This is a genomic window from Streptomyces sp. NPDC051064 (assembly GCF_044455985.1).
Lineage (GTDB): Bacteria > Actinomycetota > Actinomycetes > Streptomycetales > Streptomycetaceae > Streptomyces.
Genome location: NZ_JBITFK010000001.1, coordinates 873035 through 929964 on the forward strand (window position 1 = coordinate 873035; position 56930 = coordinate 929964).

The window sequence follows — 56930 nt, forward strand, 5'->3', positions numbered from 1 at the left end:
CGGTCGTCGAAGAGCGCGCCCGCGTGGTGGAAGGAGACGGTGTCGCGGATGGAGACGGCGTGCAGTTCGGCGAAGACCTGGCGGAGGTGTTCGACGGCCCGCAGGCCGCCGGAGATTCCGCCGTACGACACGAACGCGACGGGCTTGGCCTGCCATTCGGCGAAGTGCCGGTCGATGAGGTTCTTCAGCGGGGCCGGGTAGGAGTGGTTGTACTCGGGGGTCAGTACGACGAAGGCGTCGGCGTGTGCCAGCCGGGGGGCCACCTCGGCGGCCCCGGTGGCAGGCGGTTCGGTCTCGGCGACATCGATCAGCTCGGTCTCGATGTCCGGGTGGCCGGCCGCCCGCCCGAGGAACCATTCGGCGACGACGGGCCCGAAGCGGCCCTCGCGGTTGCTGCCGAGGATGACGGCGACCTTCAGCGGGGCGTCGGACGGAGTGGGAACAGCTGTGTCGAGGTCCATGCACCGCAGACTCACACCTCGACCACGATTGAGGTCAAGCGCCGTGGTGCGACACCTACGCTGGAGGCCATGACGATCTTCGCACCGGACCTCTACGTCGAGTTCGACGGCCGCCCCGCCACCGGGGACGATCTGCGGATCCCGGCCTTCGCGAGCTACGGCCACTTCACCGCGATGCAGGTCAGGGGCCGCACCGTACGAGGCCTCGCACTGCATCTGGACCGGCTGGACTCCGCGAACCGGGAACTGTTCGGCCTGCCCCTGGACGGGGAGCGCGTGCGTGAACTGATCGGGCACGCGCTCGACGGCGCCGGGGCACGGGAAGCGTCGGTCCGGGTCCACGCCTTCATGCCACCGGACAGCGCGGCGACGGTGCCGATGGTGACGGTGCGGGAGCCCGCCCGTGCGGACGGCGCACCGCAGAGCCTGATGTCGGTCCCGTTCGCGCGCTCGCTGCCGCACATCAAGCGCCCCGGCGAGTTCTGCCAGATCTATTACGGGCAGCAGGCACGGCGGGCGGGGTTCGACGAGGCGCTGCTGACCTCGCCCGGCGGCATGGTGACCGAGGGATCGATCACCAACATCGGTTTCTGGGACGGCACTTCGGTCGTCTGGCCGGACGCCCCGGCGCTGACCGGCATCACCATGTCGCTGCTGGAGAGCGGACTCGCACGGACGGACCGGCCCTCGGTGCGGCGCGGAGTGACGCTGGACGGGCTGGACGCGTACCGGGCGGCGTTCGTCACGAACTCGCAGGGCATCGCGCCGGTCCACCGGATCGACGACACAGCATTCACCGTCGACGAGGACCTGATGAAGCTGCTCGGTCAGGTGTACGAGGCCACCCCTCGCGACGCCGTCTGACCACCCGGGCATGCGGGAGCATGGGGCCATGCAGATCCATATCGAAGCATCGGAACTCCCGGGCCGCACCTGCGGCCCCGACACCGACTTCGCCGGTTTCGACAACATCCACGTCGGCGTGCAGCGCAAGGACCGGCCGGGCGAACTGCTCGGCCTGCACCCGGGCGACGCGGCTCACGCCTCCTGGACGCTGGACTGCACCGCCGTATCCACCGCGGAGGGCGTCGAGGTGTCGGGGCCGTACGTGCAGAACCGGCTGGGAGGGCGCTTCGTCTACCTGTCCTGGGGCACCGTGGACGACTCCGGCCTCTTCACGATGTTCCGCCGCGCCAAGCTGATGATGGGCGACATCGGCCCGGAGGTCCTGGAGGCGGCCTCGCGGACGGGGCATCTCACCGCGCGGCTGCGCCTGACCGACGGCAGGGGGCAGCCGCGGTGCGCCCGCGTTCGCCCTCCGGACATCGAGTGGTCCGCGACGGACGGGAACGGCCCTCGGGGGAGCTGAACCGCGGAGGGGAAGGAGACCGCCCTCACCGGTCCCGGGGGGGGCGGGCCGGTGAGGGCGGTTGCCGTGGGGTCGGCGGGGGGCTGCCGTCCCGTGGGGGGGTAGAGACCGTTTGCCCGGCCGACGGAGGCTCATTCGTGTGTTCTGCATCACACTCAGCTGAGGGCGGGCTCACCCGGTCGGCACAGGCGGGGTGATCGGCCTCCGTCACCGCCGCGACCTGCGCGGGTCCGGTCGGACGGGCGCGCTCCCCGGGTCCGTACGGGTGAAAGCTGACCACGCGTCAGCATGCGGCCGGGGGGCGGGGCCACTTACCTCGGAGGCAGGACACATCCGTCTGCCCGGAGGATTTCCATGCGCAGCCCTGCCCGTCTCGTGACCGGTACCGCCGCCGCGGCCCTCACCGCCGCCGCGCTCGGCCTCGCCATCCCGTCCGCGCACGCGGACAGCCTCGGCAGACCGGAGCTCACCGCGGCGACGGCCGCGCCCGGCGCGGCGGACTGCGCCGCCGAGGAGGGCTCGGCCGACGTGGACGCGGCCGCCTTCTGCGAGAGCGGCGGGGCGGCCGATGAGCTGGGGGCGCTCGAAGACCTGGAGGCCGGGGATCCCGGTCCGGCCGACGGTCCGGATCCGCTCGCGGGCCTGGAGACGGCCGAGGATCCGGCAGCGGTGCCGGGGTCCTCCTGGCCGGAGACGGAGACCGAGGAGGAGAGCGGCACAGGGACCGGGGACGAGGCCGGAACGCTCCAGCGGCCCGGGACGGGCGCGGGGACTGCACCCGGAACGGGAAACCGCCCCGAACCCGTGCCCCCGCACGCGACCGACCCGGGATCCGCCGAACCGCCCGTGCCGCCGGGGCACAGGCCCACGACCTCGCCCAGCCCCAGCCGGCCTTCCGGCCATGTCGGGACGGGTGTCGGCGGCAGCGCCGCCCCCGACACCGCCCAGCTCGCCGCGGGCGCCGGCCTCGTCGGAGCCGCGGCCATCAGCGGTCTCCTGCTCGTGCGCCGCCGCCGCGCCGACGGCCCGCGTCACTGAGGACGGCACGCGTCACCGAGGACGACCGGCGAAGGACGAGACGTGGACAGGACGGCACTGAGAGCGAGGGTCTGGCTGGCGGGCGTCGCCGCACTGTGCGGCATATGGCTGGTCCACAACGGCGCGGTCATCCGCACCGTCGCCCCCCAGCCGTCCACCGCCGAGGCCTTCGCGGCCGGCCCCGAACCGCGCCCGGGCACCCGGGTCGCCGATCCGCTGCGCCCCTCCGAACCGGTCAGGATCCGTATCCCCGGCATCGGTGTGGACGCACCCATGACGGGTCTCGGGCTGACCGCGGACGGCAGCCTCGACGCACCGCCCGCCGGGAACCGCAACCTCGCGGGCTGGTTCGAGGGCGGCACACCGCCCGGCGCCAAGGGCACCGCGATAGTGGCCGGGCATGTCGACAACGCCGAGGGGCCGTCCGTGTTCTACGGCCTGGGGTCCCTGAAGAAGGGGTCCGGGGTCGAGATCGACCGCGGGGACGGCAGCACCGCCGTCTTCTCGGTCGACGCGGTCGAGGTGTACGAGAACGACGAGTTCCCGGACAGGCGCGTCTACGGCGACACTCCGCACGCCTCGCTGCGACTGATCACCTGCGGCGGCGGCTTCACCCGCGAGACGGGATACCAGGGCAACGTGGTGGCGTACGCCCACCTCACCAAGGTGCGCTGAGGGCTCACCGGCCGAGGCGGAGGCGCGTCGATCCGACCGCCCACCGGCCGACGCGCGTCGATCCGACCGCTCCCCGGCCCCGGCCCGACCGCTCCGGTCAGGCCGTCCACTGGTCGAAGCCGAGCTTGGCGACCAGCGAGAACACCACGACCAGCAGCACCCCGCGGACGAAGTCGCTGCCCTTCCTGAGCGCCATCCGCGCCCCGAGCATCCCGCCCGCCAGATTGAATACGGCCATCAGCGCGGCCAGCTGCCACAGGACGGTGCCCTGGTAGGCGAACATCGCCAGCGCCCCGCCGTTGGTGCAGACGTTCACGATCTTCGCGGTCGCGGAGGCGGTGACCAGGTCGAGGTGGAGCACCGCGGTCAGCGCCAGCACCAGGAAGGTGCCCGTGCCCGGCCCGAAGAGCCCGTCGTAGAAGCCGATGCCTCCGCCCACCAGCACGATCGCGGTGACCGTACGGGCCCGGGTGACCTTCTTCCCCGTGTCACCGGCCGCCGCCGTGCCGAAGGACGGGCGCAGCATCACGAAGGCCGCGACGGCGAGCAGCACCACCATGATCACCGGACGCAGGACGTCACTGCTGATGCCCGCCGCGAAGAAGGCACCTGTCATCGATCCCACGAGCGCCATGAGCCCGATCCGCACGGCGGCGCCCACCCGCACCGGCGCCTTGAGTACGTAGGTCACGGCGGCGCCCGAGGTGCCGACGATGGCGACGGCCTTGTTGGTGCCGAGTACGTGTGCGGCGGGGACGTGCGGGAGGCCCAGCAGCAGTGCGGGCAGGAGGAGCAGCCCGCCGCCGCCCACCACCGCGTCGATCCATCCGGCCACCGCCGCGGCCAGGCAGAGCAGGACGAGGGTGGTCAGCGTCATCTCGGGCATGTCCGCGACCTTAGGCAAGCGATAGGTGCCCAGTCCAACCAGTTGCCCGGCCCTCACAGAGGGCCTCTTCGCGTGCTGAGCGCAAGGTTCCTCCCGGGAAACAGGAGGGATGCGGTCGGGTAACACCCGCCGCGCACTCTCATCTACATGAGGACACAGACGGAGAACGCGGCACGGGTGGTGGTGATCGGCGCCGGGATGGCGGGCGCGCGGCTCGCCGCCCGGGTCCCCGGTGTCACCGTCATCGGCGAGGAGGCGCACGCACCGTACAACAGGGTGCTGCTGGCCGAGGTGCTCGCCGGCCGGTACGAGCCGGACGTCATCTCGCTGCCGCCCGCCGAGGTGCGGCGCGGGGTGCGGGTCGTGCGGATCGACCGGGCGGACCGGCTGGTGCAATGCGACGACGGCAGTGTCGTCGGGTACGAGCGCCTGGTGCTGGCCACCGGCTCCAACCCGGTGCTGCCGCCGCTGCGGGGCCTCGGCCACACGCTGCCGGACGGGGTGCACCCGTTCCGCACCCTCGACGACTGCCTGGCCCTGCGCGCCGCGGTACGCCCCGGAGTGCGCGCCGTCGTCATCGGCGGCGGGCTCCTCGGGGTGTCGGCCGCCCGCGCTCTCGCCGAGTGCGGCGCCCAGGTGGTGCTGGCCCAGCAGGGCGAGCACCTCATGGAGCGGCAGCTGGACGCCGAGGCGGCCGGGATGCTGCGCCGCCACCTGGAGGGCCTCGGCGTCGAGGTGCACACCGAATGCCGGGTGCGCGGACTGCGCTGCACCGACGGGGACACCCCGGCGGTGCGGGCCGTGGAGATGGCCGACGGCTACGAGCTGGAGGCCGAGATCACGGTGCTGGCCTGCGGGGTCCGCCCCAGGGCGGGTCTGGCGCAGGCGGCCGGCCTGGAGGTCCGCAAGGGCATCGTCGTGGACGACGAGCTGCGCACCTCGGACCCGTACATCCACGCCGTGGGCGACTGCGCCGAACACGCCGGGACGGTCTACGGGCTGGCGGGCGCAGCGCTCGAACAAGCCGACGTCCTGGCCGAGGTGCTGGCGGGCCGCCCCGCCCGCTACGGGGGCACCAGGGCCCTGACCAGGCTCACCCTGCGCTCCCCCGCCGCGACCCCCGTCACCGCCGGGGCCGCCGGCGGGCTCGACCTGGCCGCCTTCGGCGACTCCCGCCCGATGCCCGGCGACGACGTGATCCGGCTGGCCGACGCCACCCGGGGCGCGTACCGCACGGTCGTCGTCCGGGGCGACCGGCTGGCGGGCGGGGTGCTGTTCGGCGATCTCGCCGCGGTCGGCACCCTCGCCCGGACCTGGCAGGACGACGACGCCCTCCCCGCCGACATGTCCCTGCTCCACCTGCTCACCAACGACGGAGGCTTCTGATGCCGGTGTCCACTCCCCCGACCGCCCCCACCGCGGGCGTGCCGACGATCGTGGTCGTCGGGCACGGCATGGTCGGACAGCGGTTCCTGGAAGCGCTCGCCGACCGTGGCCTGACCGCCGCCGCGGGCACCGCCAGGGTCGTCGTGCTCTGCGAGGAGCCCCGCCCCGCGTACGACCGGGTGCAGCTGACCTCGTACTTCTCCGGGAAGACGCCGGAGGACCTCTCGCTCGTCGAGCCGGACTTCATGGCGCGCCACGGCATCGAGCTGCGCGTCGGTGACCCGGCGGAGAGTGTCGACCGTGAGGCGCGCACCGTCACCGCGCGCTCCGGGGAGACCTTCTCCTACGACACTCTGGTGCTGGCCACCGGCTCGTACCCCTTCGTGCCGCCCGTCCCCGGCAAGGACGCCGAGGGCTGTTTCGTCTACCGCACCATCGAGGACCTCCTCGCGATCGAGGAGTACGCGAAGAACGCGAGGACCGGCGCGGTCGTCGGCGGCGGGCTGCTCGGCCTGGAGGCCGCCGGCGCGCTGAAGGGGCTCGGACTCGACACGCACGTCGTGGAGTTCGCCCCCCGGCTGATGCCCGTCCAGGTCGACGAGGGTGGTGGCGCGGCGCTGCTGCGCACCATCGAGAACATGGGACTCTCCGTCCACACGGGTGTCGGCACCCAGGAGGTCACGGCAGGCGAGGACGGCCGGGTCAACGGCATGGCGCTGTCGGACGGCTCCTCCCTGGAGACCGACCTCGTCGTCTTCTCCGCCGGCGTACGCCCCCGGGACCAGCTCGCCCGCGACTGCGGTCTGGCGGTCGGCCCGCGCGGCGGCATCATCGTCGACGAGGAGTGCCGCACCTCGGACAGCGCCGTCTTCGCGATCGGCGAGTGCGCGCTGGCCTCGGACGGCCGGGTCTACGGGCTGGTGGCGCCGGGTTACGAGATGGCGCTGGCGGTCGCCGAGGTGATCGCGGGCAACGCCGCCTCCTTCACCGGCGCCGACCTCTCCACGAAGCTGAAGCTGCTCGGTGTGGACGTCGCCTCCTTCGGTGACGCGCACGGCGCGGCCGAGGGCTGCCTCGACGTCGTGTACGCGGACTCCCGCTCGGGCGTCTACAAGAAGCTGGTGATCGGCCAGGACGGCACACTGCTCGGCGGTGTCCTGGTCGGTGACGCGGACCAGTACGGCACGCTGCGGCCGATGACCGGCACGGTCCTGCCCGTCGCCCCGGAGCAGCTGGTGCTGCCGGCCGGCGCGGGCGGCCCGGTCACCCTCGGCCCGTCCTCGCTGCCCGACGAGGCCGTGATCTGCTCCTGCCACAACGTCACCAAGGGCGCGATCTGCGAGCACACCACGCTGCCCGAGGTGAAGAAGTGCACCAAGGCCGGTACCGGCTGCGGGAGTTGCGTCAAGGTCATCGGGCAGCTGCTGCCGCAGCCCGAGGACCAGGGGCTGTGCAGCTGCTTCGCGTACACCCGCAGCGAGCTGTACGAGATCGTCCGCACCCTCGGTGTCACGACGTACGCGGACCTGCTGGACTCGCACGGCCGTGAGGCGGCCCGGGGCGGGGACGGCTGCGAGGTCTGCAAGCCGACGGTCGGCTCGATCATCGCCTCGCTGGCCCCGACGGTCGGTGCGAGCGGCTACGTCCTGGACGGCGAGCAGGCGGCCCTCCAGGACACCAACGACCACTTCCTGGCCAACCTCCAGCGCAACGGCTCGTACTCCATCGTGCCGCGCATCCCCGGCGGTGAGATCACCCCGGAGAAGCTGATCGTGATCGGTGAGGTGGCCCGCGACTTCGGCCTCTACACGAAGATCACGGGAGGTCAGCGCATCGACCTCTTCGGTGCCCGCGTGGACCAGCTGCCGCTGATCTGGACGCGTCTGGTGGACGCGGGCTTCGAGTCCGGGCACGCGTACGGGAAGTCGCTGCGCACGGTCAAGTCCTGTGTGGGACAGACCTGGTGCCGCTACGGCGTGCAGGACTCGGTGAAGATGGCCATCGACCTGGAGCTGCGCTACCGGGGTCTGCGCTCCCCGCACAAGCTGAAGTCGGCGGTGTCGGGATGCGCCCGCGAGTGCGCGGAGGCGCGCGGCAAGGACTTCGGGATCATCGCCACGGCGCAGGGATGGAACCTCTACGTCGGCGGCAACGGCGGCGCGACACCGCGCCACGCCGACCTGCTCGCCCAGGACCTCTCCGACGCCGAACTCGTCCGGCTCATCGACCGGTTCCTCATGTTCTACATCCGCACGGCGGACCGGCTGGAGCGCACCTCGACCTGGCTGGACAGGATCGAGGGCGGCCTGGACCACGTCCGTGACGTCGTCGTCCACGACTCGCTGGGGATCTGCGACGAGCTGGAGCGGCTGATGAGGGACCACGTCGCCGGCTACCGCGACGAGTGGGCCGAGACCATCAACGACCCGGAGCGGCTGCGGCGCTTCGTCACCTTCGTGAACGCCCCCGACGCCCCCGACCCCTCGGTCAAGTTCGTCCCGGAGCGCGACCAGGTCAAGCCCGACCTGGACATCCTCGCGGGCCCGGTGCTCGCCATCCGTACTCTTGAAGGGACCTCTTCCTGATGACGACCCAGACGATGGAAACGGCGCAGGACACCCGGTCGATCCGGCTCGCGGACGGGGACAGCTGGCTCACGGTCTGCGACCGTTCGCTGCTGACCCCGGGGCGCGGTGTGGCGGCGCTCCTCCCGGACGGCCGGCAGGTAGCCCTGTTCGTGGACCGGGCGGGGCGGGCCTACGCGATCGACAACCGTGACCCGTTCACCGGTGCGTACGTCCTCTCCCGGGGCCTGATCGGCTCCGTGGAGGGCCGCCCGTTCGTCGCGTCGCCGCTGCTGAAGCAGCGCTTCGACCTGGAGACGGGCTCCTGCCTGGACGACGACGAGGTCACGGTGCCGGTCTTCGCGGTCCGTGCGGACTGACTCCGGTCCGTTCACCCTCAGTTGACGCTCCGTCAACTCCGCGCCTCTACTGTCCTGACGTTCGACCCGCCGGGCCGACCGGACCGGCGGGCCAGCACGTCACCCGTGGAGTGATCGTGGAACGTCGGACCTTCTTGCGCACAGCCGTGATCGGCAGCTCGGCGGCTGCCTTCGGCGGCACCCTGTGGCGGGGTGCCGCCTTCGCGGACCCGGCCCAGCCCGCCACCGGCCCCTACGGTGCGCTGCAGGCCGCCAACAGCAACGGCATCCTGCTGCCGAGCGGCTTCACCAGCAGGATCATCGCCCGCTCGGGGCAGACCGTCCCGGGCACCTCGTACGCCTGGCACAGCGCCCCGGACGGCGGTGCCACCTTCACCGACGGCAGCGGCTGGATCTACGTCTCCAACGCGGAGGTGTCCGCGAGCAGCGGCGGCGGGGCGAGCGCGGTGCGCTTCGACTCCTCGGGAACCGTCACCTCGGCGTACCGGATCCTCTCCGGTACGAACACCAACTGCGCGGGCGGCCGGACCCCGTGGAACACCTGGCTCTCCTGCGAGGAGGTGACCCGCGGATTCGTGTACGAGACCGACCCGTGGGGCGTGAACGCCGCCGTGCAGCGCCCCGCGATGGGCCGGTTCAAGCACGAGGCCGCGGCTGCGGACCCCGACCACGGCTACGTCTATCTGACCGAGGACGAGACGGACGGCCGCTTCTACCGCTTCCGCCCCACCACCTGGGGCAACCTGGCGGGCGGCACCCTCCAGGTGCTGGTGGCGGGGACCGGCACCAGCGGCCCGGTGACCTGGACGACCGTTCCCGACCCTGACGGTTCGCCCACCCAGACCCGCTACCAGATCTCCGGCGCCAAAGTCTTCAACGGCGGCGAGGGCTGCTTCTACGCGGCGGGCACCTGCTGGTTCACCACCAAGGGCGACAACCGGGTGTGGGCGTACGACGCGAACACCTCGTCCCTCTCGCTCGCCTACGACGACTCGCTCGTCACGGGCGGCGGAGCCCCGCTGACCGGCGTCGACAACGTCACCCGCGCCGCCTCGGGCGACCTGTACGTCGCCGAGGACGGCGGGAACATGGAGATCTGCCTGATCACTCCTGACGACACCGTCGCCCCGTTCCTGCGGATCAGCGGCCAGTCGGGTTCGGAGATCACCGGTCCGGCCTTCTCCCCGGACGGCCGGCGGCTCTACTTCTCCTCGCAGCGCGGCACCAGCGGGAGCTCGTCCGGCGGTATCACCTACGAGGTGACGGGGCCGTTCCGCTCCTGATCCGCCCCGTACGGCAGCGGTCGCGGCGCCGGCTCAGCGACCGCTGCCCGACCAGGGTTCAGGCCTGTCCCTCGACCGCCGCCGGGTCCATCCAGACGACCTCCCAGATGTGGCCGTCCGGGTCCTGGAACGAGCGGCCGTACATGAAGCCCATGTCCTGGGTCTCGTTGGCGGGCGAGCCTCCCGCGGCGAGCGCGGCGTCGGCCATCTCGTCGACCTTCTCGCGGCTCTCCGCGCTCAGGGCGAGGAGGACCTCGGTCGTTCTCGACGCGTCGGCGATCTCCTTCTTGGTGAAGTCCTTGAAGCGCGGCTCGCTGATCAGCATGGCGAAGATCGTGTCGCTGATGACCAGACAGGCCGTCGAGTCGTCGCTGAACTGCGGGTTGAAGCCGAAGCCGAGCTTCCCGAAGAAGTTCTTGGTCGTCCCGAGGTCCTTGACCGGCAGGTTCACGAAGATCATCTGAGGCATGGTTCCCAACTCTTCCGTCCGGCACCCTGGGTGCTCCCGCGCTCTCCGTACGAGCGCTTACGAGAGGTAGACGACGGCAGCGCCGAGAACTCATCGCTCCGGGCGCAAAAGTTCTCCGCGCGCCGTGGAGCCGCGCCCCGTGGACGCATCTAGCGTCCCGGACCATGAGCGGACCGACGGGCAGAAGAATCACCGAGAAGCTGTCGGACGACGCCCTGCGCGGGGCCACCGGCCGGGACTGGGCGGGCTGGTTCGCCGTACTCGACGCCTGGGACGCCACCCGGCGCAGCCACGCGGAGATCGCCGCGTTCCTCGGCACCGAACACAGGATGGGCGGCTGGTACGCCCAGTCGGTCGCGGTCGGGTACGAGCAGTCACGCGGTCTGCGCCAGGTCGGGCAGTCCTCCGCCGGCGACTGGAACACCTCGGGCAGCCGGACGCTCACGGCCGCTCCGGAGCGCGTGCTGGACGCCTTCACCGCCCCGGAGACCCGTGAGCGCTGGCTGCCCGGCGTGGAGCTCTCCGTGCGCAGCCTGCGCCCGGGCAAGTCGCTGAGCGCAGGATTCCGCGACGCGTCCGGGGACGCCGGGCGGCTCACGCTGTGGCTCCAGGAACTGCCGGACGGCCGTACGCGCCTCGGTGTGGGCCACGAGAAGTTGGCGGACGCGGAGGCGGTCGCCCGGTACAAGGCGTTCTGGAAGGAACGCCTGGCCGCGCTGAAGGCCCTCCTGGAGGACGGGCCCCGCTGACGGTCAGGGCACGGCGAGCGGGGCTCCGCCCCTGAGCAGGGCGGAGCCCAGCGGGGTGAGGGTGTGCAGGACCGAGCTGCCGTGGCGCAGGGTGCGGACCAGCCCGGCCTCGCGCAGCACACAGGCGTGCTGGCTCGCCGAGGCCAGGGAGACCCCGGTCCTGCGGGCCAGTTCGCTCGTCGTGCAGCCGTTGCCTATGGACCGGAGGACCGCCGAGCGGGTGTGACCCACGAGCCGGCCGAGCCAGGGGCCGGGTTCGGCGTAGGACGGGGCGCCGGGGTGGGTGACCGGATAGACGAGGACCGGCGGGAGGCACGGGTCGCGGTAGACGACGGGGGCGCCCCGGCAGAAGTACGACGGCTGGAGGAGCAGGCCCCGCCCGTCGAGGCGCAGTTCCCGGTCGACGGGGTAGTCCGCCTCCAGCACGGGGGCCCGCCAGCGGATCATCGGCGGCAGGGTGGCCAGGAGCTCGTCCGCGCCGCCGTCCAGCAGGGCACGGCCCCGGACGGCGCGGTCGGCCTCGACGCTCGCCCGGATGTGCGGCCAGTACGGCTCGACCGCGGCGCGGTGATAGGCGCGCAGGGTGGAGATGAGCCGCCCCAGCGGTTCCGTACGCCCTTCGGCCAGCGCCTCCGAGAGGGCGCCGCCGGACGGCCGTCGCGCGTGGGGGGCGTTCCCCGCCAGCAGTCCGAGTTCCTCCCGGATGCGGTCCGCGGGCGTGTCGCGCAGGGCCTCCATTCCGGCGTCGAGCCCGAATGGCTCGGCGCCCGGCCCGGAAGGCGTCAGGAAGTCGGGGAAATAGCCCCGCGGCGGAACGACCGCGGACAGCAGACGTGCTTCACCATTCAACCGGGTACGGGATTCCTTCCGCCATTTCCCGAACACCGTGGAACCCCGGCGGTCTCTCAGCCGGTGAAAACTGAGAATGGTCTCCCACATCGCGTCCGGCCTCGTGGCCATCCGCACACGCGAAAGGTCCACCCCGGACACATGGATACGCAGCACCGATCCCCCACCTGTTGCACCCGCAATTGCCCCCATCGAATCGTATGCACAGCGTCACAGGAGGTCACCACGGGGTTTCGGCCACAGTTGAAACGTCTCGCCCGTATCCCCGCCAGCCGAAAGGCTGTACGGCGTCGGGTACGCATCCGGCGTCACCGAAAGAGCGGGTGAGGGCCGTGGGGGGCTTCGCCTGTTCGGCGGCGGTGAGCGACGGTGCGGCTCCGTACCCGGCAGGGGTAAGCGGGTGCGGCCCGGGGGTGGGGATCCCCGGGCCGCATCCAGGCCGTGCGTCCCCGATTTGCGCACCGAACCGTGAAAAGCCAAGCACTTCTCATGGTTCGCCGTTCAAGTGGTTCTTCGCCAATTGGTTCGGCATTCATCGGTTCGCCGTTCAATTGACGAAGCGGCGGCACCCCCGCACAGGGTGCCGCCGCTTCCGGGAAATCCGGTTTCCGCCGTGGGACCGGTGAGGGTCCTGGTCCGCCCGCGGTATCCGGAGTCGTGGCGGTCGCTGGGGCCGCCGGGCCTCAGCGGCTGTCGCTGCCCCGCGGCCCTGCGGCGGCCCGGCCCGCTTCCAGCCGGGCCACCGGGATGCGGAAGGGCGAGCAGGAGACGTAGTCCAGGCCCACCTCGTGGAAGAAGTGCACCGACTCAGGGTCCCCGCCGTGCTCACCGCAGATGCCGAGCTTGAGGTCCGGACGGGTGGCCCGGCCCGCTTCCACGGCGCTGCGCACGAGGGAGCCGACGCCGTCCTTGTCGATCGTCTCGAACGGCGAGACCCCGAAGATGCCCTTCTCCAGGTACGCGGTGAAGAACGAGGCCTCCACGTCGTCGCGGGAGAAGCCCCACACCGTCTGGGTGAGGTCGTTCGTGCCGAAGGAGAAGAACTCGGCGGCCTCGGCGATCTGACCGGCGGTCAGCGCGGCGCGCGGCAGCTCGATCATGGTGCCGATGCTCAGCCTCAGCTCCGTGCCGGTGGCGGCCTCGACCTCCGCGATGACGCCGTCGGCCTCCTCGCGGACGATCTCCAGCTCCTGGACCGTGCCGACGAGCGGGATCATGATCTCCGCACGCGGGTCACCCTTCGCGTTCTTGCGCTCCGCCGCCGCCTCCGCGATCGCACGGACCTGCATCGCGAACAGCCCCGGGATGACCAGGCCGAGACGGACACCGCGCAGGCCCAGCATCGGGTTCTGCTCGTGCAGCTTGTGCACGGCCTGCAGGAGACGCAGGTCGTTCTCGTTGGCGTCCTTGCGGGACTCGGCGAGCGCGACCCGCACGGAGAGCTCCGTGATGTCGGGCAGGAACTCGTGCAGCGGCGGGTCGAGCAGCCGTACGGTGACGGGCAGCCCGTCCATCGACTCGAACAGCTCGATGAAGTCGGCCTTCTGGAGCGGCAGCAGCGCGGCCAGCGCGGCCTCGCGCTCGTCGTCGGTGTCCGCGAGGATCAGCTTCTCGACCATCTCGCGGCGCTCACCGAGGAACATGTGCTCGGTGCGGCACAGGCCGATGCCCTGGGCGCCGAAGCGACGGGCCCGCGAGGCGTCCTCGGCGTTGTCCGCGTTCGCCCGTACACGCAGCCGGCGCACCCGGTCGGCGTACGCCATGATCCGGTGCACGGCGGCGACGAGCTCGTCGGCGTCGTCGGCGCCCGCGTGCATACGGCCCTCGAAGTACTCGACGACCGGGGAGGGTACGACCGGTACCTCGCCGAGGTACACCTTGCCGGTGGAACCGTCGACGGAGACGAGGTCGCCCTCCTCCACGACGGTGTCCCCGACCGTGAGCCGGCGGCGCTTGGTGTCGACCTCGATCTCCTCGGCACCGCAGACACAGGTCTTGCCCATGCCGCGGGCGACGACGGCGGCGTGCGAGGTCTTGCCGCCGCGCGAGGTCAGGATGCCCTCGGCGGCGATCATGCCGTCGAGGTCGTCGGGGTTGGTCTCCCGGCGGATCAGGATGACCTTCTCGCCCGACCGCGACCACTTGACCGCGGTGTAGGAGTCGAAGACGGCCTTGCCGACGGCCGCGCCCGGCGACGCGGCGATCCCGCGCCCCAGCAGGACGGTCCTGGCCGCGTCGTCGAAGCGGGGGAACATCAGCTGCGCGAGCTGGGCGCCGTTGACCCGCTGCAGCGCCTCGGCCTCGTCGATGAGGCCCTGGTCGACGAGCTGGGTGGCGATGCGGAAGGCGGCACCGGCGGTGCGCTTGCCGACCCGCGTCTGGAGCATCCAGAGCTGACCGCGCTCGATGGTGAACTCGATGTCGCAGAGATCCTTGTAGTGGGTCTCCAGCGTCTCCATGATCTTCATCAGCTGGTCGTACGACGTCTTGTCGATGGACTCCAGGTCGGCGAGCGCCACCGTGTTGCGGATACCCGCGACGACGTCCTCGCCCTGCGCGTTCTGGAGGTAGTCGCCGTAGACGCCCTGGTGGCCGCTGGCCGGGTCACGGGTGAAGGCGACCCCCGTACCGGAGTCGGGGCCGAGGTTGCCGAAGACCATCGAACAGATGTTGACGGCCGTGCCGAGGTCGCCGGGGATGCGCTCCTGGCGGCGGTAGAGCTTGGCCCGGTCGGTGTTCCACGAGTCGAAGACCGCCTTTATGGCCAGGTCCATCTGATCGCGCGGGTCCTGCGGGAAGTCGCGTCCCGCGTCCCGGGTGACGATCTTCTTGAACTCCTTGACCAGCTTCTTGAGGTCGGCCGCGTCCAGGTCCACGTCGACGGTGACGCCCTTGGCCTCCTTCGCGGCCTCCAGCGCCTCCTCGAAGAGATCGCCGTCGACCCCGAGCACGGTCTTGCCGAACATCTGGATGAGGCGGCGGTACGAGTCCCAGGCGAAGCGCTCGTCGCCGGCCTGGGCGGCGAGGCCCACGACCGAGGCGTCGGAGAGGCCGATGTTGAGGACCGTGTCCATCATGCCGGGCATCGAGAACTTCGCGCCGGACCGGACGGAGACCAGCAGCGGGTCGTCGGCCTGGCCGAGGTTCTTGCCCATCCGCTTCTCGAGCGCTTCGAGGTGCGCACTGACCTCGTCGCGCAGCTCGGCCGGCTCGTCACCGCTGTCGAGGTAGACCTTGCAGGCCTCGGTGGTGATGGTGAAGCCCGGAGGGACGGGCAGCCCGAGGTTGGTCATCTCGGCGAGGTTGGCACCCTTGCCGCCAAGAAGATCTTTCAGCTCCTTGTTGCCCTCGGTGAAGTCGTAGACGAACTTCTGGGGATCTTTGTGTTCCGACACGGGTCTCGACTCCTCGAGGACGCGGTGGCTGCCCTGACGGCGAGGAACATACCCAGATCGAAGGTGTCTGGGTACGGCCACTTGCGCGTCATGAGGGCTCAACCACCCGTCCGCCAGCAGATCGAAAGTAACGCGCCGGTACACGACGACGGGAGCATCCGTTCACCTCTTGAAGTCATCAACACGATGAGTGTGCGAACCGATCCGATTTGATGACACAGAGTAGGGGATGCTTTGATCGATCAAAGTAAACCCTCCTGGCACCCAGTGCCGCCATTTGAGAAGTACAGCAACCGAAAGAGCGCTCATCTGAGCCAAACACCCCTCAGGGGTGGCGAGAATCACGCCTCAACCTGCGCTCAGATGTCATCATCCGGACGCTCGCGCGCCCACACTTGGACACCCTGGAGTCACCAACGCCTCACAGATCGTTACTCGATGGACCGTCGAAGAGAGCGGGCACACACTCCGGCCGCGAAATCGCGAGGGACGCGCCGCATCCAGACAGAAAAGCCCGCTCATGTGAGCGGGCTCTTCACGGGGCACTCGGTGCCCCGGTGCGAGGGTGGCGCTCAGCCGCCCGAGGTGTCCAGCTCCGCCTCGGCCCCCACGCCCGCGCAGTCGTACGGGTCCTTGAGCCAGCCGTCCGGCAGCGCCACCCGGTTGTTGCCGGACGTACGACCACGCGGGCCGTCCGCGCCGTCCGGCCAGGGCTGGTCCAGGTCGAGCTCCTGGAGCTGTCCGCCCAGCTCCTCCAGCGACGACGTGACCGCGAGCCTCCTGCGCATGTCCGAACCGACCGCGAAGCCCTTGAGGTACCAGGCCACGTGCTTGCGGAAGTCGATCACGCCACGGCTCTCGTCGCCGATCCACTCCCCCAGCAGCGTCGCGTGGCGCAGCATGACGTCCGCGACCTGGCGCAGGGCGGGCGCCTGCCTCGTCCCCGTGCCCTCGAAGGCGCTGACGAGGTCGCCGAAGAGCCAGGGGCGGCCCAGGCAGCCACGGCCGACGACGACGCCGTCGCAGCCCGTCTCACGCATCATCCGCAGGGCGTCGTCGGCGCTCCAGATGTCGCCGTTGCCGAGGACGGGGATCTCGGGGACGTGCTCCTTCAGGCGTGCGATGGCGTCCCAGTCGGCCGTGCCGCCGTAGTGCTGGGCGGTGGTCCTGCCGTGCAGGGCGACGGCCGTGATGCCCTCCTCGACGGCGATGCGGCCCGCGTCGAGGTAAGTGGTGTGGTCGTCGTCGATGCCCTTGCGCATCTTGATGGTGACCGGGAGCTCGCCCGCCTGCGCCACGGCCTCGCGAAGGATCGCGCGCAGCAGGGGCCGCTTGTACGGGAGCGCGGAGCCGCCGCCCTTGCGGGTGACCTTGGGGACGGGGCAGCCGAAGTTCAGGTCGATGTGGTCGGCGAGGTCCTCGTCGACGATCATGCGGACCGCCTTGCCGACGGTGACCGGGTCCACCCCGTACAGCTGGATCGAGCGCGGGGTCTCGCTCGCGTCGAAGTGGATGAGCTGCATGGTCTTCTCGTTGCGCTCGACCAGCGCCCGCGTGGTGATCATCTCGCTGACGAACAGCCCCTTGCCGCCTGAGAACTCACGGCACAGGGTGCGGAAGGGCGCGTTGGTGATGCCGGCCATGGGGGCGAGCACGACCGGCGGCTGCACGGTGTGCGGGCCGATCCGGAGCAGCGGGGGGGCAGGGGCGAGCGTGGTCATGGCCCCATTGTCCCGTACGCGGACCGCGGCGCGGATGCCCGCCCGCTCAGGCCTCGGCGACGGACCCGGTGAGGGACGTCGTGCGCGGCCCGGCGAGGGGCTCCGCGTGCGGCTCGGCCTGCGGATCCGCGTGCGGCTGCGCGAGGACCGACTCCATCAGCCGCTCCAGCCCGAGCCGCGACTCCTCGTCCGACGGGACGTACGTCACCATGCGCGGGCCCGCCGAGGGGCCGAGCCACAGGTCGGTGTGGTCGAGCCTGAGCAGTCCCACCCGGGCGTTACGGAAGATCTTGGTGCGGTTCGAGGCTCCGACGACCTCGTGCCGGGCCCAGATCTCGCCGAACTCGGGCGAGGTGGCCTCCAGTCGCCGCAGCAGCGCCTTCCAGGCGGGCTCGGCCAGGTGCTCCGCCATCGCGGCACGGAACTTGGCGGCCATCACCCGGTGCATGGCGGGCAGATCGACGACGGAGGCGCGCCACTCCTCGTTGTTGTAGGCGAGCAGCATGCAGTTGCGGTCCTCGGGGGCGACGGCGTCCAGGTCGCACAGGAGCCGGCCGTAGGTGCGGTTGTACGCGAGGATGTCGTACCGGCTGTTCTGGATACAGGCCGGGAAGGGCTCCAGGCGCCTGAGCATCTCGTGGAAGGCCGGGGTGACGCCCGTGCAGTCCGAGCCCGGCGCGGGGTCGACGGCCCCGGCGAGGGAGAAGAGGTGGGTGCGTTCGCTGCGGTCGAGCAGGAGGGCGCGGGCCAGGGAGTCGAGGACCTGCGGGGAGACCTGGATGTCGCGGGCCTGCTCCAGCCACGTGTACCAGGTGACGCCGACGGCCGAGAGCTGCGCGACCTCCTCGCGGCGCAGCCCGGGGGTCCGCCTGCGGCGGCCGCGGGGCAGACCCACCTGCTCGGGGGTGATCCGCTCACGACGGCTGCGGAGGAATCCGGCCAGCTCGTGCCGCCGGATGTCTGTCTCGGGTACCTGGGCCGCCGCGGTCGTCATGCTCCCAGGGTGCCGAATGCCCGGACGTATTGCCAGGTGCTCCGTGTACCAGGATAAGGAGACTCTGGTACCAGGCTGAGTACGGGTCCATCGTCGATGGCGTGAGTGAATCATCTGTACTGACCAACGCATCCGCCACCCGCGTCCCCGGGGCGCGGTACGACCACCCCGCACCGGTGCTCGGCGGGCTCGGGCTGTTCACGGTGCTGCTCGGCGCGGCGCTCCCGCTCATCGACTTCTTCATCGTCAACGTCGCCCTGCCCACCATCGACCACGACCTGGCCGCGGGCCCCGCTCTGCTGGAGCTGGTCGTCGCGGGCTACGGCCTCTCCTACGCCGTGCTGCTCGTCCTCGGCGGGCGGCTCGGCGACATGGCCGGACGGCGCAGGCTCTTCCTCATCGGAATGGCCGCCTTCGGTCTCACCTCTCTCGCCTGCGGGCTGGCCCCGGACGCCTGGACCCTCGTGGGGGCACGGGTGGCCCAGGGCGCCGCCGCGGCCCTGATGCTGCCGCAGGTGCTCGCCACCATCCAGGCGGGCACGACCGGCCACCACAGGGCGCGGGCCATGAGCCTGTACGGGGCGACCGCCGGGCTCTCCATGGTCGCCGGCCAGATCCTCGGCGGTGTCCTGGTCTCCGCCGCCCCGCTCTCCTCCGTCTTCGGGGAGAGCGCGGGCTGGCGGTCGGTGTTCCTGGTGAACGTGCCCGTGGCGGTGGTGGGGCTGTTCCTGGCCGCCCGCTCGGTGCCGGAGAGCCGCTCGGACCGGCCCGCGCCCGTCGACGTGCCGGGCACACTCCTGCTGGCCGTCTCCCTGGTGACGCTGCTGGCCCCGCTGACGGAGGGCCGGGCTGCGGGCTGGCCGCTCTGGACCTGGGTGTCCCTCGGCCTCTTCCCGTTCGCCGCGGTGGCCTTCTACCGGGTGGAGCGGCGGGCCGACGCGAAGGGGCGGACACCGCTCGTGCCGCCGAGCCTGCTGCGGCTGGAGTCACTACGCCGCGGCCTGATCCTGGTGGTGCCGTTCTCGATCGGCTTCGGCGGCTTCATGTTCGTGATCGCGGTCGCCCTCCAGCAGGGTCTGGAGATGGGCCCGGCCGCGGCAGGGCTGTCCCTCGCGCCGATGGCCGCGGCCTTCTTCGCGGCCTCGCTGGCCGGCCCCCGGCTCGTACGGCGCTTCGGCAGCCGGGTGGTGACGGCCGGCGGGCTGATCCAGGGGGCGGGCATCACGGTGCTGGCGCTGACCGTGTGGAGCTCCTGGCCCGGCCTCGGGCTGCTGGGCCTGCTGCCGGGCATGGCGATCTCGGGACTGGGGCAGGGGCTGCAGCTCCCCGTCCTGATCCGGATCGTGCTGTCCGACGTGCCGTCCGAGCGGGCGGGGGTGGGCGGCGGCGTCATGACCACCACCCAGCAGGCCGCCCTGGCCCTCGGGGTCGCCACGCTCGGGACGCTCTTCCTCGCGCTGGCACCCGGCTCGGGGATGCGGGACGCCCTGGTCGTGACGCTGCTGGTGCAGCTGGCGGCCGTCGTCCTGACCACCCTGCTGAGCCTGCGGCTCCCCCGCACGGTGAGGTGAGGGGCGGACGGACACGGGCCCGGATCACCGAGGTGATCCGGGCCCGTGGTCGTACGGGTGGTGCGAGGAGGTCAGCTCTCGGCCGGTGCGTCCTGCGCCGGTGCGGCCTCGGCGGCAGCGGCGCGCTCACGCATCTTGCGCACCAGCTCCTGCTTCTTGTCCTCGGCGGCCTTGCGGTCGTCGTTGCGCGCGGGGCCCGCGCCCTGCTGTTCGGCGCGGGACAGCTTCTTGCGCTGTCCGCCCACGCCGAGGAGGTTGTTGCGGCTCTTGGCCACGGCGTTCTCCCATTCTTGAGTTGCGGAAGTGAGGATGACGTGTCGTGTATCGATCCGATGGGCGACGGGCGGTCGGCCCGTCGCGCGCTCACTCGTAGATCTGGAAGAACGAAGACATGCTGAAAAGGTACCCCGGCCGGAGGGGTGCCTCATCCGGTTTTTTCGGCCGGGCCCCGCTGCCGGCTCAGGCGGTCGGGTCGACCGTGGCCTGATGGGCCTCGGTCAGGTGCTCCTCGGCCTTGAGCCAGGGCAGGAACTGCGCCCCCTTGCGCCACCCGCAGGTGTCGCAGGTCAGCTGCCGCTGCATCCCCGACTTCCTTACGTGGACGACGTGTTCACGGCCGTGCTGGTCCCATCTCGTGACCTTGCTCGTGGTCATGGACGGCATGTGGGGCCTCCCTGTGGACGAGTGCGCCCAGTGTGCACGAAGCCCCCGGTTCCGTACGCCGGAACCGGGGGCTTCGTTATGAGGCCGAGTGCGTTCAGCAGCCCAGGAGGCGGGAGCCGAGGTAGCTCTGGATCTGGTCCAGGGAGACGCGCTCCTGCTTCATCGTGTCGCGCTCGCGCACGGTCACCGCGTTGTCGTCGAGGGTGTCGAAGTCGACGGTGACGCAGAACGGCGTGCCGATCTCGTCCTGGCGGCGGTAGCGGCGGCCGATGGCGCCCGCGTCGTCGAACTCGATGTTCCAGTTCTGCCGCAGGTCGGCGGCGAGGCCCTTGGCCTTCGGCGACAGCTGCGGGTTGCGGGACAGCGGCAGGACGGCGACCTTGACCGGCGCGAGGCGCGGGTCGAGGCGCATCACGGCGCGCTTCTCCATGACGCCCTTGGCGTTGGGGGCCTCGTCCTCGTTGTAGGCGTCGAGGAGGAACGCCAGCAGCGAGCGGCCGACACCGGCCGCGGGCTCGATGACGTACGGCGTGTAGCGCTCGCCCTTCTCCTGGTCGAAGTAGGAGAGGTCCGTGCCGGACGCCTTGGAGTGCGCCGTGAGGTCGTAGTCGGTGCGGTTGGCGACGCCCTCGAGCTCGCCCCACTCGCTGCCGCCGAAGCGGAAGCGGTACTCGATGTCAGCGGTGCGCTTCGAGTAGTGGGAGAGCTTCTCCGCGGGGTGCTCGAACCACCGCATGTTCTCCTCGCGCAGGCCGAGACCGGTGTACCAGTTCCAGCGCTGCTCCATCCAGTACTCCTGCCACTGCTCGTCCTCGCCCGGCTTGACGAAGAACTCCATCTCCATCTGCTCGAACTCACGCGTGCGGAAGATGAAGTTGCCCGGAGTGATCTCGTTCCGGAAGGACTTGCCCATCTGCGCGATGCCGAACGGCGGCTTCTTGCGCGAGGTCTGCTGCACCTGGCCGAAGTTGGTGAAGATGCCCTGGGCGGTCTCGGGGCGCAGGTAGGCGACCGAGCCGGAGTCCTGGGTCGGGCCGAGGTGCGTGGAGAGCAGGCCGGAGAACTGCTTGGGCTCGGTGAAGGTGCCCTTGTTACCGCAGTTGGGGCAGTTGAGGTCGGCGAGGCCGTTCACGGGCGGCTTGCCGTGCTTCTCCTCGTACGCCTCCTCCAGGTGGTCCGCGCGGTAACGCTTGTGACAGGAGGTGCACTCGGTGAGCGGGTCGGAGAACGTGGCGACGTGACCGGACGCGACCCAGACCTCGGGGGCCAGGATGACCGACGAGTCGAGACCGACCACGTCCTCGCGCGAGGTGACCATGTAGCGCCACCACTGGCGCTTGAGGTTCTCCTTCAGCTCGACGCCCAGGGGCCCGTAGTCCCAGGCGGCCTTCTGGCCACCGTAGATCTCACTGCAGGGGTAGACGAAGCCACGGCGCTTGCTCAGGCTGACGATGGTGTCGATCTTGTCGGCGGCCACGGTGCTCTCTTCATTACGACGGCGGAACTGGACAGGTGGGCGGCGCGAACGCCTCGGTGAGGAAGGACGTACAGACAGGGGCGCGGAGCGCCTCGGTGGGGGGTGGTGGTCGGGTGACGGGCGGGCGAATGCCCCAGATTACCGGCGGGCGCACCCCCCATATCAAATCGGTGGGGCGCATCGCGGTCACCGGGTCCGGATCCGGGCATCTCATCAGCCTTGTTGACAATCGTTTCCACTTTTGTTGAAAATGACTGTCATGAACGTACGCCGCCTCATACCCACAGCCGCCGTCGCCGGAGCAGTCGCCCTCGGCCTCACCGCGCTCTCCGCCTGCTCCTCCTCCGACGCGGCCGAAGGCGGCAGCGAGGCCAAGCTGGACGTGGTGGCGTCCTTCTACCCGATGCAGTTCCTGGCCGAGCGGATCGGCGGGTCGCACGTCTCCGTCACCTCACTCACGAAGCCGGGCGTGGAGCCGCACGACCTCGAGCTCTCCCCCCGGCAGATCGGCGGCCTGAGCGAGGCCGACTACATCCTGTACCTCAAGAACGTCCAGCCCGCGGTCGACGACGCCGTCGCACAGGCCGGCGTGAAGAACACCGTGGACGCGGCCGGACTCACCACGCTCGAGAACCACGGCTCCGAGGTCGACGGACACGACCACGGCGCCGAGGAGGGCGGGGAGCACGAGGGCGAGGAGCACTCCGAGGAGGCGGGCCTCGACCCGCACATCTGGCTGGACCCGGTGAAGTACGCCGAGGTCGCCGAGGGCGTCGGGAAGTCCTTCGAGAAGGCCGACCCGGACAACGCCGCCGACTACCGCAAGAACACCGAGACCCTGGTCGCCGAGCTGAACAAGCTGGACAAGGCCTACGAGACCGGGCTGAAGAACACCGCGACGAAGACGTTCATCACCACGCACTCCGCCTTCGGGTACCTCGCCGAGCGCTACGGCCTCACCCAGGAGGGCATCGCCGGCCTCGACCCGGAGACCGAGCCCAGCCCGGCCCGGATCGACGAGATCCACCACGTCGCCGAGGACAACAAGGCCACCACCGTATTCTTCGAGACGCTCGCCAGCGACAAGACCGCCAAGACCCTGGCGAAGGACCTCGGCCTGAAGACCGGCGTCCTGGACCCGCTCGAGGGAATTACCGACAAGTCCGCGGGCGCTGACTACATCGAGGTCATGGAGTCCAACCTGGCCGCGCTGCAGAAGGCCCTCGGCGCGAAGTGACCCGAGCAGCACCCCGAACCAGCCGCAGCACCGGAGGCGATCATGCCTGAGCCCAGTACGCCAGAACCCGTGATCAGCATGCGCGGAGCCACGGCGACGCTCGGCGCCCGCCCGGTGCTGCGCGGTGTCGACCTGACCGTCCACCACGGCGAGGTCGTCGCCCTGCTCGGCGCCAACGGCTCCGGGAAGTCCACGGCCGTACGCTCCGTCATCGGCCAGGTGCCGCTCACCGGCGGGACCGTCGAGCTGTTCGGCACGCCGCTGCGCCGCTTCCGCCGGTGGGGCCGCGTCGGATACGTACCGCAGCGCACCACGGCGGCGGGCGGCGTCCCCGCCACGATCCGCGAGGTCGTCGCCTCCGGGCGGCTGTCGCGTACGAAGTTCGGCCCGCTCGGCAAGGCAGACCGGGCGGCCGTGGACCGGGCCATCGAGCTCGTCGGCCTCACCGACCGCGCCAAGGACTCGGTGAACGCCCTCTCCGGCGGCCAGCACCAGCGGGTCCTGATCGCCCGCGCGCTCGCCGCCGAGCCCGAGCTGCTGATCATGGACGAGCCGATGGCCGGCGTCGACCTGGCCAGCCAGGAGATCCTCGCCACGACGCTGCGCGAGCAGGTCGCCGGCGGGGCGACCGTGCTGCTCGTCCTGCACGAGCTCGGCGCCCTGGAGCCGCTGATCGACCGGGCGATCGTCCTGCGCGACGGCTGTGTCACGCACGACGGCCCGCCCCCCGAGGCCGTGGGCCAGCACGCGCTGCCCGGCCACGACCACGTACACCCCCACGCGGCCTCCGAGCCCGTCCGGACGGGACTGCTGACCTGATCATGCTGGAATTCCTGAACCCTCCCTTCATGCAGCGGGCGCTGCTCGCGGCCGTCCTGGTCGGGATCACCGCCCCCGCCATCGGCATCTACCTGGTCCAGCGCCGCCAGGCCCTGATGGGCGACGGCATCGGACACGTCGCGATGACCGGCGTCGGCCTCGGCTTCCTGCTCTCCACCAACCCCGTCTGGATGGCGACGCTCGTCGCCGTGGCGGGTTCGGTCGTGATGGAGCTGATCCGCTGGTACGGACGCACTCGCGGCGACATCGCCCTGGCCATGCTGTTCTACGGCGGCATGGCGGGCGGGGTGATGCTGATCAACCTCTCGGACACCGGCTCCAACGCCAACCTGACCTCGTTCCTCTTCGGCTCCCTGTCCACGGTCTCCGAGGAGGACGTCACCGCGATCGTCGTGCTGGCCGCCTTCGTGGTGCTGGTCACCGTGGGGCTGCGGCGGCAGCTGTTCGCGGTCAGCCAGGACGAGGAGTTCGCCCGGGTCACGGGGCTGCCGGTACGCGTGCTGAATCTGCTGGTCGCCGTGACGGCCGCCGTCACCGTCACCGTGGCGATGCGGGTCGTCGGCCTGCTGCTGGTCAGCGCGCTGATGGTGGTGCCGGTCGCCGCCGCTCAGCAGATCTCGAAGTCCTTCAAGGTGACGTTCGTCCTGGCCGTCGTCATCGGTACGGCCGTCACCCTGGCCGGCACCGTGACCTCGTACTACCAGGACGTGCCGCCCGGCGCGACGATCGTGCTGCTGGCCATCGCCGCGTTCGTCCTCCTGACGGCGCTCGCCACGCCACTGGCCCGCAGGCGCGCCAAGGGCCGCGAGAGCGAGGAGGACCGGTGCACCCTTGAGGTACCGGCGGCCCGCCCGGCCTCGGACGACGTTCGGGTGTGACCGTGCCGCCGGGGCGGGCTGGCACAATGGCCCGACATACGTACGGGCGACATGAGGAGGCAGCTGTGGCGACGGCGCCGATCAGTGGCACGAACGCGGCTCCGGTGCGCGGCCGGTCCACCCGGCAGCGGGCGGCGGTCGCGGCGGCGCTCGACGAGGTCGACGAGTTCCGCAGTGCCCAGGACCTGCACGATGTGCTCAAGCACCGGGGTGACTCGGTCGGGCTGACCACGGTCTACCGCACGCTCCAGTCCCTGGCCGACGCCGGCGAGGTCGACGTGCTGCGCACGACCGACGGTGAGGCGGTCTACCGGCGGTGCTCGACCGGTGACCACCATCACCATCTGGTCTGCCGCGTCTGCGGCAAGGCCGTCGAGGTGGAGGGTCCCGCCGTGGAGCAGTGGGCCGAGACCATCGCCTCGCAGCACGGCTATGTGAACGTGGCCCACACGGTGGAGATCTTCGGGACCTGCTCGGACTGCGCGGGCGCCAAGGGCTGAGCCCCGGGCACAGGACGACCGACCCCGGAGGGGGCCCCGGCGACGGGGCCCCCTCCTCGTCGTCTCAGGCCTTGGTGATCTCCTCGGCACCGCCGAAGCGCCGGTCGCGCCGGGCGAACTCCAGGCAGGCGTTCCACAGGTCGCGCCGGTCAAAGTCCGGCCACAGGACGTCCTGGAAGACCATCTCGGCGTACGCGCTCTGCCAGATCAGGTAGTTGGACGTGCGCTGCTCCCCGCTGGGGCGCACGAAGAGGTCCACGTCCGGCATGTCCGGGTAGTAGATGTACTTCGCGAAGGTCTTCTCGTTAACCTTCGCGGGGTCGAGCTTCCCCTCCGCCACGTCCTGCGCGATGCGCTGCGCCGCGTCGGCGATCTCCGCCCGGCCGCCGTAGTTGACGCAGAAGTACAGCGTCATCTTGTCGTTGTCCTTCGTCTGCTCCTGGGCGACCTGGAGCTCCTGGACGACGGACTTCCACAGCTTCGGCATGCGGCCGACCCAGCGGATGCGGATGCCGAGCTCGTCCATCTCGTCGCGACGGCGGCGGATGACGTCCCGGTTGAAGTTCATGAGGAACTTCACCTCGTCCGGCGAGCGCTTCCAGTTCTCCGTGGAGAAGGCGTACAGCGAGAGGTTCTTGACGCCCATCTCGATGCAGCCCTTGAGGACGTCCATGACGACGCCCTCCCCGACCTTGTGGCCCTCGGTGCGCGGAAGACCCCGCTCCTTGGCCCAGCGGCCGTTCCCGTCCATCACGACGGCGACGTGCTTGGGCACGAGCTCGCCGGGGATCTTCGGCGGGGTGGCGCCGGAGGGGTGCGGCTCGGGGGTCTTGTACTCACGCCGGTTACGGCCACCGAGCATCCCGCGTACTGCCATGGGCTTCTCTCGTCTCCCTGTGTCACTTCTCTACGTACCGCAGCGAGCGCAGGCCGCGCTCCAGATGCCAGTGCAGATAGGCGGACACGAGCCCGCTCCCCTCCCTGACATGACGCGCCTCGGACGCGTCCGCCGTCTCCCAGTCGCCGCTGAGCAACGCGCTCAGCAGTTCGACGGCCTCCGCCGAGGGTACGACGCTGCCGGGCACCCGGCAGTCGCCGCATATGACGCCGCCCGCGGCGACGGAGAAGAACCGGTTCGGTCCGGGCATTCCGCACTTGGCGCAGTCGACGAAGCTGGGGGCGTAGCCGTTGACGGCCAGGGAGCGCAGCAGGAACGCGTCCAGGATGAGGTTCGGCGCGTGTTCGGCGCGCGCGAGGGTGCGCAGCCCGCCGACGAGCAGCAGATACTGCTGGACCGCGGGCTCACCCTCGTGGTCGGTGAACCGCTCCGCGGTCTCCAGCATGGCGGTGCCGGCGGTGTAGCGGGCGTAGTCGGAGACGATCCCGCCGCCGTACGGAGCGATCGTCTCGCTCTGGGTGCAGAGGGGGAGGCCCCGGCCGATCAGCTCGCTGCCGCGCGCGAAGAACTGCACGTCCACATGGGAGAAGGGTTCGAGCCGCGCCCCGAATTTGGACTTGGTGCGGCGCACCCCGCGTGCCACGGCGCGCACCCGCCCGTGGCCGCGGGTCAGGATCGTGATGATCCGGTCGGCCTCGCCCAGCTTCTGCGTACGCAGCACGACGCCGTCGTCCCGGAACAAGCTCATGCACCCATTGTCGCCCACCGGGGCAGCGGCCCGGGCGGGGGTTCCGGGACGCGTGGGAGGCCGGGCCCGTGCCCGACGGCACAGGGGGCGCGCCAGGGTCCTCCGGAGGGCCTGTGGAGGGCTACGAGGGCGTGCGCGCCGCCGCGGCGAGCAGCTCCGCGGTGTCGGCGGGACAGAGCTGGAGCGCGCTGCCCACCATGGTCAGCACCTCTCGCTCCGCCTGGCTGTACGGGCCGTCCGCGAGCGCGATCCTCGCGCCCCGCAGCAGGACCGCCTCGCGGCCGGGCACGGCCAGGTGCGGCGCGAGCGGCTTCAGGACCTCGTGGAGCTCTATGGCGAGGGCGGCGCCGCAGGCCTCGGCCGCGGGGTCGGTGCCGTCGCCGGGACCGGTGTCGGCGGCGAGCACCTCGACGATGGTGAAGAGCTGTTCCTGGGAGCAGTCGTCGAGTCCCGCGTCGCGGACGGTTGCCGCGGCGGTCTCCAGGACCGTACGGGAGGTGGTGCCGCCCGCGGCGAGCACGGCGAGCGTGACGGTGTGCACGGCCTCCCGCAGCATGGCCGAGAAGCGGGTGGTGGTGGGGTGGTCGAGGGCGTCGGGCGCGAAGTGCGTCCCGCAGGCGGCGCATTCGACGACGGGCCCGGCGCTTCCCCGGGCGAGCAGCGGCAGCCCGAGGACGGTGAGGCGGTGGCGTCCTGTGAGGCGCCGGTAGTTGCGGTCGCCCCCGCAGCACGGGCAGAAGAACTCTCCGTCGCCGACGGTGTCCCAGACGGTACGGATGCCGTAGATACGCAGTCCTACGGCGCGTTGTCCTTTGGCTGTCCGCACGTCGCACACCTCCGTAACCCCACGGCAACATTGCCGCGCTGGACGTGATGTTAGCCACATGCGTGATGTGGCGTCAGTATCCCGGAGGTCAAAACCCCGGTATATGGCCGAACCCCGCCCACCCTCGGCGGGTGAACGGGGCTCTCGGGCCGGGCAGTTCAGCGGCGTATCGGACGTATGCCCGGAATGCCGCGTGACGGGGTCAGCGGGTCGCGCGGTTGACCGCGGAGACGACCGCCTTGAGCGAGGCGCGCGTGGTGTTGGCGTCGATACCGATGCCCCACAGCACCTTGCCGTCGATCGCGCACTCGATGTAGGAAGCGGCCTGCGCGCTCGCGCCCTCGCTCATCGTGTGCTCGGTGTAGTCCAGCAGACGGGCGTCGATGCCGATGGCCTGCAGCGCTTCGAAGAACGCGGAGATCGGGCCGTTGCCCGTGCCGGTCAGCACCGTGTCCGAGCCGTCGACGGTGGCCTCGACGGTGATCGTGTCCTGGCCGTCGGAACCGGTCGTCGTCTGACCCGAGCGGATCTGCACGCGTCCCCAGGCGTTCTCGGGGCTCGGCAGGTACTCGTCCCGGAAGGTCGACCAGATCTGCGTCGGCGTGACCTCGCCACCCTCGGCGTCGGTCTTGGCCTGAATGATCCGGGAGAACTCGATCTGCATCCGGCGCGGCAGGTCCAGCTTGTGGTCGTTCTTCAGGACGTAGGCGATTCCGCCCTTGCCTGACTGCGAGTTGACCCGGATGACCGCCTCGTAGGAGCGGCCGACGTCCTTCGGGTCGATCGGCAGGTAGGGCACCGCCCACTCGATGTCGTCGACGGTCTTCCCCTGGGAGGCCGCGTCGGCCTCCATGGCGTCGAAGCCCTTCTTGATGGCGTCCTGGTGGGAGCCGGAGAAGGCGGTGTAGACCAGGTCGCCCGCGTAGGGGTGGCGCGGGTGGACCTCCATCTGGTTGCAGTACTCGCTGGTGCGGCGGATCTCGTCGATCTGCGAGAAGTCGATCTGCGGGTCGACGCCCTGGGAGAAGAGGTTCATGCCCAGGGTGACCAGGTCGACGTTGCCGGTGCGCTCGCCCTGGCCGAACAGGCAGCCCTCGATACGGTCGGCACCCGCCATGATCGCCAGCTCGGCGGCGGCGACGGCGGTGCCCCGGTCGTTGTGCGGGTGCACGGACAGGCAGACGTGCTCGCGGCGGGACAGGTTGCGGGACATCCACTCGAAGCGGTCCGCGTGGGTGGAGGGCGTCGAACGCTCCACGGTGGCGGGCAAGTTGAGGATGATCTCGCGGCCCTCCTCCGGCTGCCAGACGTCACAGACGGCCTCGCAGACCTCCAGGGCGAAGTCCAGCTCGGTGTCGGTGAAGATCTCCGGGCTGTACTGGTAGCCGAAGATCGTCTCGTCGCCCAGGATCTTGTCCGCGTACTCCATGACCAGGCGGGTGCCGTCCACGGCGATCTGCTTGACCTCTTCCTTCGTGCCGCGGAAGACCACGCGGCGGAAGGTGGGCGCGGTGGCGTTGTACAGGTGGACGGTTGCGCGCCGCGCGCCGACCAGCGACTCGACGGTGCGCTCGATCAGTTCCTCGCGTGCCTGCGTCAGGACGGAGATCGTCACGTCCTCGGGGATCGCGCCCTCTTCGATGATGGAGCGTACGAACGCGAAGTCGGTCTCGCCGGAGGACGGGAAGCCGACCTCGATCTCCTTGTAGCCCATGCGTACGAGCAGGTCGAACATCTCGCGCTTACGGGCCGGCGACATGGGGTCGATCAGGGCCTGGTTGCCGTCACGCAGGTCGGTGGACAGCCACCGGGGCGCCACGGTGATGCGGTTGTCCGGCCAGGTGCGGTCGGAGATGTCCACTGCCTCGTAGCCGCGGTACTTGTGGACCGGCATCCCGGAAGGCTTCTGCAGCTGCTTCGCGTTGGTCACCGGGGTGGGGCCACCGACGGGGGCGGGAACGGCATCAGTGTGCGCGGGGGAATTCACTGCGGTCATGGCGTACGGCTCCTCTGAGGTCCAGCAGGGGCGGCCGACTGTGTCGCTGCAACAGCGAACTCCGCGGGGAGGGAGCCGGCCTACGACTACAGGCCCTCGCCGCGGCAGCTAAGAAGGAGCAGCCCGAAACGCATGATGCGGCAACACTAACCGAGGGGCGCCTGGTGCGTCGGTCCGTATCAGTATGCGGGATCGCCTCTTCATGGAGGCGGAACGGTGATACATCACTCTATTTCGTCAATCGTGATCGCAACCAGTGACAGCGCAGTGACGGAGTGCCACAGTCGTTTGCATGCAGCCTCGACCGAACGGGTTCCAGCCCGTCTTCTGCACCATCGTGCCGCCCCACGTCCTCGACAAGCTGTCCCAGGCCGACGACCCACGCCTGGCCGATCCCGCACGGCGCACCCTGGACGCCGACGCGGCCCGGCGCCATCACCGGCGGGTGACCGCTCTGGCCTGGGCCCCCCAGGCCGCCCTCACCTCCGACGCGGTCCCGACCAAGCCCCACCGCACCCTTTACGACTGCGGGCACGGCACGGACCTGCCGGGCGTCAAGGTCCGCGACGAGGGCGAGGAAGCAACCCAGGACGCCAGCGTCAACCGTGCGTACGCGGGACTCGGCGCCACCTTCGATCTGCTGCTCACGGAGTTCGGCCGCAGCTCGATCGACGGCAAGGGGCTGCCGCTCATCGGCTCCGTGCACTACGACGAGAAGTACAACAACGCGTTCTTCGACGGCGAGCAGATGGTCTTCGGGGACGGCGACGGAGAGATCTTCCTCGACTTCACCGTCGCGATCGACGTGATCGCCCACGAACTGGCGCACGGCCTCACCCAGTACACGGCCAACCTCGCGTACCAGGGCCAGTCGGGCGCCCTCAACGAGTCCGTCTCGGACGTCTTCGGTTCCCTGGTCAAGCAGTACTCGCTGGGCCAGAGCGCGGAACAGGCCGACTGGCTGATCGGCGCGGGGCTGCTCGCCCCCCGGGTCAGCGGCGTCGCGCTGCGCTCGATGAAGGCTCCGGGCACGGCGTACGACGACGATGTGCTCGGCAAGGACCCGCAGCCCGGGTCGATGGACGACTACGTCGACACGGACGAGGACAACGGCGGGGTCCACATCAACTCCGGTATCCCCAACCGGGCGTTCTGCCTGCTGGCCACGGCACTCGGCGGCAACGCCTGGGAGCGGGCGGGGCGGATCTGGTTCGACGTGCTGACCGGCGGTGAGCTGGCCCAGGACGCGTCCTTCAAGGACTTCGCCAAGCTGACCGTCGCGGCGGCGCAGCACAGGTTCGGGGAGGGCGACGAGGCCGAGGCGGTGCTCAAGGCATGGTCGGAGGTGGGCGTGCCGACCCGTTGACCGGGTAGATACACGCGGGACCGTCCGAGCGGGGTCAAGGTGTCAGGCAGGAGCCGGTACGCATGCGCATCCAGGTGAGCCGGACCGGCGGGTTCGCCGGCATCGCACGCCACGGCGAGATCGAGACCTCGGGGCGGCCCGACGCCGGCGACTGGGAGGCCCTGGCCGAGTCGGCGCTCGCCGTCGTCCTGGGCGGCCCGCCCGCGGGTGTGCCGGACGGCTTCCGCTACCGGATCACGGTGGGCGACCGGACGGTCGACTGCGCGGACCCACGGCTGACCGAGGCGCAGCGGACGCTGATCTCCCGGGTCCTCAAGGAAGGCGCGTAGGGCCGGTCCAACCGGGCCCGGGCTCCGGAGGGCCCGGGCCCGGTCTCAGAACCCCGGCTTCCGCAGCTGCTTCGGGACCGCCTCCCCACGCCGCACTCGCACCCTTCGGCCCTGGGGCCTCAGCGGCTTCGTACGGCTGCGCCGGCCTCCGGCCGGCGGTCCGTGGCCCCGCTCAGAACCCCAGCTTCCGCAGCTGCTTCGGGTCGCGCTGCCAGTCCTTGGCGACCTTCACGTGCAGGTCCAGGAAGACCGGCGTGCCCAACAGCGCCTCGATGTGCTTGCGTGACTTGGTGCCGACGTCCTTGAGCCGCTTCCCCTTCGGGCCGATGATGATGCCCTTCTGGCTGGGCCGCTCGATGTAGACGTTCGCGTGGATGTCCAGCAGCGGCTTGTCCGCCGGCCGGTCCTCGCGCGGCAGCATCTCCTCGACGACGACGGCGATGGAGTGCGGAAGCTCGTCCCGCACGCCCTCCAGCGCGGCCTCGCGGATGAGTTCCGCGACCATGACCATCTCGGGCTCGTCGGTGAGGTCGCCCTCCGGGTAGAGCGGGGGGCTCTCCGGCAGCAGCGGGGCGATCAGGTCGGCCAGCAGGCTCACCTGCTGGTCCTTGACCGCCGAGACCGGAATGATCTCGGCCCACTCGAAGCCGAGCTCGTCGGCCAGCGCGGAGACGGCGAGGAGCTGCTCGGCGAGCGCCTTGGACTCCACCAGGTCGGTCTTGGTGATGATCGCGATCTTCGGGGTCTTCTTGATCCCGGCGAGCTCCTTGACGATGAACTTGTCGCCGGGGCCGAGCTTCTGGTCCGCGGGCAGGCAGAAGCCGATGACGTCGACCTCGGCCCAGGTGGTCCGCACGACGTCGTTCAGCCGCTCCCCGAGCAGCGTGCGCGGCTTGTGGAGGCCGGGCGTGTCGACCAGGATCAGCTGGGCGTCGTCACGGTGCACGATGCCGCGCACCGTGTGCCGGGTGGTCTGGGGGCGGTTGGAGGTGATCGCCACCTTCTGACCGACCAGAGCGTTCGTGAGGGTGGACTTGCCCGCGTTGGGGCGGCCCACGAAGCAGGCGAAGCCGGCCCGGTGGGGGGCGGTGTTCTCAGCCTGCTGCGCAGCAGCTTCTGTGTTCGGTCGAGCGCTCATGGCGCCCATTCTCCCCGATCGCGGCGGCGGCGTTGCACAGCAGGGCGCCGCCGGCCCGAATCAGCCCGCGGCGGTCGTGGACCGGAGCGTCCCGTCGGGCCCCGCGAGCAGCACGGGAGTGTCGGGCCCGCCCAGGTCACGGACGGCGGCCCGGTCGGCGTCCGAGGAGGTCGGGGCCTCGGAGACGACGGCAGCCGCCTCCAGGGACGTGGCGCCGCTGGCCACCGCCATCGCGACGGCGGTCTGCAGCGCGCTGAGCTTCAGCGAGTCCAGGGTCACGGTGCCGGCGGCGTACGTACGTCCCGTCTCGTCCCGTACGGCGGCGCCCTCCGGCACCCCGTTGCGGGCGCGGACGCTGCGCGCCAGAGTGACGATCTTGCGGTCCTCGGCGCCGAGGTCGGTGCTATCGGTCATGTGCTGAGCATACGAAGGGGGCGTGCGCCCGCCGGTCGACGGGGTCCCTTCATCCCGGGACGGGGTTATGAGCTGCTGGCGTTTTGGTGTGCAGGAGTGAGTCATCGCGGCGGTCATTCCGGTCGCGACAGGGCTGGCGGTGGCTGCCGGTCTGCGGCGGGCCTGACGGCGCACGCCCCGCGAGCCCCTACGGCCGGTCCAGGCGCAGCCGTTCCGCCTTGGGGAGCCCGGCCACCACCAGGTCGTAACTGTCCTCCACGAGCTCCCGGACCATCCTGTCCGGGAGCTCGGAGACCGTCACCGTGTTCCAGTGCCGCTTGTTCAGGTGCCAGCCGGGGACGATCGCGGCGTGCTCCTTGCGGAGCCGCAGCGCCTCGTCCGGGTCACACTTGAGGCTGACCTGCAGAGGCCGCCCGTCGAGCGCGCTCAGGGCGAACATCTTTCCCAGGACCTTGAAGACCGAGGCCTCGGGCCCGAAGGGAAACTCCTCCGCGCTCGCGTTGAACTCCAGGCAGAACGTGCGCAGCTCCTGGGGAGTCATGGCGATTCCGTTCCCTCCGGCTCCACCAGCACCGTGACGATCTTGTTCCTGCGGCCCGCCGGGGACTCCGCGGTGAGGCGGAGTTTGCGCCCGTCGGGGAGGTCGACGATCGAGGAGGCTCCGGAGATCGGGACCCGCCCGAGCGCCTTGGCCAGCAGTCCGCCGACGGTCTCCACGTCCTCGTCGTCGTACGCGTCGAGGCCGAACAGCTCCCCGAGGTCGCCGATGTCGAGCCGGGCGGTCACCCGGAAGCAGCCGTTCTCCAGCTCCTGGACCGGCGGGAGTTCGCGGTCGTACTCGTCGGTGATCTCGCCGACGATCTCCTCGAGGATGTCCTCGATGGTGACGATGCCGGCCGTGCCGCCGTACTCGTCGATGACGACGGCGACGTGGCTGCGGTCCTGCTGCATCTCGCGCAGCAGGTCACCGGCGTTCTTCGTGTCGGGGACGAACGCGGCGGGGCGCATCGCCGTGGAGACGAGGTCCGCCTCCGCTTCCCGGTTGATGTGCGTCTTGCGGACCAGGTCCTTGAGGTAGACGATCCCGACGATGTCGTCCTCGTTCTCCCCGGTGACCGGGATCCGCGAGAAGCCGGAGCGCAGCGCGAGGGTCAGTGCCTGACGGACCGTCTTGTACCGCTCGATGCAGACCAGGTCCGTACGGGGCACCATGACCTCGCGCACGAGCGTGTCGCCGAGCTCGAAGACCGAGTGCACCATGCGGCGCTCGTCGTCCTCGATGAGCGACTCCTGCTCGGCGAGGTCGACCATGGCGCGCAGTTCGGCCTCACTGGCGAAGGGGCCCTTGCGGAACCCCTTGCCAGGGGTCAGCGCGTTGCCCAGGAGGATCAGCAGCTGCGGGATCGGGCCCATGATCCTGGCCAGCGGCAGCAGGGCGTACGCCGCGGCCGTGGCCGTGTTCAGCGGGTGCTGGCGGCCGATGGTGCGCGGCGAGACCCCGATGGCGACGTAGCTGACGAGGACCATGACGCCCATGGCGACGGCGAGCGCCTCCCAGGTCTCCGGGAACTCCTTGAGGCAGGCGTACGTGACGAGCACCCCGGCCGACATCTCGCAGGCGACCCGCACGAGCAGGGCCACGTTGAGATAGCGGGTGGGGTCGGCGGCGACCTGCTCCAGCTTGGCGCTGCCGCGCCGCCCGGCCCGGACGGCCTCAGCCGCACGGAAGCTGGACGTGCGCGCGATGCCGGCCTCGGCGCAGGCCGCGAGCCAGCCGACGACGATCAGCAGGACCGCGCCGGAGATGAGGGGGACGCTCACGAGACCGTGGGGGCGGGGGACGGGCCGGTCAGGCCGCGCTCGCCGCGCCAGCCGTCGACGATCGCCGCCTGGAGGCCGAACATCTCGGCCTTCTCGTCCGGCTCCTCGTGGTCGTACCCGAGGAGGTGCAGCACCCCGTGGACGGTGAGGAGCTGGAGCTCCTCGTCCATCGAGTGCTGCGTCTCGGCGTCCTCGCCCTGCTTCTTCGCGACCTCCGGGCAGAGCACGATGTCACCGAGGAGCCCCTGCGGGGGCTCCTCGTCGTCCTTGGCCGGGGGCCGGAGCTCGTCCATCGGGAAGGACATGACGTCCGTCGGGCCGGGGAGGTCCATCCACTGGATGTGGAGCTGCTCCATGGCGGCGGTGTCCACCACGATCACCGAGAGTTCGGACAGCGGGTGGATCCGCATCCGGGCGAGGGCGTAGCGGGCGATGTCGAGGATCGCCTGCTCGTCGACCTCGGTTCCGGACTCGTTGTTGACGTCGATCGACATGGTGCGCTGCGACTACTTCCCGTTGCGGCCGGTGCGGCCCTCTGCGTTGTCGTACTTCTCGTACGCGTCGACGATACGGCCGACGAGCTTGTGCCGGACCACATCCTGCGAGGTGAGCCGGGAGAAGTGCACGTCCTGGACGCCCTCAAGGATCTCTTGGACCTGACGCAGACCGCTCTTGGTGCCGGTCGGCAGGTCCACCTGGGTGACGTCACCGGTGACGACGATCTTCGAGTCGAAGCCGAGGCGGGTGAGGAACATCTTCATCTGCTCGGCGCTGGTGTTCTGCGCCTCGTCGAGGATGATGAACGCGTCGTTCAGGGTCCGGCCACGCATGTAGGCGAGCGGCGCGACCTCGATCGTGCCCGCGGCCATGAGCCGGGGGATCGAGTCGGGGTCGAGCATGTCGTGCAGGGCGTCGTAGAGCGGGCGCAGATACGGGTCGATCTTGTCGAAGAGCGTGCCGGGCAGGAAGCCGAGCCGCTCCCCCGCCTCGACGGCGGGCCTGGTGAGGATGATCCGGCTGACCTGCTTGGACTGCAGCGCCTGGACCGCCTTGGCCATGGCGAGATAGGTCTTGCCGGTGCCCGCGGGGCCGATGCCGAAGACGATGGTGTGCTTGTCGATCGCGTCGACGTAACGCTTCTGGTTGAGCGTCTTGGGGCGGATCGTGCGGCCACGGCTGGAGAGGATGTTCTGGGTGAGCACCTCGGCGGGGGTCTCGGCCCCTTCCGCGTTGCCGTTCCCGCTCGCCCTGAGCATGGCGATCGAGCGTTCCACAGCGTCCTCCGTCATCGGCAGCCCGGTGCGGAGCACCAGCACCATCTCGTCGAACAGGCGCTGGATGAGGGCGACGTCCGCCGCGCTTCCAGTCGCGCTTATCTCATTGCCCCGGACATGGATGTCGACGGCCGGGAACGCCGTTTCGATGACGCGCAACAGCGAGTCGCCCGACCCCAGGAGCATCACCATGGGGTGTGCGGCCGGAATGCTGATCTGGGCGCGCGCCTGCGGCTGTGTCGGTGACTGAGTCATGGGCCGGCCCTCGGGCCTGCGCATACCTCCCGTTGCAGGGCAGTCGCTGCTCGACCGCCTCTGGAGTACCAGCGTACGACTCCCCACCGACAACGCCGAGAGGTTTTACCCGGTGATCATCAGGCCTTCACTGGCGGAAGCCGATGGTCGGGACGGCGCGGCGCAGGGGCCAGGCCCTGCTGGAGGCGGGCAGCAGCTGGTCCAGGAAGGCGTAGCGCTCCAGTGCCGCCGGGTCCTGGTCGGCGCAGGTGCGTACCTGCTGCCACCAGCCGGCGATCTCCGCCCATCCGGGTGCTGACAGCGATCCACCGAACTCCTGTACGGACAGCGCGGCCGTCAGTCCCGCGAAGGCGAGGCGGTCGGCGAGCGGCCAGCCGGCCAGCGTCCCGGTGACGAATCCGGCCACGAAGACGTCGCCCGCGCCGGTGGGGTCCAGGGCCTCCACCGCGATGGCGGGCACCTCGGCGGCCGTACCGGTCTCCCGGTCCACCGCGTAGGCGCCCTCCGCGCCCAGGGTGACCACAGCCAGCGGGACCCGCTCGGCCAGGGCGTGGGCGGCGGCGCGCGGGCAGTCCGTACGGGTGTAGCGCATGGCCTCCTCGGCGTTCGGGAGGAAGGCCAGGCAGTGCCCGAGGTCGGGCAGGGCGTCCAGGTCCCAGCGTCCGGTCTCGTCCCAGCCGACGTCGGCGAAGACCATCGCGCCGTTCCGGGCGGCCCCGGCCACCCAGGGCTCGCTGCGGCCGGGGGTCAGTGAGGCGACGGCGGCGCGGGCGCGGGGCGGGCAGTGCGGGAACGTACGGCCGGGGGGCACGGCGGCGGCGGGGGCCGGCGCCTCGTGACCGTGCGAGACCATCGTGCGCTCGCCCTCGTACGCCATGGAGACGGTGACGGGCGAGTGCCAGCCGGGGACCGTGCGCGACATGGCCAGGTCGATGCCCTCGCCCTGTTCGAGGGCGTCCCAGCAGTACTCGCCGTAGTGGTCGTCGCCGAACGCGGCCGCCAGCGAGGTGTGGAGGCCGAGCCGGGCGAGGGCGGTGGCCATGTTGGCGACGCCCCCGGGGCTGGAGCCCATCCCCCGGGCCCAGGACTCCGTCCCGCGTACCGGTGCGCTGTCCAGCCCGGTGAAGATGATGTCGAGGAAGACCGTGCCGGTCAGGAAGACGTCACAGGCCGGATCCTGCGGGGCGCGCAGCCCGAGCAGCGGGTCGATGCCTGGATCAGCTGTACTCACCGTGCGCTCCCCGGCCTCGGCAGATCTGAACAGTGCGGGATGCGGCCAGTGTGCCGGATCCGCCGCCACATCCGGAGGGTCCGCGCCGTACCGCGCAAACTCACTCTCACCTGCATAAACATGCGCGGCTACCCGCTTCATTCATGCATAAACCTGCACGTGACCCAGATCACATCGAGCCGGCTTTCCGTCGGCAGGGGGCGCTTGATACAAATTGCCCCGCGAGCACCGTTCGGGACAGTTGACGAGAGTGCCGCTTCTCCCGCATTTCCTCGCTTCACCCTCCCCTGCCCTGCCTCGCTCCACCCTCCCCTGCTCCACCTCTGCCTTGCCCTCCCCTGCCTTGCCCCGCTCCACCCTCCCCTGCCTTCTTCCGCCTCCTCTGGCATGTCTTCAGGAACGCCCATGTCCTCGCGCCCTCGCGCCGCGTGGCCCCTGGTCGCCGTGTTCACCGCCGGTTACCTCGCCGCCTATCTGCTCCCCACCATCGTCGGCCGCCTCAGCACCTATCTGGGCCTGAGCTCCGCCCAGGCCGGCCTCGTCGGCAGTGCCCTCCTGCTCAGCTCGGCATCGGCCGGCTTCGCGCTGGCGGGACGCGTCGAGAGATTCGGGTCGTGCAGACCGGCGCGCGCGGGGCTGCTGCTGGCGATGCTCGGCTACGGCTGCGCGGCGCTGACCACCTCGATGCCCCTGGTGATCGCGGGTGTCGTGATCGGCGGCTTCGGATCGGGTACGGCGACCGCGGTCGCGGCGTCCGGCATCGCGGCGCAGAACGATCCGCACCGGACCTCGTCGCTCGGGCTGCTCAGCGTCTCCGCGACGGCGGGGGCCCTCTACCTGACGATCCCTCACCTGGGCGGCGGCCACCGGCTTCCGTTCGCCTCCATCGCGCTGGTCGCGCTGCTCGTCTGGCCCGCGACCTCCCGGCTGAGCGGTCCCACCCAGGCCGGCGGGACGTCGCCGGCGCAGGGACGGCTGCCGCACCGGCGGTCGGGGCTGGTCCTGGCGGGCGGGATGCTCGTCTGGTCCATGGCGCAGAACGCCCTGTGGGGCGTGAGCAGCCGCATCGGCGCCGTCCAGGTCGGCCTCTCCGAGGTGACCATCGGCGCGGTGTTCGCCGCCGCGCTGGGAGCGGGACTGCTCGGCGTGATGGGCGCGGGCGTCCTGGGAGCCCGGCTCGGGAGGGCGGTGCCGATCGGCCTCGGGACGATGATCATCGCGGCGAGCATCGTGCTCAGCTCCTCGGCCGAGGACCTGGGGTCGTTCGCGACCGGTGAGATCGCGTGGAACACCTTCTACCCGGTGGTCCTGTCGTATCTGATCGGGCTGGCCGCGTCGCTGGACGTGCGCGGCCGCTGGGCGGTCCTCGCGGGTTCGGCGGCCTCCGTCGGCACGGCCTGCGGCCCCCTGCTCGGCAGCGTGCTCTCCGAGCAGGCGGGCTACGCGGTGATGGGCCTGATCCTGGGGGCCGCCACGCTCCTGGTCGCGGCCCCCGTCACGGCCGTGGCGCTGCACACCGGCGGCCGGCCGCTGGTGCCCGGTTCCGTCCGGCGCAGGGGCGGTGCCCCGGCCGCGCTGCTGGCCGCCACGACCAACAGCCTGTCCGGCGCTGTGCCCAAGCTGGGCGCGCCGGAGCAGGCGGTCGCGGAGATCAGCGTGCCCGCGCTGCGGCGCAGGCGGCTGGTGCGGAGCGCGTTCCGGACGGCGGGGCCGTCCGGCGGTGCGGGTCAGTCGAACGCGTACGCCTCGACCTCGGAGAGGTAGCGCGCCCTGCGCTCCTCGTCGTGGTCGAGGAAGGCCGCCTCGAAGGAGTTACGGGCCAGGGTGCGCAGCTGTTCGCGGTCCAGGCCGAGCGCCTCGTGCACGGCGTGGAAGGTGTCTCCGACGTATCCGCCGAAGTAGGCGGGGTCGTCGGAGTTCACCGTGCAGAGCAGGCCGGCGTCCATCATGGACCGCAGCGGGTGCTCCTCCAGGACGTCGATGGCGCGCAGCCGTACGTTGGAGAGCGGGCAGAGGGTCAGCGGGATCCGCTCGGACACCAGCCGGTCCACCAGCTCCGGGTCCTCCATGCAGCGCAGGCCGTGGTCGATCCGTTCGACGCCGAGGACGTCGAGGGCCTCCCGGATGTACTCCGGCGGGCCCTCCTCGCCGGCGTGGGCGACCTTGCGCAGGCCGAGGGCCGTGGCGGCCGCGTACACCTCGCGGAACTTCGCGGGCGGGTGGCCGACCTCCGCCGAGTCCAGGCCGACGGCGCTGATGCGGTGCAGGTACGGCTTCGACGCCTCCAGCGTCTCCAGCGCCGACTCCGCGGACTTGTCACGCAGGAAGCACATGATCAGCTGGGTGGAGATGCCGTGCGTCTCCTCGCTGCGGTCCAGCGCCCTGCCGAGCCCCTCGATCACGGTGCCGATCGGGACGCCCCGGTCGGTGTGGGCCTGCGGGTCGAAGAAGATCTCCGCGTGCCGGACGCCCTGCGCGGCGGCGCGGGTGAGGTAGGCGTCGGCGAGCTCGGCGAAGTCGTCCTCGGTGCGCAGGACCGCCATGAGGGCGTAGTAGAGGTCGAGGAAGCTCTGCAGGTCGTCGAAGAGGTAGGCGGTGCGCAGCTCTTCGGTGTCCGCGTAGGGCAGGTCCACGCCGTTGCGTGCGGCGAGCGCGAAGGCCAGCTCGGGTTCGAGGGTGCCTTCGATGTGGAGGTGGAGTTCGGCCTTGGGGAGGTGCACGGGGTTCTCGTTACGTGTGGCGGGTGGGTACCGGGACCCTGATCAGGTCCTGGGCGATGGTCAGTTCACCTTCGAAGCCGGCTGCCCTGGCCTGGCTCTCGAAGACGTCGGGGTCGGTGTAGCGCTGGGAGAAGTGCGTCAGCACGAGGTGCCGTACGCCCGACTCCTTCGCCACCCGGGCCGCCTGGCCGGCGGTGAGGTGACCGTGGTCGGCGGCGAGCCGGCTGTCCTCGTCGAGGAACGTCGACTCGATGACCAGCATGTCGCATCCGTCGGCGAGGGCGAACGCGCCGTCGCAGAGCCGGGTGTCCATGACGAACGCGAACCGCTGGCCGCGGCGGGGTTCGGAGACCTCCTCCAGCGGGATGCCGCGCAGCACCCCGTCCCGCTGGATCCGTCCGACGTCGGGCCCGCCGATGCCGTGCTCGGCCAGCTTCGCGGGCAGCATGCGCAGCCGGTCGGGCTCGGTGAGGCGGTAGCCGTAGGACTCGACCGGGTGCGAGAGCCGGTGGCTGTCGAGGGTGTACGCGTCGGTGGTGGCGAGGACGCCGTCGGCGGCGACCGGAACCTCGGTCAGCTCGACGGACTCGCGGTAGGCGGTCGCGTACCGCAGCCGGTCGAAGAAGCGCTGTCCGCTCGCCGGGAAGTGGGCGGTGACGGGGTGCGGCACCTGGTCGAGGTTGATCCGCTGGATCACGCCCGCCAGACCCAGCGAGTGGTCGCCGTGGAAGTGCGTGACGCAGATCCGGTCGATGTCATGAGCGGCGACGCCCGCCCGCAGCATCTGGCGCTGGGTCCCCTCGCCCGGGTCGAAGAGGATGCCCTCACCGTCCCAGCGCAGCAGATAGCCGTTGTGGTTGCGGTGACGGGTCGGCACCTGGCTGGCGGTGCCGAGGATCACGAGCTCTCGTACGGACACGGGTGGCGATCCGCCTATCCGGGGGGCCACTGCATCCCGCGGCCGCCCAGCAGATGGGCGTGCGCGTGGAAGACGGTCTGACCGGCGCCCGCACCGGTGTTGAGCACGATGCGGTAACCGCTCTCGGTGAGCTTCTCGTCGGCGGCGACCATGCCCGCCTCGCGCAGCACGTCGGCGGCGGCCTGCGGGTCGGCGGCGGCGAGGGCGGCGGCGTCGGGGTAGTGCGCCTTGGGGATGACCAGGACGTGGGTCGGGGCCTGGGGGTTTATGTCGCGGAAGGCGACGGTCGTCCCGCTCTCGCGCACGATGGTCGCCGGGATGTCCCCTGTAACGATCTTGCAGAACAGGCAGTCGGTCTGCGGCTCTCCCGCCATGAGTGCTCCTGGGTCGTGGTGATCGGTCACGGAGCAGCCTAGCGGGGGCATGCGACGGGAGACGGCCGACTCGGACCCCTCCGGCGATCACGGGCGGGGGTGAGGGTCGCCCCGCACCCCCGCACCGCCGCCCTACTCCGTCGCTTCCGCCGACGGCAGTTGCGGGGCCGTCTTCGCCGGGGTCCGGGCCAGCGACTCCAGCGCGATCCGGATCGCCTCGTCCAACTGCGGGTCCCTCCCTGCCGCGTGGTCCTGCGGAGCCGTCACGACCTCGACGTCCGGGTCGACCCCGTGGTTCTCGACGCCCCAGCCGTACCCCTCCAGCCAGAAGGCGTACTTCGGCTGGGTGACCAGCGTGCCGTCGACCAGCCTGTAGCGGCTGTCGATGCCCACGACCCCGCCCCAGGTGCGCGTGCCGACCACCGGGCCGATGCCGAGCGCCTTGATGGCCGCGTTCACGATGTCGCCGTCCGAGCCGGAGAACTCGTTGGCCACGGCCACGACCGGTCCGCGCGGCGCGTCGCCCGGGTAGCTGGAGGGCCGCATGCCCCGCGGCAGGTCCCAGCCGACGATACGGCGGGCCAGCTTCTCGACCACCAGCTGCGAGGTGTGGCCGCCACGGTTCTCCCGTACATCCACCACCAGTCCCTCGCGGGCGACCTCGGTGCGCAGGTCTCGGTGGATCTGGGCCCACCCCGAGCCGACCATGTCAGGGACGTGCAGGTAGCCGAGGCGGCCGCCCGAACGTTCGTGCACGTACGCGCGCCGGTCGGCGACCCACGCGTGGTAGCGCAGCGCCTCCTCGTCGGCGACGGGGACGACGACGACATGACGGGGCGCACCGCCGTCGACCGGGGAGACGGTCAGCTCGACGGGCTTGCCGGCCGCGCCGGTGAGCAGCGGGGCGGGGCCGGTGAGGGTGTCGACGGGGTGGCCGTCGACCGCCAGGATCACGTCCCCGGTGCGCACGGCGACGCCCGGTGCGGCGAGCGGGGCCCAGGCCGCGGGATCGGAGGTCTCCGAGGGAAGGATCCGGTCGATACGCCAGCTCCCGTCGTCGGCCCGGGAGAGGTCGGCGCCGAGCAGTCCCTGCCGGGCGGAGCCGTCGTGCCGGCCTCCGGGCGGGGTCACATAGGCGTGGGAGGTGCCGAGTTCGCCCTGCACCTCCCAGAGCAGATCGACGAGGTCGTCGTGAGTGGCGACCCGCTCCAGCACCGGCCGGTAGCGGTCCAGGACGCCGTTCCAGTCGATGCCACCCATGTCGGGACGCCAGAAGTTCTCCCGCATGATGCGGCCGGCCTCGTCGTACATCTGGCGCCATTCGGCGGCCGGGTCGATGGTGCGGCGTACGCGGGAGAGGTCGACGGTGACGTGGTTGTCGCTTTCGTCGGAGTCCCCGGACATCCGGCTGTCGGAGGGAACCACCCGCAGCTCGCCGTGGCTGTGCAGGACCAGCCTCTTGCCGTCACCACTGACCGCGAACCGGCTGATGTCGGAGGCGATCTCCTCGTGGCGCAGCTTCTCCAGGTCGTACCGCTCCAGGACGGGTCCGGGGCTGCGGTCGCCAGGCGTGGCCACGCTGGTGCCGAGCACTCCGTACACCGGGTGGCGCAGCCACAGCAGCCCGTCCTTGGCGGCCCGGAGCGAGGAGTAGCGGGCGGCCTCGACGGGCAGCGGAACGATCCGGTCGGCGAGTCCGTCGAGGTCGATGCGGGTGACGGGGAGCGCGGTGGGGTTGTCCTCGGCGTCGCCGCCCTTCTCCTTCTCGGTCGGGCGGCCGTGGAGCTGCGGCCCGAACGGGGAGGGTGTGGTGGCGGCGAGCGTCAGCAGGTGCGGCCGGCAGGAGCCCACGAACGCCATGTCGAAGACGTGCGCGTCGTAGACCGGGTCGAAGGCCCGCTCGGAGAGGAAGGCCAGATGCTTCCCGTCAGCGGTGAAGGCGGGGGCGTAGTCCCGGAACCGCAGCGGAGTGGCCTCGGTGACCGAGAGGTCCGCGAGGTGGGCCAGTTTGAGCTGGCTGAGCGGCTCGGGCCCGGGATGCGACCAGGCGAGCCAGGAGGAGTCGGGCGAGAAGACGAGGCCGGACGCGTCACCGTTCTCGCTCCGGTCCACCTCGTGCACCTCGCCGCTCTCCCGTTCGACGATCAGCACCCTCCCGTCGTGGGCGGCGACGGCGAAGCGGCTGCCGTCGGGGGCGGGGGCCAGGTCCAGGACCCGGCCGATCCGGCCTGCCGCGAGGCGGCGCGGCACAGCGCCGGGTGCGGTGCCGGTGGCAGGGGCGCACTCCAGCGCGTCGTCGCCCTCGGCGTCGGTGACCCAGACGACGTGCTGGCCGCCGTCGGCCTGGAAGGTGTGCGGCAGCCTGGCCCGTACGCCGGGTTCGGCGGCCAGCGCACGGGCCGGTCCCTCGCGGTGGGTGACCCAGTGGACGGCGCCGCGGGACCCGATGGCGCTGCCGCGGCCGGTGCGGTCCGGGGACGCGCTGGAGAGGTGGCTGCCGACGTGCACGGAGTACGGCTGGAGGTCGGTGCGCTGGCCGCCGAGCCGGATGTCGAGGCGTCGGGCGCCGCCGCTCTCCAGGCTGTCCAGGAGCCAGAGTTCGCCGGCGCAGGCGTAGGCGATCCGGGTGCCGTCGGTGGTTGCGTGCCGGGCGTAGAAGCCGTCGATGCCGGTGTGGCGGCGCAGGTCCGTGGAGTCGGGCAGGGAGGAGTAGAGCGCGCCGACGCCCTCGTGGTCGCTGAGGAAGGCGACGCGCTCACCGACCCACATGGGACATTCGAGGTTGCCGTCGAGGTCCGCGTGGATGCGGGTGAACTCCTCGGGGGCGCCGTCCGCGCGCCGGTCCGCTGCGGCGATCCAGAGCTTGCCGACAGTCCCGCCGCGGTAGCGCTTCCAGGTGGCGGCCTCGCGTCCCATCGTGGCGGAAAGCAGCAGGATCCGCCCGCCTGGGCCGTACGCGAGGGAGCCGACGGGTCCGTACGGCAGGGTCCGGGCGGGGCTGCCGTCGACCGGGACGGCCCTGGCCCAGCTGCGCCGCAGCGACACTTGGCCCTGGGTGCTGATGACGAGCACGTCGCCGTCGGGGGTCCAGCCGCGCACGGACGTGCGCGCGTCGCCCCAGTGGGTCAGTCGCCGGGAGGGGCCGCCGTCGGCAGGCGCGATATGCACTTCGGGTGCCCCGTCCCGGGTGGACGTCCAGGCGACGAGGCTGCCGTCGGGAGATATCCGTGGCTGGGTGACAGGGCGGTTGTCGGCGCTCACACGCCAGGCTCGGCCGCCGTCGAGCGGTGCCAGCCAGACATCGTCCTCTGCGGTGAAGGCGATCAAGTCGCCCTGGACATGGGGATACCGGAGGTAGGAAGGCTGCGTCACATGGATCACCCTAGGCCGCGGCACCGCTCCGGGTGGCGGAGTTGGCCGGAGTCCGCCGTAGGGTCGGTGTCCCGCGCACTCACATTCCGCAGACGGTTCGGGTGACCACGGCGGTCACCGTCGCAGGGGCGGGGGCCTCGGCCACCGTCCCCGGGGCCGTCGCCGCGCGGTGCAGGTGCGGGTGCGGGCACGGAAGCGACGGGCCCGCCCGGGGGGCTTCGGCTATGACCACCGGCCTGTGCGTCCCATCAGGAGGGCCGCCGCGGCCGTCCCCGCGGTCGAGGTCCGCAGCACACTGGGGCCGAGCCGGTACGGGGGCGCTCCCGCCTCCGCGAAGGCGGCCAGCTCCTGGGGTGACACCCCGCCCTCCGGGCCCACGACCAGCACGATCGTGCCGTCGGCGGGGAGTTCGGCGGTGGCGAGCGGCTCGCTGCCGCTGTCCCGGTCCTCGTGCAGGACGCCCGCGAAGTCCGCCCCGGCCAGCAGGGCGGCGACCTGCTTGGTGGTCATGGCCTCCGCCACCTCGGGGAAACGCACCCTGCGCGACTGCTTTCCCGCCTCGCGCGCGGTGCTGCGCCACTTGGCGAGGGACTTGAGGCCCCGGTCGCCCTTCCACTGCGTGATGCAGCGCGCGGCCTGCCAGGGCACGATCACGTCGACGCCGGTCTCGGTCATCGTCTCCACGGCCAGCTCACCGCGGTCGCCCTTGGGCAGCGCCTGGACGACGGTGATGCGGGGCGCGGGCGCGTCCTCCTCGCGGACGCTTCCGAGGCCGGTGACCACGAGCCGGTCCTTGCCCTCGGCCGCTCGTACGACGCCTTCCGCCCAGCGGCCCCGCCCGTCGGTCAGGACGACGTCCTCCCCCGGGTCCATCCGCTTCACGGACACGGCGTGCCGTCCCTCCGGGCCGTCCAGGACGAACTCCGGCCCGGCGGGCAGCTGTTCGACGACGAAGACAGGTGCCGTCACCGGGCACTCCTCACACTCACTGCCGCACGCGCGGCTTCCGTTTCGGCGGCGAGCAGGCCCACGAGCTCCCCGGCGGGCAGCTCGCGTGCCATCCGGTGCCCCTGGCCCGCCCACAGGGCCATGCCCTGGGCGTCCCCGGTCTTCGCCGCGGCTTTGCGCAGCCCGCTGGTCATCTGGTGCACCTGCGGGTAGGCGGAGGGGGCGTACGGCCCGTGCTCCCGCACGAACCGGTTGACCAGTCCACGCGCGGGGCGGCCGGAGAAGGCCCGGGTCAGGGCCGTCGTCACGAACAGCGGGTTGGTCAGGGCCTGCTTGTGCAGCGGGTGCGCTCCGGACTCCGGGCACGGCAGGAACGCCGTACCGAGCTGGGCGGCATCGGCCCCGGCCGCCAGGACGGCCGTGATCTGGGAGCCGCGCATCAGCCCGCCGGCCGCGACGACCGGCAGCTGCACGACCTCGCGGACCTCGGCGATCAGAGCGAGGAGCCCGGTGCCGGCGAGGCCGCCCCGCGGGTCGTCACGGTGCGTGGACTGGTGGCCGCCCGCCTCGGTGCCCTGCACGCAGACCGCGCCGGCGCCCGCCCACTGGGCGTTCCGCGCCTCTTGGGCCGAGGTGACCGTGACGACGGTGAACGTGCCGGCGGCGGCGAAGGCGTCGAGGACCTCCCGGGTGGGGCAGCCGAAGGTGAAGGAGACCACGGGGACCGGAGCCTCCAGCAGGATCGCGACCTTGGCCTCGTAGCCGTCGTCGCCGCTGGAGTCCGGGTCGCCGAGCGGGGTCTCGTACCAGGAGGCCTCACCGGCGAGCTGGTCGCGGTAGACCTCGACGGCGCTGGGGTCGGCGACCAGCGGCTGCGGCATGAAGAGGTTGACTCCGAAGGCCGCGCCGGTCATCCGCCGGAGCTGCTCGACCTCGTTGTACATCCCGTCCGCCGTCTTGTAGCCGGCGGCGAGAAAACCGAGCCCTCCGGCCTCGGAGACGGCGGCGGCCAGCTCCGGACGGGAGACGCCTCCCGCCATCGGGGCCTGCACGATCGGGTACCGGCAGAGATCGGTCAGCGCCAAGGACATGCCCGCATCGTGCCACGTCCTGCGGATCGTGCCGAATCAGCCCCTTTCACACGGCGGACGCCCGCCGCACGCACCGCACCGCCCGCCGGTACGGGACCGGCGGGCGGTGCGGTGACAGGGTTCAGCGGCCGTTGAAGGCGTCCTTCAGGCGGGAGAAGAGCCCCTGCTGCCCGGGCTGGAACTGACCGGTGGGCCGCTCCTCGCCGCGCAGCTTGGCCAGCTCCCGCAGGAGGCGCTCCTGCTCGGGGTCCATCTTCGTCGGGGTCATGACCTCGACGTGCACGATCAGGTCGCCGCGCCCGCCGCCACGCAGGTGCGTGATGCCGCGCCCGTGCAGCGGGACCGACTGGCCGGACTGGGTGCCCGGCCTGATGTCGATCTCCTCCAGCCCGTCGAGCGTCTCCAGCGGCACCTGGGTGCCGAGCGCCGCGGCGGTCATCGGGATGGTGACCGTGCAGTGCAGGTCGTCGCCGCGCCGCTGGAACACGGCGTGCGAGACCTCGTGGATCTCGACGTACAGGTCGCCGGCGGGGCCGCCGCCGGGGCCGACCTCGCCCTCGCCCGCGAGCTGGATCCGGGTGCCGTTGTCGACACCGGCGGGGATCTTCACGGTGAGGGTGCGCCGCGAGCGGATGCGGCCGTCACCGGCGCACTCGGGGCACGGGGTCGGCACGACCGTGCCGAAGCCCTGGCACTGCGGGCAGGGCCGCGAGGTCATGACCTGGCCGAGGAAGGACCTCGTGACCTGGGAGACCTCGCCGCGGCCGCGGCACATGTCACAGGTCTGCGCGGAGGTGCCGGGTGCGGCGCCCTCGCCACTGCAGGTCGTGCAGACGACCGCCGTGTCGACCTGGATGTCCTTGGTCGTGCCGAAGGCCGCCTCGTTGAGGTCGATCTCCAGCCGGATCATGGCGTCCTGGCCCCGCCGGGTCCGCGAACGGGGCCCGCGCTGCCCGGCGTTGCCGAAGAACGCGTCCATGATGTCGCTGAAGTTGCCGAAGCCTCCGGCTCCGAACCCTCCCGCGCCACCGCCGCCGCCCGACTGGGACAGCGGGTCGCCGCCGAGGTCGTAGACCTGCTTCTTCTGCGGGTCCGACAGCACCTCGTAAGCGGCGTTGATCTCCTTGAACCGCTCCTGGGTCTTCGGATCCGGGTTGACATCCGGGTGCAGCTCGCGTGCGAGCCGACGGAATGCCTTCTTGATCTCGTCCTGAGATGCGTCGCGGCGCACGCCTAGTACGGCGTAGTAGTCCGTGGCCACTTACGAATCCGCCAGGATCTGTCCGACGTAACGTGCCACTGCGCGTACCGCTCCCATCGTTCCGGGGTAGTCCATGCGGGTCGGTCCGACCACGCCGAGTTTGGCGACTGCCTCGTCGCCCGAACCGTAGCCGACCGCGACGACGGACGTGGAGTTGAGGCCCTCGTGGGCGTTCTCGTGCCCGATCCGTACGGTCATGCCTGAGTCCGTTGCCTCACCGAGCAGCTTCAGCAGCACGACCTGCTCCTCCAATGCCTCCAGCACCGGCCGGATCATCACAGGGAAGTCGTGCCCGAAGCGGGTGAGATTGGAGGTGCCGCCGATGATCAGCCGCTCCTCCGTCTCTTCGACCAGAGTCTCGAGGAGGACGGAGAGCACCGTCGACACGGTTCCCCGGTCCTCGTTCTCGAAGGACTCCGGCAGGTCCTGCACCAGCCGGGGGACGTCCGCGAAGCGTCGTCCGACGACCCGGCTGTTGAGCCGGGCCCGCAGATCGGCCAGTGACGTGTCACCGAACGGTGCAGGGCAGTCGATCATACGCTGTTCGACCCGGCCCGTGTCCGTGATGAGGACGAGCATCAGCCGGGCCGGGGCCAGCGACAGCAGCTCCACGTGCCGGACCGTCGACCGGGTCAGCGAGGGGTACTGCACGACGGCGACCTGCCTGGTCAGCTGCGCGAGCAGCCGGACCGTGCGGCCCACGACGTCGTCGAGGTCGACCGCGCCGTCGAGGAAATTCTGAATGGCCCGGCGCTCCGGCGACGACAGCGGCTTGACGCCCGCGAGTTTGTCGACGAAGAGACGATAGCCCTTGTCCGTCGGAATGCGCCCCGCACTCGTGTGCGGCTGGGCGATGAAGCCCTCGTCCTCCAGCACCGCCATGTCGTTGCGGACAGTCGCCGGGGAGACCCCGAGGCTGTGCCGCTCCGTGAGCGCCTTGGAGCCGACGGGCTCCTCGGTGCCGACATAGTCCTGAACGATGGCGCGCAGCACTTCGAGTCTGCGTTCGCTGAGCACCGCGCACACCTCCAGCTGTGGTTCTTCGGCGTCTGCCTGGCACTCTGTGCGTTCGAGTGCCAGCAATCCCCCCGGTCAGTGTACGGGGGCGGGGTGGGCCAGGGGCAAGGGCGACCGGCCACGCCGTCGTGGGATCGCGCAGGTCGTTGCCGATAGCGTCGCCGTATGGACGTCTCTTGGGAAGAGTTCGGCTGGGAGCGGTTGGGCAACGGTACGGGGCGGCGGCGCCTCCCCGTCTGGGACGCGACCGCCGCGCTGGTGGCAGGGCCGGACGGTGCGCTGCTCTACGACACCGGCGCGACGCTCCGCGAGGGGGTCGAGCTGCGCACCCAGGCCGAGGGCCTGCTGGGCCGCAGGGTGACACATATCGCACTCAGCCATCCGCACTTCGACCATGTGCTGGGCACCGCCGCCTTCTCCGGGGCGGAGGTCTACGGGGCGGTCGGCACGGCGGAGCTGCTGGGGCGGGGCGCCGAGGAGCTGCGCGCCGACGCGCTGCGGCACGGGATGGGCGAGGCGGACGCCACGGCGGCCACGGACGCCCTGGTGGCCCCGCGGCACCAGGTGAGCGGCGAGTGGACGCTCGATCTCGGCGGCGGCTTCCAGGTGCTGCTGGCCAATGTGGGGCCCGGTCACAGCGGCCACGACCTCGCGGTGCTGGTGCCGGGCTCCCCCGTCGTGGTGCTCTGCGGCGATCTGGTCGAGGAGTCCGGCGAACCGCAGGCGGGCCGGGACGCGGCCCCCTCCCACTGGCCGGCCGCGCTGGACCGGCTGCTGGAGCTGGGCGGCGAGGACGCGCTGTACGTGCCGGGGCACGGGGCGGTGGTGGACGCGGCGTTCGTCCGGGCGCAGCGCGAGCAACTGGCGGTCCGGTTCGGCGTGTCGTGAACGCGGCCCCGATTATCGTGCTGCCATGCGCAGCTACCAGCCGGATCTGACTCCGCCGTGGAAGAAGTCCGCCCCCGCCCCCGAGGTCCCCGCCGAGCCCGATCTGGTGGTCGAGGAGGCCGTCACCGGCTTCTGCGGGGCGGTGATCCGGTGCGAGAAGACGGCCCAGGGGCCGACGGTCACGCTGGAGGACCGCTTCGGCAAGCACCGGGTCTTCCCGATGGAGCCGCGCGGCTTCCTGCTGGAGGGGAGGGCGGTCACCCTCGTACGCCCGTCGGCCGCCGGCCCTGCCCGGCCCTCCCGTACGGCCTCCGGCTCGGTGGCCGTACCCGGGGCGCGGGCACGGGTGGCCCGGGCGGGCCGGATCTATGTGGAGGGGCGGCACGACGCCGAGCTCGTCGAGCGGGTCTGGGGCGACGACCTGCGCATCGAGGGCGTGGTCGTGGAGTACCTGGAGGGCGTCGACGACCTCCCGGCGATCGTGCGGGAGTTCGCGCCCGGACCCGACGCCCGGCTCGGAGTCCTGGTCGACCATCTGGTGCCCGGTTCCAAGGAGTCCCGGATCGCCGCTCAGGTCACCGACGCGAACGTGCTGGTGGTGGGGCACCCGTACATCGACGTCTGGGAGGCGGTGAAACCGTCGTCCGTGGGAATCCCCGGGTGGCCGGCCGTCCCGCGTGGCCAGGACTGGAAGACGGGCGTGTGCCGTGCGCTGGGCTGGCCGGAGAACACGGGCGCGGCCTGGCAGCACATTCTTTCCAAGGTCGGCTCGTACAAGGACCTGGAACCGCAACTTCTGGGCCTCGTCGAGGAATTGATCGACTTCGTCACCCTTCCTTCCTGATGTCCCGGGACGGTTGAAGAGGATCCGGTACCGATCCCCGTGAACACCTGCGCCGCGCACGCACCATCCGTTATTGAGAGATGACGGCAGGGCCGGGCACAGGGAAGGCACGGGGTCGGATGACGCGCGAAGTGTGGCGGGACAGTGCGGAGAACGAGGCGGCCTCCGCTGTCTTCCACCTCATGCAGCAGTTGATCGACCAGTACCGCGTCAACCGGCCGGTGATGCCTCTGGTGGTGGCGCAGGCGGAGGACGCCTCGGCCGGGCCGGAGATCGACAGCAGGGTCGAGCAGATCGTCCACCAGGTCCACCGGGCGAACCAGCTGCGGCGGGTCCCGGTGAAGCTGCTCGAAGGCGGCGGCGCCACGCCCTACGAGGCGGCGCTCTCCATGGTCCGCACCCTCACCGAGCGGCCCTGGGAGACCCGGGGCACCTCGCAGTACAAGCCCTTCGTCTTTCCCCGCTCCCGGCTGCTCGCCGCCATCGAGCAGGCCACCGCGACGGTCGTCGCCCAGCCGGACTGGCGCTCCGCCCGTGAGCGCGACGAGCGGATCCTGGAGCAGCTGGGCAGCCTGCGCTGGCGGGCGAGCCGCTCGGGGCGCAACACCTGGTGGGACTCGCTGCGGGCCTCCGTCCGCCCGGAGACCTTTCTGGGGGCCGTGTTCATCGCCGTACTCAGCGTGCTGCTGGGTGAGATCGGCTGGGTGCTGACCACGCTGGTCGCCGCCGCTGCCCTGCTCGGCCTGGCGGTCGTGCGGCTGATGACGAGGGCGGCGCCGCCGCTGCTGTGGCTGCGCCCGGCCAGCCGGTGGCTCGCGACCACGTCGTCGCTCGCCGCGTCGAGCACCACGTATCCGTCGGACGGCTGGTCGCGCTTCTCCCCCAGCGGTTCGTGGCGGGTGATCCGGGCGCGGGCCGCCGCCGTCGCGGAGCGGGCGGCGGACGCGGGGGCGGGCGACGAGCACGCGCGCCAGTTCCACCTGGAGTTGCGGGTCCAGGCGCTGCTGGAGGACCTGCTGGACAGCTACCGGGCGCACGCCCTGGACTGGCGGCGCGGCAAGCGCACCGTCCCGCCGGTGGTGTTCCTGCCCACGGCCACCCAGGACAACGGCGGCATCCTGCTGATCAACGCCATCAACAACGTGCGCTCGCGGCGCAGCGAGGTGGATCCGCTGCTGCTCCTGGCCTCCCTGCCGGCCGACCGGATCATGCGGCACACCCCGCCGCTGCCGCCGGAGCCGCCGGCGAACACCGGTGCCAGTACGGGGGCCCGCGCACGGTACGAGACCTGGGTCGAGGACCTGAGCGTCGGCCAGGCCCCGGCGGCGGCCGTGACGCTGGCCTGGGTGCTGCGGCTGCCCCTGCCCATCGAGCAGCTGACCCACGAGCACGCGCACGTCCAGCTCGTCACCCACCGGGTCCGCCGGACCTGGGCCTGGTGGGTGATGTCGGGGAGGACCGTCACCCTCGTCCTGGTCTGCGCGCTGCTGGGGACCTTCCTGTGGAGCGAGCACTGGAAGGAGACGTACTGCTACGGCCCGCTCGTCGGCCGCAGCACGGACGCGGTCCGGCTGGAGGGCCTCGGAGGGGTCAAGGAGTGCGTCGGGGTGGCGACGGTCCCCGAGGTGCGCTTCGCCGGGGGCAACGGCCTCCAGCTGAACGGGGTGGGCAAGGGCGTCACCTTCGAACGGATCGAGCAGGCGATACGGGAGCAGAACGCCTCCATCGGGCCGGGCGAACCGCGTGTCACCGTCGTCTACGCGGGCCCGCTCACCGGCACCGACAGGAATCGGGAGGACACCCGCAAGGGTCTGGAGGAGCTGACCGGCGTCTATCTCCACCAGCGGTTCGTCAACGACACGGCGAATCGTTCCGTCAAGCTCCGGGTCCTGACGGCCAACGGCGGCCAGGACATGCTGCGGCAGACGACAGCGGTCAGGAAGATCATCGAGGTCGCCGAGCGGGACCCGTCCGTCGTCGGCGTGGTGGGCCTCGGCCGCAACACCACGGACAGCGCGGCGGCCACCGGGCTCCTCCAGCGGGCCGGGCTGCCCGTGGTGGACACCACGAACTCCGGCAGCGACCTGGCCCGCCTGTACCCGAACTACTTCGGCCTCGCCGCGACCGACGAGGAGCAGGCGGACGCGGTCGGGCTGATCGCCGGCCGGCTGGCGGACCGGCTGGACGATCCGCAGGCCGTCGTCCTGTCCAGGAAGGTGGGCAACGAGGACAAGGACCGCTACACCACCGAGCAGCGCAGGGTCGGTCTGAAGATGCTGAAGGAGTCCGGCTTCACCGTGGCCGCCGACACCCAGTACTCCTTGTCCAAGGACGGCGGCTCCGCGAACCTCGACGCGCCCCTGCACGCGATCTGCGGGGCGGAACGCGTGCCCGACGCCCTGTACTTCGCCGGCCGGGTCGAGGACGTCAACACGCTGATGTCCGGCATCGGACAGACCGCCGGCTGCTCGGACAAGAAGATCACGGTCTTCACCGGCGACGACCTGGCCAAGGCGCGTTTCGACGACTCGACGAAGCTCGCGGACAAGGTCACGCTCTACTACGGCGCGCTCGCGCCCATGAGCCAGGGCGGCGGCCGGGCGTTCTACGAGGACTCACGCAAGGCCCTGGAATCGCTGCTCCCCGAAGGACAGCGGCTCCCGGCGCTGCCGAAGGCGCGCCCGTACGACGACAGGATGTTCGCCAGCGGGCAGACCGTCATCTCCTACCAGGCCACGGCCGCCCTCTACGCGGCCGCGACCCGCAGCGACAACCCGCAGAGCGCGGCGGAGACCTGGGCGACGCTCTACTCGGTGGCCCTGCACGACATGCCGACCGGGACCATCACCTTCCGGGGGACGATCCCGTACGCCGACCAGAAGGTGCACGGCCTGAACATCGTCGAGGTCACCCGCCTGGGGCCGGACGCGCAGAGCCGCGTCGTGTGCGGCCGGGCCGCGGGCGACCGGACGCCGCTCACCCGCGCCGACTGTCCGGTGGGGTAGGCCCGGCGCGTCGGGCGCCTCGTGCGGGCCGGGCGTGTGTGCTCAGTCGACCAGGTCCCGGACCACGGCGTCGGCCAGCAGCCGCCCCCGCAGCGTGAGGACCGCGCGGCCCTCGCCGTACGGTCCGGGCTCCAGCAGGCCGTCCTTCACCGCGCGGCCCGCAGCGGCGAGACCCGCGGGGGCGAGCAGCGACAGCGGGCAGCCCTCGACGAGCCGCAGCTCCAGCAGGATGCGCTCCACCCGGCGGTCCTCGTCACCGAGCACCTCACGGCCGGCCCCGGGCGAGCGGCCCTCGGCCAGTGCCTGCGCGTAGGCCCCGGGGTGCTTGACGTTCCACCACCGCACCCCGCCGACGTGGCTGTGGGCTCCGGGTCCGGCGCCCCACCAGTCGGCCCCGCGCCAGTACAGCTCGTTGTGCAGGCAGCGGCCCTCGGGCGTACGGGACCAGTTCGACACCTCGTACCAGGAGAAGCCCGCGGCCGCCATCGCCTCGTCGGCGATCAGATAGCGGTCGGCGTGGACGTCGTCGTCCGTCATCGGGACCTCGCCCCGGCGGATACGCCGGGCGAGCTGGGTCCCCTCCTCGACGATCAGCGCGTACGCCGACACGTGGTCGGGTCCGGCGCCGATCGCCGCGTCGAGGGAGGCCCGCCAGTCGTCGTCGGACTCGCCGGGGGTCCCGTAGATCAGGTCGAGGTTGACGTGCTCGAAACCGGCCTCACGGGCCTCGGCGACACAGGCCTCGGGCCGGCCGGGCGTGTGGGTGCGGTCCAGGACCTTCAGGACGTGCTGCCGGGCGCTCTGCATACCGAAGGAGACGCGGTTGAAGCCACCCTCCCGAAGCGCCGCGAGATACGCGGGGTCGACGGATTCCGGATTGGCCTCCGTGGTGATCTCGGCGTCCTCCGCCAGTCCGAACTCCTCACGGATCGCCGCGAGCATCCGGACGAGGTCGGCTGCGGGCAGCAGCGTCGGCGTACCGCCGCCGACGAAGACCGTGCGGACCGGACGGGGGTCGTCGCCGAGCACCTTGCGGGCCTGGCGGACCTCCTCGACGAGGTGGGCCGCGTAGTTGTCCCGGGAGGCCAGGGCGCCGCCGGAGCCGCGCAGCTCGGTCGCGGTGTACGTGTTGAAGTCGCAGTAGCCGCAGCGGGTGGCGCAGTAGGGCACGTGCAGGTAGAAGCCGAGCGGCCGGTCGGCGGCGCCTTCCAGGGCATGGCGGGGCAGCGCCCCGTCGTCGGGCACGGGCTCACCATCGGGCAGTACGGAAGGCATACCGTCCATTGTCACTCGCCGGCGGAGCTGCCCCGCACATCCGCGGATCCGTCGACCTGGAGCACGAGCAGGGCCAGGTCGTCGTCCGGCGGGCGCTCGGCGAAGGTGTGGACGGCCCGCTTGATCCGGTCGGCTATCCCGGCGGCCGGAAGCCCCGCACAGCCGGCGAGGACCCGTGCGAGGCCGTCGCCGTCGTCGAACATCAGCCGTCCCGAGCGCCGCTCCGTGACCCCGTCGGTGACGCAGAGGAGGCTGTCGCCGGGCATCAGCACGAAGCTCTGGCTCTCGTACGCCACGTCCTCGACGACGCCGAGCAGCACCTGGGGCTCGGCGGCCGGGCGTACGGAGCCGTCGGGGCGCAGCAGCAGCGGGAGCGGATGACCGGCGCTCGCCACGGTACAGCGCACCCCGCCGTCCGGGAGTGGCACGAGATCGCCGTACAGCAGCGAGAGGAAACGGGACTGGGAGCCGTCCTGGATCTGCTCGCCGCCCTGGATCTGCTGGCCGCCCGCCGCCGCGACCATGAGGGCGGCGGCCTCGGCCGCCTCCATGGCGTCGTCCAGGAGGAGCCGGTTGAGCCGGTCGAGGACCTCGCCGACGCGGAAGCCCTCCCGGGACAGCAGGCGCAGCCAGGGGCGGGCGAGACCGGTGACCACGGCGGCTTCGGGGCCGCTGCCCTGGACGTCCCCGAGCACGAAGCACCAGCGGCCGCCGGGGCACGGGAAGAGGTCGTAGAAGTCGCCGCCGACCACGCCGTCGTCCCCGGGCTCGTACACCAGCGCGCTGGTGACCCCGGGTATCTCGGCGACCTTGCTCGGCAGCAGGCCGCGCTGCAGGATGCGGCTGATGGTGGCCTGGCGCGTGTAAGCGCGGGCGGCGCCGACGGCGAGGCCGACCCGGCGCACGAAGTCCGCGAGGAGGGCGGCGGCCTCGTCGGGGATGTGGTCGGTGCCCTCGCGGCCCACCAGGACGGCGCCGAGCGTGCGCCCGCCCGAGATGATGCGGTGGGCGAGCGCGGCGCCCCCTGTGCCGTCCCCGCGCTCCGCCGTGACGCCTCCCGGCCACGGGATGGGCACGGGGCCCGTACCGACGCTGCCGGGCAGGCGCAGCGGTTCCTTCTCCAGTGCGGGGCGCAGCAGCGCGGTCCGAGCCTCGTCGCGGTGCCACACCCCCGCGAGCCTGGGGACGGCCGCCGGGCCTCCGCCTTCGCTCTCCAGCCATATCGCGCACCAGTCGGCAATCCGGGGCACCAGAAGCCGGCCCGCTGTCGACGCCACCAGGTCCTCGTCGAGCTGGCCCGCGAGGAGGCCGGATGCCTCGGCGAGGAAGGAGAGCCCGCCGCGCCCGGCCCAGCCCTCGTCGTCGCGCGCCGCGTGCCCGGCGGCGGGAGCGAGGATCCGGCCGGTGCGGGGGCCACGCCCGCGGGTGGCGTCGTCGTCGGCCGGGGCGTCGGGCAGTCCGTAGCGGTCGTCGCCCGGGAGGCGGGCCCAGACGGTCTTGAGGCCGGTGCGGTAGGTGATGCCCCAGGACTCGGC

General features: G+C 71.4%; 51 protein-coding genes (2 of these 51 running past the window's edge). 20 read left to right on the forward strand and 31 right to left on the reverse strand.

All coding sequences use genetic code 11. From position 1 onward, the window contains the following. Window positions 1-461, reverse strand: the 5' portion of a protein-coding gene (locus tag ACIBCU_RS04190) for an NADPH-dependent FMN reductase (RefSeq protein WP_399229107.1). Its footprint begins 118 nt before the window's first position; 461 of the gene's 579 nt are visible here — the first part of the coding sequence; its start codon is at window positions 459-461; its stop codon lies off the left edge, out of view. A 69-nt stretch (window positions 462-530) separates the two neighbouring features. Between ACIBCU_RS04190 and ACIBCU_RS04195 the strand changes: the two genes are divergently transcribed. From ACIBCU_RS04195 to ACIBCU_RS04210, 4 genes are all read left to right on the forward strand, one after another. After that, complete coding sequence (locus ACIBCU_RS04195) at window positions 531-1325, forward strand: aminotransferase class IV (protein WP_362933082.1); 795 nt, start codon at window positions 531-533, stop codon at window positions 1323-1325. A gap of 28 nt (window positions 1326-1353) precedes the next feature. After that, a complete protein-coding gene (locus tag ACIBCU_RS04200; RefSeq protein WP_362933079.1) occupies window positions 1354-1830 on the forward strand; it encodes a DUF5990 family protein in 477 nt (158 codons plus the stop codon). 354 nt (window positions 1831-2184) lie between these two features. Then, window positions 2185-2868 carry a hypothetical protein gene (locus ACIBCU_RS04205; protein ID WP_362933076.1) on the forward strand — a complete coding sequence of 228 codons (684 nt, stop codon included), beginning with the start codon at window positions 2185-2187 and terminating at the stop codon, window positions 2866-2868. Between the two features lie 42 nt (window positions 2869-2910). Further along, window positions 2911-3543: a class F sortase gene (locus ACIBCU_RS04210; RefSeq protein ID WP_399229110.1), complete on the forward strand. Its 633-nt coding sequence runs from the start codon at window positions 2911-2913 to the stop codon at window positions 3541-3543. Window positions 3544-3640: 97 nt separating this feature from the next. Here ACIBCU_RS04210 and ACIBCU_RS04215 read toward each other — a convergent pair whose 3' ends face one another. After that, window positions 3641-4429, reverse strand: coding sequence for a sulfite exporter TauE/SafE family protein (locus tag ACIBCU_RS04215; RefSeq protein WP_399229112.1), 789 nt, complete (start codon window positions 4427-4429; stop codon window positions 3641-3643). A 147-nt stretch (window positions 4430-4576) separates the two neighbouring features. On the opposite strand from ACIBCU_RS04215, the gene ACIBCU_RS04220 reads away from it, so the two are divergent. From ACIBCU_RS04220 to ACIBCU_RS04235, 4 genes are all read left to right on the forward strand, one after another. Continuing rightward, window positions 4577-5815: an FAD-dependent oxidoreductase gene (locus tag ACIBCU_RS04220; protein ID WP_362933067.1), complete on the forward strand. Its 1239-nt coding sequence runs from the start codon at window positions 4577-4579 to the stop codon at window positions 5813-5815. Next, window positions 5815-8400, forward strand: a complete 2586-nt coding sequence (gene nirB / locus ACIBCU_RS04225; RefSeq protein WP_399229115.1) for a nitrite reductase large subunit NirB — start codon at window positions 5815-5817, stop codon at window positions 8398-8400. Before ACIBCU_RS04220 ends, nirB begins: the two co-directional genes overlap by 1 nt. After that, window positions 8400-8759, forward strand: coding sequence for a nitrite reductase small subunit NirD (nirD, locus tag ACIBCU_RS04230; RefSeq protein WP_399229116.1), 360 nt, complete (start codon window positions 8400-8402; stop codon window positions 8757-8759). Before nirB ends, nirD begins: the two co-directional genes overlap by 1 nt. 116 nt (window positions 8760-8875) lie before the next feature. Beyond that, entirely contained in the window at window positions 8876-10042 is a 1167-nt protein-coding gene (locus ACIBCU_RS04235) for an alkaline phosphatase PhoX (protein ID WP_399229118.1), read from the forward strand. 58 nt (window positions 10043-10100) lie between these two features. On the opposite strand, the gene ACIBCU_RS04240 is transcribed toward ACIBCU_RS04235, so the two are convergent. Then, window positions 10101-10511, reverse strand: a complete 411-nt coding sequence (locus tag ACIBCU_RS04240) for a VOC family protein (protein WP_362933055.1) — start codon at window positions 10509-10511, stop codon at window positions 10101-10103. 164 nt (window positions 10512-10675) lie between these two features. Here ACIBCU_RS04240 and ACIBCU_RS04245 point away from each other — a divergent pair, with 164 nt between their 5' ends. After that, window positions 10676-11260 (forward strand): hypothetical protein, encoded by a 585-nt coding sequence (locus tag ACIBCU_RS04245; RefSeq protein WP_399229120.1) that lies wholly within the window; start codon window positions 10676-10678, stop codon window positions 11258-11260. A 3-nt stretch (window positions 11261-11263) separates the two neighbouring features. Here ACIBCU_RS04245 and ACIBCU_RS04250 read toward each other — a convergent pair whose 3' ends face one another. The 4 genes from ACIBCU_RS04250 to ACIBCU_RS04265 form a co-directional block, all read right to left on the reverse strand. Beyond that, window positions 11264-12265 (reverse strand): helix-turn-helix domain-containing protein, encoded by a 1002-nt coding sequence (locus ACIBCU_RS04250; RefSeq protein WP_362933050.1) that lies wholly within the window; start codon window positions 12263-12265, stop codon window positions 11264-11266. 527 nt (window positions 12266-12792) lie between these two features. After that, window positions 12793-15504 carry a pyruvate, phosphate dikinase gene (gene ppdK, locus ACIBCU_RS04255; protein ID WP_362933047.1) on the reverse strand — a complete coding sequence of 904 codons (2712 nt, stop codon included), beginning with the start codon at window positions 15502-15504 and terminating at the stop codon, window positions 12793-12795. Window positions 15505-16076: 572 nt separating this feature from the next. Next, window positions 16077-17225 carry a tRNA dihydrouridine synthase DusB gene (gene dusB, locus ACIBCU_RS04260; RefSeq protein WP_362933044.1) on the reverse strand — a complete coding sequence of 383 codons (1149 nt, stop codon included), beginning with the start codon at window positions 17223-17225 and terminating at the stop codon, window positions 16077-16079. A gap of 46 nt (window positions 17226-17271) precedes the next feature. Then, complete coding sequence (locus ACIBCU_RS04265; RefSeq protein WP_362933041.1) at window positions 17272-18219, reverse strand: helix-turn-helix transcriptional regulator; 948 nt, start codon at window positions 18217-18219, stop codon at window positions 17272-17274. A gap of 101 nt (window positions 18220-18320) precedes the next feature. On the opposite strand from ACIBCU_RS04265, the gene ACIBCU_RS04270 reads away from it, so the two are divergent. Continuing rightward, window positions 18321-19790: an MFS transporter gene (locus tag ACIBCU_RS04270; RefSeq protein WP_362933038.1), complete on the forward strand. Its 1470-nt coding sequence runs from the start codon at window positions 18321-18323 to the stop codon at window positions 19788-19790. A gap of 71 nt (window positions 19791-19861) precedes the next feature. On the opposite strand, the gene ACIBCU_RS04275 is transcribed toward ACIBCU_RS04270, so the two are convergent. The 3 genes from ACIBCU_RS04275 to ACIBCU_RS04285 all read right to left on the reverse strand — a co-directional run bounded on the left by ACIBCU_RS04275 (window position 19862) and on the right by ACIBCU_RS04285 (window position 21930). Beyond that, window positions 19862-20065, reverse strand: coding sequence for a DUF6243 family protein (locus ACIBCU_RS04275; RefSeq protein WP_362933035.1), 204 nt, complete (start codon window positions 20063-20065; stop codon window positions 19862-19864). A 184-nt stretch (window positions 20066-20249) separates the two neighbouring features. Continuing rightward, window positions 20250-20453: a hypothetical protein gene (locus ACIBCU_RS04280; RefSeq protein ID WP_362933032.1), complete on the reverse strand. Its 204-nt coding sequence runs from the start codon at window positions 20451-20453 to the stop codon at window positions 20250-20252. Between the two features lie 94 nt (window positions 20454-20547). Beyond that, entirely contained in the window at window positions 20548-21930 is a 1383-nt protein-coding gene (locus tag ACIBCU_RS04285; protein ID WP_356707657.1) for a glycine--tRNA ligase, read from the reverse strand. A gap of 259 nt (window positions 21931-22189) precedes the next feature. On the opposite strand from ACIBCU_RS04285, the gene ACIBCU_RS04290 reads away from it, so the two are divergent. From ACIBCU_RS04290 to ACIBCU_RS04305, 4 genes are all read left to right on the forward strand, one after another. After that, a complete protein-coding gene (locus ACIBCU_RS04290; protein WP_362933029.1) occupies window positions 22190-23167 on the forward strand; it encodes a metal ABC transporter substrate-binding protein in 978 nt (325 codons plus the stop codon). Between the two features lie 42 nt (window positions 23168-23209). Further along, on the forward strand, window positions 23210-23986 hold the full coding sequence (locus ACIBCU_RS04295) for a metal ABC transporter ATP-binding protein (RefSeq protein WP_362933026.1): 777 nt from the start codon (window positions 23210-23212) through the stop codon (window positions 23984-23986). Continuing rightward, on the forward strand, window positions 23986-24885 hold the full coding sequence (locus ACIBCU_RS04300) for a metal ABC transporter permease (RefSeq protein WP_362933193.1): 900 nt from the start codon (window positions 23986-23988) through the stop codon (window positions 24883-24885). Before ACIBCU_RS04295 ends, ACIBCU_RS04300 begins: the two co-directional genes overlap by 1 nt. Window positions 24886-24950: 65 nt before the next feature. Further along, window positions 24951-25385, forward strand: coding sequence for a Fur family transcriptional regulator (locus tag ACIBCU_RS04305; RefSeq protein WP_104785532.1), 435 nt, complete (start codon window positions 24951-24953; stop codon window positions 25383-25385). 64 nt (window positions 25386-25449) lie between these two features. Here ACIBCU_RS04305 and ACIBCU_RS04310 read toward each other — a convergent pair whose 3' ends face one another. The 4 genes from ACIBCU_RS04310 to leuA form a co-directional block, all read right to left on the reverse strand. Further along, complete coding sequence (locus tag ACIBCU_RS04310) at window positions 25450-26262, reverse strand: isoprenyl transferase (protein WP_399229126.1); 813 nt, start codon at window positions 26260-26262, stop codon at window positions 25450-25452. 22 nt (window positions 26263-26284) lie between these two features. Then, complete coding sequence (gene recO, locus ACIBCU_RS04315; RefSeq protein ID WP_104785535.1) at window positions 26285-27031, reverse strand: DNA repair protein RecO; 747 nt, start codon at window positions 27029-27031, stop codon at window positions 26285-26287. A gap of 121 nt (window positions 27032-27152) precedes the next feature. Next, window positions 27153-27857 (reverse strand): TerB family tellurite resistance protein, encoded by a 705-nt coding sequence (locus ACIBCU_RS04320; protein ID WP_362933020.1) that lies wholly within the window; start codon window positions 27855-27857, stop codon window positions 27153-27155. 202 nt (window positions 27858-28059) lie between these two features. Beyond that, window positions 28060-29853 carry a 2-isopropylmalate synthase gene (gene leuA / locus ACIBCU_RS04325; RefSeq protein WP_362933017.1) on the reverse strand — a complete coding sequence of 598 codons (1794 nt, stop codon included), beginning with the start codon at window positions 29851-29853 and terminating at the stop codon, window positions 28060-28062. Window positions 29854-30145: 292 nt separating this feature from the next. Between leuA and ACIBCU_RS04330 the strand changes: the two genes are divergently transcribed. Together ACIBCU_RS04330 and ACIBCU_RS04335 are read left to right on the forward strand one after the other, a co-directional pair. Continuing rightward, a complete protein-coding gene (locus tag ACIBCU_RS04330; RefSeq protein WP_362933014.1) occupies window positions 30146-31219 on the forward strand; it encodes a M4 family metallopeptidase in 1074 nt (357 codons plus the stop codon). Window positions 31220-31281: 62 nt separating this feature from the next. Then, window positions 31282-31548: a protealysin inhibitor emfourin gene (locus ACIBCU_RS04335; protein ID WP_362933011.1), complete on the forward strand. Its 267-nt coding sequence runs from the start codon at window positions 31282-31284 to the stop codon at window positions 31546-31548. Window positions 31549-31720: 172 nt separating this feature from the next. Here ACIBCU_RS04335 and era read toward each other — a convergent pair whose 3' ends face one another. The 7 genes from era to ACIBCU_RS04370 all read right to left on the reverse strand — a co-directional run bounded on the left by era (window position 31721) and on the right by ACIBCU_RS04370 (window position 37681). Continuing rightward, complete coding sequence (era, locus tag ACIBCU_RS04340) at window positions 31721-32695, reverse strand: GTPase Era (RefSeq protein ID WP_187281951.1); 975 nt, start codon at window positions 32693-32695, stop codon at window positions 31721-31723. A 51-nt stretch (window positions 32696-32746) separates the two neighbouring features. Further along, a complete protein-coding gene (locus tag ACIBCU_RS04345; RefSeq protein WP_399229130.1) occupies window positions 32747-33100 on the reverse strand; it encodes a cytidine deaminase in 354 nt (117 codons plus the stop codon). 187 nt (window positions 33101-33287) lie between these two features. Then, the gene (locus ACIBCU_RS04350; protein ID WP_393761872.1) at window positions 33288-33641 is read right to left on the reverse strand and encodes an MmcQ/YjbR family DNA-binding protein; all 354 of its coding nucleotides are present in this window, start codon (window positions 33639-33641) and stop codon (window positions 33288-33290) included. Beyond that, complete coding sequence (locus ACIBCU_RS04355) at window positions 33638-34921, reverse strand: hemolysin family protein (RefSeq protein WP_362933004.1); 1284 nt, start codon at window positions 34919-34921, stop codon at window positions 33638-33640. Before ACIBCU_RS04355 ends, ACIBCU_RS04350 begins: the two co-directional genes overlap by 4 nt. Beyond that, window positions 34918-35415, reverse strand: coding sequence for an rRNA maturation RNase YbeY (ybeY, locus tag ACIBCU_RS04360; RefSeq protein ID WP_277334053.1), 498 nt, complete (start codon window positions 35413-35415; stop codon window positions 34918-34920). The genes ACIBCU_RS04355 and ybeY overlap by 4 nt, the downstream gene beginning before the upstream one ends. A 12-nt stretch (window positions 35416-35427) precedes the next feature. After that, entirely contained in the window at window positions 35428-36450 is a 1023-nt protein-coding gene (locus ACIBCU_RS04365) for a PhoH family protein (protein ID WP_362933001.1), read from the reverse strand. 127 nt (window positions 36451-36577) lie between these two features. Further along, window positions 36578-37681, reverse strand: a complete 1104-nt coding sequence (locus ACIBCU_RS04370) for a PfkB family carbohydrate kinase (protein WP_362932998.1) — start codon at window positions 37679-37681, stop codon at window positions 36578-36580. Window positions 37682-38086: 405 nt separating this feature from the next. Between ACIBCU_RS04370 and ACIBCU_RS04375 the strand changes: the two genes are divergently transcribed. Beyond that, window positions 38087-39445 (forward strand): MFS transporter, encoded by a 1359-nt coding sequence (locus ACIBCU_RS04375; protein ID WP_399229134.1) that lies wholly within the window; start codon window positions 38087-38089, stop codon window positions 39443-39445. On the opposite strand, the gene ACIBCU_RS04380 is transcribed toward ACIBCU_RS04375, so the two are convergent. The 8 genes from ACIBCU_RS04380 to hrcA form a co-directional block, all read right to left on the reverse strand. Next, window positions 39409-40401, reverse strand: coding sequence for an adenosine deaminase (locus tag ACIBCU_RS04380; RefSeq protein ID WP_362932992.1), 993 nt, complete (start codon window positions 40399-40401; stop codon window positions 39409-39411). The two genes, ACIBCU_RS04375 and ACIBCU_RS04380, sit on opposite strands and share 37 nt — an antisense overlap. Before the next feature lie 10 nt (window positions 40402-40411). After that, window positions 40412-41320, reverse strand: a complete 909-nt coding sequence (locus tag ACIBCU_RS04385; RefSeq protein WP_399229136.1) for a ribonuclease Z — start codon at window positions 41318-41320, stop codon at window positions 40412-40414. Between the two features lie 14 nt (window positions 41321-41334). Next, window positions 41335-41694, reverse strand: a complete 360-nt coding sequence (locus ACIBCU_RS04390) for a histidine triad nucleotide-binding protein (protein ID WP_362932986.1) — start codon at window positions 41692-41694, stop codon at window positions 41335-41337. Between the two features lie 132 nt (window positions 41695-41826). Continuing rightward, the gene (locus ACIBCU_RS04395) at window positions 41827-45066 is read right to left on the reverse strand and encodes a S41 family peptidase (protein WP_399229139.1); all 3240 of its coding nucleotides are present in this window, start codon (window positions 45064-45066) and stop codon (window positions 41827-41829) included. Between the two features lie 222 nt (window positions 45067-45288). Beyond that, entirely contained in the window at window positions 45289-46035 is a 747-nt protein-coding gene (locus ACIBCU_RS04400; protein ID WP_362932980.1) for a 16S rRNA (uracil(1498)-N(3))-methyltransferase, read from the reverse strand. Further along, window positions 46032-47105, reverse strand: coding sequence for a nitronate monooxygenase (locus ACIBCU_RS04405; protein WP_399229142.1), 1074 nt, complete (start codon window positions 47103-47105; stop codon window positions 46032-46034). The genes ACIBCU_RS04400 and ACIBCU_RS04405 overlap by 4 nt, the downstream gene beginning before the upstream one ends. Window positions 47106-47226: 121 nt before the next feature. Beyond that, window positions 47227-48366 (reverse strand): molecular chaperone DnaJ, encoded by a 1140-nt coding sequence (gene dnaJ, locus ACIBCU_RS04410; protein ID WP_362932974.1) that lies wholly within the window; start codon window positions 48364-48366, stop codon window positions 47227-47229. Beyond that, on the reverse strand, window positions 48367-49383 hold the full coding sequence (hrcA, locus tag ACIBCU_RS04415; RefSeq protein WP_351277006.1) for a heat-inducible transcriptional repressor HrcA: 1017 nt from the start codon (window positions 49381-49383) through the stop codon (window positions 48367-48369). A 165-nt stretch (window positions 49384-49548) separates the two neighbouring features. Between hrcA and ACIBCU_RS04420 the strand changes: the two genes are divergently transcribed. The 3 genes from ACIBCU_RS04420 to ACIBCU_RS04430 all read left to right on the forward strand — a co-directional run bounded on the left by ACIBCU_RS04420 (window position 49549) and on the right by ACIBCU_RS04430 (window position 54120). Beyond that, complete coding sequence (locus ACIBCU_RS04420; RefSeq protein ID WP_362932971.1) at window positions 49549-50271, forward strand: MBL fold metallo-hydrolase; 723 nt, start codon at window positions 49549-49551, stop codon at window positions 50269-50271. 25 nt (window positions 50272-50296) lie between these two features. Then, window positions 50297-51115 carry a DUF3097 domain-containing protein gene (locus ACIBCU_RS04425; RefSeq protein ID WP_399229145.1) on the forward strand — a complete coding sequence of 273 codons (819 nt, stop codon included), beginning with the start codon at window positions 50297-50299 and terminating at the stop codon, window positions 51113-51115. A 119-nt stretch (window positions 51116-51234) separates the two neighbouring features. Further along, window positions 51235-54120 carry an ABC transporter substrate-binding protein gene (locus tag ACIBCU_RS04430; protein WP_399229147.1) on the forward strand — a complete coding sequence of 962 codons (2886 nt, stop codon included), beginning with the start codon at window positions 51235-51237 and terminating at the stop codon, window positions 54118-54120. A gap of 42 nt (window positions 54121-54162) precedes the next feature. Here the strand turns inward: ACIBCU_RS04430 and hemW are convergent, their stop codons facing one another. Together hemW and ACIBCU_RS04440 are read right to left on the reverse strand one after the other, a co-directional pair. Beyond that, complete coding sequence (hemW, locus tag ACIBCU_RS04435) at window positions 54163-55395, reverse strand: radical SAM family heme chaperone HemW (protein WP_104791661.1); 1233 nt, start codon at window positions 55393-55395, stop codon at window positions 54163-54165. A gap of 11 nt (window positions 55396-55406) precedes the next feature. Then, on the reverse strand, window positions 55407-56930 hold the 3' portion of the coding sequence (locus tag ACIBCU_RS04440; protein ID WP_399229149.1) for a SpoIIE family protein phosphatase. Its footprint extends 435 nt past the window's final position; the window shows 1524 of its 1959 coding nt (coding positions 436-1959); the start codon falls outside the window, past its right edge; the stop codon is at window positions 55407-55409.

Excerpts from the sequence above, each read along its gene's own strand:
- ACIBCU_RS04265 (WP_362933041.1), bottom strand. The coding sequence starts at position 18,219 with ATGACGACCGCGGCGGCCCAGGTACCCGAGACAGACATCCGGCGGCAC.
- ACIBCU_RS04220 (WP_362933067.1), top strand. The coding sequence starts at position 4,577 with ATGAGGACACAGACGGAGAACGCGGCACGGGTGGTGGTGATCGGCGCC.
- recO (WP_104785535.1), bottom strand. The coding sequence starts at position 27,031 with ATGAGCTTGTTCCGGGACGACGGCGTCGTGCTGCGTACGCAGAAGCTG.
- ACIBCU_RS04330 (WP_362933014.1), top strand. The coding sequence starts at position 30,146 with ATGCAGCCTCGACCGAACGGGTTCCAGCCCGTCTTCTGCACCATCGTG.
- era (WP_187281951.1), bottom strand. The coding sequence starts at position 32,695 with ATGGGCGCCATGAGCGCTCGACCGAACACAGAAGCTGCTGCGCAGCAG.
- ACIBCU_RS04280 (WP_362933032.1), bottom strand. The coding sequence starts at position 20,453 with ATGCCGTCCATGACCACGAGCAAGGTCACGAGATGGGACCAGCACGGC.
- ACIBCU_RS04205 (WP_362933076.1), top strand. The coding sequence starts at position 2,185 with ATGCGCAGCCCTGCCCGTCTCGTGACCGGTACCGCCGCCGCGGCCCTC.
- ACIBCU_RS04290 (WP_362933029.1), top strand. The coding sequence starts at position 22,190 with ATGAACGTACGCCGCCTCATACCCACAGCCGCCGTCGCCGGAGCAGTC.
- ACIBCU_RS04365 (WP_362933001.1), bottom strand. The coding sequence starts at position 36,450 with ATGACTCAGTCACCGACACAGCCGCAGGCGCGCGCCCAGATCAGCATT.
- ACIBCU_RS04375 (WP_399229134.1), top strand. The coding sequence starts at position 38,087 with ATGTCCTCGCGCCCTCGCGCCGCGTGGCCCCTGGTCGCCGTGTTCACC.
- ACIBCU_RS04430 (WP_399229147.1), top strand. The coding sequence starts at position 51,235 with ATGACGCGCGAAGTGTGGCGGGACAGTGCGGAGAACGAGGCGGCCTCC.
- nirD (WP_399229116.1), top strand. The coding sequence starts at position 8,400 with ATGACGACCCAGACGATGGAAACGGCGCAGGACACCCGGTCGATCCGG.
- ACIBCU_RS04425 (WP_399229145.1), top strand. The coding sequence starts at position 50,297 with ATGCGCAGCTACCAGCCGGATCTGACTCCGCCGTGGAAGAAGTCCGCC.
- ACIBCU_RS04405 (WP_399229142.1), bottom strand. The coding sequence starts at position 47,105 with ATGTCCTTGGCGCTGACCGATCTCTGCCGGTACCCGATCGTGCAGGCC.
- ACIBCU_RS04390 (WP_362932986.1), bottom strand. The coding sequence starts at position 41,694 with ATGGCGGGAGAGCCGCAGACCGACTGCCTGTTCTGCAAGATCGTTACA.
- ACIBCU_RS04420 (WP_362932971.1), top strand. The coding sequence starts at position 49,549 with ATGGACGTCTCTTGGGAAGAGTTCGGCTGGGAGCGGTTGGGCAACGGT.
- ACIBCU_RS04295 (WP_362933026.1), top strand. The coding sequence starts at position 23,210 with ATGCCTGAGCCCAGTACGCCAGAACCCGTGATCAGCATGCGCGGAGCC.
- nirB (WP_399229115.1), top strand. The coding sequence starts at position 5,815 with ATGCCGGTGTCCACTCCCCCGACCGCCCCCACCGCGGGCGTGCCGACG.
- dusB (WP_362933044.1), bottom strand. The coding sequence starts at position 17,225 with ATGACCACGCTCGCCCCTGCCCCCCCGCTGCTCCGGATCGGCCCGCAC.
- leuA (WP_362933017.1), bottom strand. The coding sequence starts at position 29,853 with ATGACCGCAGTGAATTCCCCCGCGCACACTGATGCCGTTCCCGCCCCC.
- ACIBCU_RS04240 (WP_362933055.1), bottom strand. The coding sequence starts at position 10,511 with ATGCCTCAGATGATCTTCGTGAACCTGCCGGTCAAGGACCTCGGGACG.
- ACIBCU_RS04335 (WP_362933011.1), top strand. The coding sequence starts at position 31,282 with ATGCGCATCCAGGTGAGCCGGACCGGCGGGTTCGCCGGCATCGCACGC.
- ACIBCU_RS04195 (WP_362933082.1), top strand. The coding sequence starts at position 531 with ATGACGATCTTCGCACCGGACCTCTACGTCGAGTTCGACGGCCGCCCC.
- ACIBCU_RS04215 (WP_399229112.1), bottom strand. The coding sequence starts at position 4,429 with ATGCCCGAGATGACGCTGACCACCCTCGTCCTGCTCTGCCTGGCCGCG.
- ACIBCU_RS04245 (WP_399229120.1), top strand. The coding sequence starts at position 10,676 with ATGAGCGGACCGACGGGCAGAAGAATCACCGAGAAGCTGTCGGACGAC.
- ACIBCU_RS04345 (WP_399229130.1), bottom strand. The coding sequence starts at position 33,100 with ATGACCGATAGCACCGACCTCGGCGCCGAGGACCGCAAGATCGTCACT.
- ACIBCU_RS04310 (WP_399229126.1), bottom strand. The coding sequence starts at position 26,262 with ATGGCAGTACGCGGGATGCTCGGTGGCCGTAACCGGCGTGAGTACAAG.
- ACIBCU_RS04200 (WP_362933079.1), top strand. The coding sequence starts at position 1,354 with ATGCAGATCCATATCGAAGCATCGGAACTCCCGGGCCGCACCTGCGGC.
- ACIBCU_RS04350 (WP_393761872.1), bottom strand. The coding sequence starts at position 33,641 with ATGACTCCCCAGGAGCTGCGCACGTTCTGCCTGGAGTTCAACGCGAGC.
- ybeY (WP_277334053.1), bottom strand. The coding sequence starts at position 35,415 with ATGTCGATCGACGTCAACAACGAGTCCGGAACCGAGGTCGACGAGCAG.
- hemW (WP_104791661.1), bottom strand. The coding sequence starts at position 55,395 with ATGCCTTCCGTACTGCCCGATGGTGAGCCCGTGCCCGACGACGGGGCG.